Annotated in this window: 47 protein-coding genes and 2 pseudogenes; 28 read left to right on the top strand and 21 right to left on the bottom strand. The window is 74.0% G+C overall.

Annotation, left to right across the window (positions count from 1 at the left end; translation table 11 throughout):
* From AWH51_RS06620 to AWH51_RS06595, 6 genes are all read right to left on the bottom strand, one after another.
* Positions 1-547 (bottom strand): hypothetical protein (locus tag AWH51_RS06620; protein ID WP_063071316.1); only part of this gene is annotated, 547 nt, incomplete at its 3' end.
* Positions 548-633: 86 nt separating this feature from the next.
* Complete coding sequence (locus tag AWH51_RS06615) at positions 634-1,335, bottom strand: hypothetical protein (protein WP_131798111.1); 702 nt, start codon at positions 1,333-1,335, stop codon at positions 634-636.
* Positions 1,336-1,346: 11 nt separating this feature from the next.
* Positions 1,347-1,931 (bottom strand): matrixin family metalloprotease, encoded by a 585-nt coding sequence (locus tag AWH51_RS06610; RefSeq protein ID WP_063071310.1) that lies wholly within the window; start codon positions 1,929-1,931, stop codon positions 1,347-1,349.
* Positions 1,928-3,919, bottom strand: a complete 1,992-nt coding sequence (locus tag AWH51_RS06605; protein WP_131798110.1) for a CocE/NonD family hydrolase — start codon at positions 3,917-3,919, stop codon at positions 1,928-1,930. Before AWH51_RS06605 ends, AWH51_RS06610 begins: the two co-directional genes overlap by 4 nt.
* A gap of 250 nt (positions 3,920-4,169) precedes the next feature.
* Positions 4,170-5,384: a Gfo/Idh/MocA family protein gene (locus AWH51_RS06600; protein WP_175345480.1), complete on the bottom strand. Its 1,215-nt coding sequence runs from the start codon at positions 5,382-5,384 to the stop codon at positions 4,170-4,172.
* A 121-nt stretch (positions 5,385-5,505) separates the two neighbouring features.
* Positions 5,506-6,300 (bottom strand): response regulator transcription factor, encoded by a 795-nt coding sequence (locus AWH51_RS06595; RefSeq protein WP_063071308.1) that lies wholly within the window; start codon positions 6,298-6,300, stop codon positions 5,506-5,508.
* Positions 6,301-6,642: 342 nt separating this feature from the next.
* Here AWH51_RS06595 and AWH51_RS06590 point away from each other — a divergent pair, with 342 nt between their 5' ends.
* The 4 genes from AWH51_RS06590 (at position 6,643) to AWH51_RS06575 (ending at position 9,535) form a co-directional block, all read left to right on the top strand.
* Positions 6,643-7,245, top strand: coding sequence for an RNA polymerase sigma factor (locus AWH51_RS06590; RefSeq protein ID WP_414146348.1), 603 nt, complete (start codon positions 6,643-6,645; stop codon positions 7,243-7,245).
* Complete coding sequence (locus AWH51_RS06585; protein ID WP_063071307.1) at positions 7,242-7,880, top strand: methylated-DNA--[protein]-cysteine S-methyltransferase; 639 nt, start codon at positions 7,242-7,244, stop codon at positions 7,878-7,880. Before AWH51_RS06590 ends, AWH51_RS06585 begins: the two co-directional genes overlap by 4 nt.
* A 64-nt stretch (positions 7,881-7,944) precedes the next feature.
* Positions 7,945-8,217 carry a hypothetical protein gene (locus AWH51_RS06580; RefSeq protein WP_063071306.1) on the top strand — a complete coding sequence of 91 codons (273 nt, stop codon included), beginning with the start codon at positions 7,945-7,947 and terminating at the stop codon, positions 8,215-8,217.
* Between the two features lie 88 nt (positions 8,218-8,305).
* Positions 8,306-9,535 (top strand): FAD-dependent monooxygenase, encoded by a 1,230-nt coding sequence (locus tag AWH51_RS06575; RefSeq protein ID WP_081234939.1) that lies wholly within the window; start codon positions 8,306-8,308, stop codon positions 9,533-9,535.
* 5 nt (positions 9,536-9,540) lie between these two features.
* Here the strand turns inward: AWH51_RS06575 and AWH51_RS06570 are convergent, their stop codons facing one another.
* Positions 9,541-10,374 (bottom strand): oxidoreductase, encoded by an 834-nt coding sequence (locus AWH51_RS06570; RefSeq protein WP_063071304.1) that lies wholly within the window; start codon positions 10,372-10,374, stop codon positions 9,541-9,543.
* A 573-nt stretch (positions 10,375-10,947) separates the two neighbouring features.
* On the opposite strand from AWH51_RS06570, the gene AWH51_RS06560 reads away from it, so the two are divergent.
* From AWH51_RS06560 to AWH51_RS06540, 5 genes and pseudogenes are all read left to right on the top strand, one after another.
* Positions 10,948-12,177 carry a multidrug effflux MFS transporter gene (locus tag AWH51_RS06560; RefSeq protein ID WP_063071302.1) on the top strand — a complete coding sequence of 410 codons (1,230 nt, stop codon included), beginning with the start codon at positions 10,948-10,950 and terminating at the stop codon, positions 12,175-12,177.
* A 293-nt stretch (positions 12,178-12,470) separates the two neighbouring features.
* Entirely contained in the window at positions 12,471-14,459 is a 1,989-nt protein-coding gene (locus AWH51_RS06555) for an APC family permease (RefSeq protein ID WP_063071301.1), read from the top strand.
* Positions 14,460-14,743: 284 nt separating this feature from the next.
* Complete coding sequence (locus tag AWH51_RS06550; RefSeq protein ID WP_063071300.1) at positions 14,744-15,313, top strand: hypothetical protein; 570 nt, start codon at positions 14,744-14,746, stop codon at positions 15,311-15,313.
* Between the two features lie 8 nt (positions 15,314-15,321).
* Positions 15,322-15,855 carry a hypothetical protein gene (locus AWH51_RS06545; RefSeq protein ID WP_063071299.1) on the top strand — a complete coding sequence of 178 codons (534 nt, stop codon included), beginning with the start codon at positions 15,322-15,324 and terminating at the stop codon, positions 15,853-15,855.
* A gap of 200 nt (positions 15,856-16,055) precedes the next feature.
* Positions 16,056-16,358 (top strand): annotated as a pseudogene (locus AWH51_RS06540) (amino acid transporter); the annotation flags it as partial.
* A gap of 16 nt (positions 16,359-16,374) precedes the next feature.
* On the opposite strand, the gene AWH51_RS06535 reads toward AWH51_RS06540, so the two are convergent.
* Positions 16,375-17,349 (bottom strand): helix-turn-helix transcriptional regulator, encoded by a 975-nt coding sequence (locus AWH51_RS06535; protein WP_063071297.1) that lies wholly within the window; start codon positions 17,347-17,349, stop codon positions 16,375-16,377.
* 107 nt (positions 17,350-17,456) lie between these two features.
* Here AWH51_RS06535 and AWH51_RS06530 point away from each other — a divergent pair, with 107 nt between their 5' ends.
* Complete coding sequence (locus AWH51_RS06530) at positions 17,457-17,924, top strand: VOC family protein (RefSeq protein WP_063071296.1); 468 nt, start codon at positions 17,457-17,459, stop codon at positions 17,922-17,924.
* Between the two features lie 98 nt (positions 17,925-18,022).
* Here the strand turns inward: AWH51_RS06530 and AWH51_RS06525 are convergent, their stop codons facing one another.
* Both AWH51_RS06525 and AWH51_RS06520 read right to left on the bottom strand, forming a co-directional pair.
* A complete protein-coding gene (locus AWH51_RS06525) occupies positions 18,023-18,493 on the bottom strand; it encodes a hypothetical protein (RefSeq protein WP_094126813.1) in 471 nt (156 codons plus the stop codon).
* A gap of 274 nt (positions 18,494-18,767) precedes the next feature.
* On the bottom strand, positions 18,768-19,508 hold the full coding sequence (locus tag AWH51_RS06520; protein ID WP_063071294.1) for a S1 family peptidase: 741 nt from the start codon (positions 19,506-19,508) through the stop codon (positions 18,768-18,770).
* A 314-nt stretch (positions 19,509-19,822) separates the two neighbouring features.
* Here AWH51_RS06520 and AWH51_RS06515 point away from each other — a divergent pair, with 314 nt between their 5' ends.
* From AWH51_RS06515 to AWH51_RS06480, 8 genes are all read left to right on the top strand, one after another.
* Entirely contained in the window at positions 19,823-21,478 is a 1,656-nt protein-coding gene (locus AWH51_RS06515; RefSeq protein ID WP_175345479.1) for an ABC transporter substrate-binding protein, read from the top strand.
* A complete protein-coding gene (locus AWH51_RS06510) occupies positions 21,475-22,473 on the top strand; it encodes an ABC transporter permease (RefSeq protein ID WP_081234937.1) in 999 nt (332 codons plus the stop codon). Before AWH51_RS06515 ends, AWH51_RS06510 begins: the two co-directional genes overlap by 4 nt.
* Entirely contained in the window at positions 22,470-23,375 is a 906-nt protein-coding gene (locus tag AWH51_RS06505) for an ABC transporter permease (protein WP_063071293.1), read from the top strand. The genes AWH51_RS06510 and AWH51_RS06505 overlap by 4 nt, the downstream gene beginning before the upstream one ends.
* Complete coding sequence (locus AWH51_RS06500; RefSeq protein ID WP_063071292.1) at positions 23,372-25,114, top strand: dipeptide ABC transporter ATP-binding protein; 1,743 nt, start codon at positions 23,372-23,374, stop codon at positions 25,112-25,114. Before AWH51_RS06505 ends, AWH51_RS06500 begins: the two co-directional genes overlap by 4 nt.
* The gene (locus AWH51_RS06495) at positions 25,111-27,174 is read left to right on the top strand and encodes a CocE/NonD family hydrolase (RefSeq protein WP_063071291.1); all 2,064 of its coding nucleotides are present in this window, start codon (positions 25,111-25,113) and stop codon (positions 27,172-27,174) included. Before AWH51_RS06500 ends, AWH51_RS06495 begins: the two co-directional genes overlap by 4 nt.
* Positions 27,171-27,848 carry a TetR/AcrR family transcriptional regulator gene (locus AWH51_RS06490; protein ID WP_254654498.1) on the top strand — a complete coding sequence of 226 codons (678 nt, stop codon included), beginning with the start codon at positions 27,171-27,173 and terminating at the stop codon, positions 27,846-27,848. Before AWH51_RS06495 ends, AWH51_RS06490 begins: the two co-directional genes overlap by 4 nt.
* A gap of 88 nt (positions 27,849-27,936) precedes the next feature.
* Positions 27,937-28,896: an acetylxylan esterase gene (locus tag AWH51_RS06485; protein WP_063071290.1), complete on the top strand. Its 960-nt coding sequence runs from the start codon at positions 27,937-27,939 to the stop codon at positions 28,894-28,896.
* 149 nt (positions 28,897-29,045) lie between these two features.
* Positions 29,046-29,732, top strand: coding sequence for a hypothetical protein (locus AWH51_RS06480; RefSeq protein ID WP_254654497.1), 687 nt, complete (start codon positions 29,046-29,048; stop codon positions 29,730-29,732).
* Positions 29,733-29,759: 27 nt separating this feature from the next.
* Here AWH51_RS06480 and AWH51_RS06475 read toward each other — a convergent pair whose 3' ends face one another.
* Positions 29,760-30,932, bottom strand: a complete 1,173-nt coding sequence (locus AWH51_RS06475) for an FAD-dependent oxidoreductase (RefSeq protein WP_063071288.1) — start codon at positions 30,930-30,932, stop codon at positions 29,760-29,762.
* A 268-nt stretch (positions 30,933-31,200) separates the two neighbouring features.
* Between AWH51_RS06475 and AWH51_RS06470 the strand changes: the two genes are divergently transcribed.
* Positions 31,201-31,662 (top strand): hypothetical protein, encoded by a 462-nt coding sequence (locus AWH51_RS06470; RefSeq protein WP_063071287.1) that lies wholly within the window; start codon positions 31,201-31,203, stop codon positions 31,660-31,662.
* 190 nt (positions 31,663-31,852) lie between these two features.
* On the opposite strand, the gene AWH51_RS06465 is transcribed toward AWH51_RS06470, so the two are convergent.
* Together AWH51_RS06465 and AWH51_RS16235 are read right to left on the bottom strand one after the other, a co-directional pair.
* Positions 31,853-32,047: a hypothetical protein gene (locus AWH51_RS06465; RefSeq protein ID WP_063071286.1), complete on the bottom strand. Its 195-nt coding sequence runs from the start codon at positions 32,045-32,047 to the stop codon at positions 31,853-31,855.
* Complete coding sequence (locus AWH51_RS16235) at positions 32,040-32,192, bottom strand: hypothetical protein (RefSeq protein WP_175345478.1); 153 nt, start codon at positions 32,190-32,192, stop codon at positions 32,040-32,042. The genes AWH51_RS06465 and AWH51_RS16235 overlap by 8 nt, the downstream gene beginning before the upstream one ends.
* Positions 32,193-32,289: 97 nt before the next feature.
* Here AWH51_RS16235 and AWH51_RS06460 point away from each other — a divergent pair, with 97 nt between their 5' ends.
* The 4 genes from AWH51_RS06460 to AWH51_RS06445 are packed head-to-tail and all read left to right on the top strand — an operon-like array spanning position 32,290 to position 34,265.
* Positions 32,290-32,967 carry an HAD-IA family hydrolase gene (locus AWH51_RS06460; RefSeq protein ID WP_063071285.1) on the top strand — a complete coding sequence of 226 codons (678 nt, stop codon included), beginning with the start codon at positions 32,290-32,292 and terminating at the stop codon, positions 32,965-32,967.
* A complete protein-coding gene (locus AWH51_RS06455) occupies positions 32,964-33,332 on the top strand; it encodes a DMT family transporter (protein WP_063071284.1) in 369 nt (122 codons plus the stop codon). Before AWH51_RS06460 ends, AWH51_RS06455 begins: the two co-directional genes overlap by 4 nt.
* Positions 33,332-33,646, top strand: coding sequence for a DMT family transporter (locus tag AWH51_RS06450; protein ID WP_063071283.1), 315 nt, complete (start codon positions 33,332-33,334; stop codon positions 33,644-33,646). Before AWH51_RS06455 ends, AWH51_RS06450 begins: the two co-directional genes overlap by 1 nt.
* Positions 33,647-33,686: 40 nt before the next feature.
* The gene (locus tag AWH51_RS06445; RefSeq protein ID WP_063071282.1) at positions 33,687-34,265 is read left to right on the top strand and encodes a GNAT family N-acetyltransferase; all 579 of its coding nucleotides are present in this window, start codon (positions 33,687-33,689) and stop codon (positions 34,263-34,265) included.
* Positions 34,266-34,289: 24 nt separating this feature from the next.
* Here AWH51_RS06445 and AWH51_RS06440 read toward each other — a convergent pair whose 3' ends face one another.
* Both AWH51_RS06440 and AWH51_RS06435 read right to left on the bottom strand, forming a co-directional pair.
* Positions 34,290-34,883 (bottom strand): YdeI/OmpD-associated family protein, encoded by a 594-nt coding sequence (locus tag AWH51_RS06440; protein WP_063071281.1) that lies wholly within the window; start codon positions 34,881-34,883, stop codon positions 34,290-34,292.
* Entirely contained in the window at positions 34,880-35,572 is a 693-nt protein-coding gene (locus AWH51_RS06435; RefSeq protein WP_063071280.1) for a response regulator, read from the bottom strand. The genes AWH51_RS06440 and AWH51_RS06435 overlap by 4 nt, the downstream gene beginning before the upstream one ends.
* Positions 35,573-35,818: 246 nt before the next feature.
* Here AWH51_RS06435 and AWH51_RS16455 point away from each other — a divergent pair, with 246 nt between their 5' ends.
* Complete coding sequence (locus AWH51_RS16455) at positions 35,819-37,006, top strand: sensor histidine kinase (RefSeq protein WP_131798109.1); 1,188 nt, start codon at positions 35,819-35,821, stop codon at positions 37,004-37,006.
* Positions 37,007-37,036: 30 nt separating this feature from the next.
* On the opposite strand, the pseudogene AWH51_RS16450 reads toward AWH51_RS16455, so the two are convergent.
* From AWH51_RS16450 to AWH51_RS06415, 4 genes and pseudogenes are all read right to left on the bottom strand, one after another.
* Positions 37,037-37,258 (bottom strand): annotated as a pseudogene (locus AWH51_RS16450) (ATP-binding cassette domain-containing protein); the annotation flags it as partial.
* Positions 37,255-37,659 (bottom strand): hypothetical protein, encoded by a 405-nt coding sequence (locus tag AWH51_RS06425; RefSeq protein ID WP_063071278.1) that lies wholly within the window; start codon positions 37,657-37,659, stop codon positions 37,255-37,257. The gene AWH51_RS06425 and the pseudogene AWH51_RS16450, both read right to left, overlap by 4 nt.
* Positions 37,656-37,973, bottom strand: a complete 318-nt coding sequence (locus AWH51_RS06420) for a PadR family transcriptional regulator (RefSeq protein ID WP_175345477.1) — start codon at positions 37,971-37,973, stop codon at positions 37,656-37,658. Before AWH51_RS06420 ends, AWH51_RS06425 begins: the two co-directional genes overlap by 4 nt.
* 113 nt (positions 37,974-38,086) lie before the next feature.
* Positions 38,087-39,226: a zinc-binding alcohol dehydrogenase family protein gene (locus tag AWH51_RS06415; RefSeq protein ID WP_063071276.1), complete on the bottom strand. Its 1,140-nt coding sequence runs from the start codon at positions 39,224-39,226 to the stop codon at positions 38,087-38,089.
* A 95-nt stretch (positions 39,227-39,321) separates the two neighbouring features.
* On the opposite strand from AWH51_RS06415, the gene AWH51_RS06410 reads away from it, so the two are divergent.
* Entirely contained in the window at positions 39,322-39,897 is a 576-nt protein-coding gene (locus tag AWH51_RS06410) for a TetR family transcriptional regulator (protein WP_063071275.1), read from the top strand.
* Positions 39,897-40,124: a DUF2283 domain-containing protein gene (locus AWH51_RS06405; protein ID WP_063071274.1), complete on the top strand. Its 228-nt coding sequence runs from the start codon at positions 39,897-39,899 to the stop codon at positions 40,122-40,124. Before AWH51_RS06410 ends, AWH51_RS06405 begins: the two co-directional genes overlap by 1 nt.
* Here the strand turns inward: AWH51_RS06405 and AWH51_RS06400 are convergent.
* Positions 40,121-40,465: a DUF2200 domain-containing protein gene (locus tag AWH51_RS06400; RefSeq protein WP_063071273.1), complete on the bottom strand. Its 345-nt coding sequence runs from the start codon at positions 40,463-40,465 to the stop codon at positions 40,121-40,123. The two genes, AWH51_RS06405 and AWH51_RS06400, sit on opposite strands and share 4 nt — an antisense overlap.
* 70 nt (positions 40,466-40,535) lie before the next feature.
* On the opposite strand from AWH51_RS06400, the gene AWH51_RS16230 reads away from it, so the two are divergent.
* Both AWH51_RS16230 and AWH51_RS06395 read left to right on the top strand, forming a co-directional pair.
* Positions 40,536-40,691 (top strand): hypothetical protein, encoded by a 156-nt coding sequence (locus AWH51_RS16230; protein ID WP_175345476.1) that lies wholly within the window; start codon positions 40,536-40,538, stop codon positions 40,689-40,691.
* A gap of 79 nt (positions 40,692-40,770) precedes the next feature.
* On the top strand, positions 40,771-41,820 hold the full coding sequence (locus AWH51_RS06395) for an LLM class flavin-dependent oxidoreductase (protein WP_063071272.1): 1,050 nt from the start codon (positions 40,771-40,773) through the stop codon (positions 41,818-41,820).
* A gap of 27 nt (positions 41,821-41,847) precedes the next feature.
* On the opposite strand, the gene arfB is transcribed toward AWH51_RS06395, so the two are convergent.
* Positions 41,848-42,219 (bottom strand): alternative ribosome rescue aminoacyl-tRNA hydrolase ArfB (gene arfB / locus AWH51_RS06390; RefSeq protein ID WP_063071271.1); only part of this gene is annotated, 372 nt, incomplete at its 5' end.

The following is a 42,219-nucleotide window of genomic DNA, read 5'->3' as shown; positions in this document are numbered from 1 at the left end:
CGACGGCCGCTGCGACCAGCGCGCCGACGGCCCCGGAGATCGCGCCGCGCACGCGCACGGCGAGCGCCCGGACGACGCGGCGGACGGCGTCGGCTCCGGCGCGCAGCGAGCACACGCTGATGAGGCCGGCGATGACGTGGGCGAGCAGCATCGCGCCGTCGTGGTCGGCGGGCATCGCCATGGCGCCCGGGTCGGCGAGCGCGCGTGCGGCCTCGGCGGCGGCGAGCGCGTGGCCGTGCCCGACGCCAGCGAGCGACGCGGCGGATCCGCCGGCCATGCCCCCGCCCGCGCCCATGCCGGAGCCGCCGAACGTGAAGGCCGCGTGCAGCACGCCCTGGGTGGCGCCGACGGCGAGCGCGAGGTGCGCGAGCGTCACGCGACGGCCGCCGAGCGCGAAGCAGAGGACGACGCCCGCGACGAGCGCGAGGCCGAGGACGAGCGGATGCGGGACCCCGCCACCCGCGGCCGCGTGCGCGGTCGCCGTGACGAGCGTGCAGACCAGCGCGGACAGCGCGGCGCGCCGCATCCGCTCCTGCCGTGCCTGCACCCGTCCGCCTCCCGGTCGTCCCGACCAGGGTACGCGAGCGCCGCCGCGCCCCCGGGACCGGAGACCCGGAGGCACGTCGCCGTCCGTCAGCCGAGGGCTCCGTCGGCGGTGACCCGCTCCGGCAGGGTGTCGCCCCCGTCGTCGTCGAGCCGCAGGAACGCCGCCGGCTGCGTCGACTCCTCCGCGGCGTCCGTGTCGGCCTGGGCGTGGGCCGCGGCCGGGTCGGGAGCGCCGAAGAGCCCCGCCGATCCGCCCGTCACGAAGGACTGGGACGCCGCCTCGCCCGGCAGGCGCGACGGCCGCAGGTAGAGGAGGTACGTGGATCCCGCCTGCATCATCGCCGCAGGGCCGGGCTGCGCGGCCGTGCCGATCTGCCGCACGTCGACCGTCCCTCCGGCCGCGAGGCCGTCGGCCGCCTTCGCGACCGTCGCGACCCGGACGGTCGAGACGGTGGCCGGCGCTCTGGGCCCGAGGTCGGTCACCACGCGCTGCGCGACGACGGTGCCCGTGACGATCTCGACGCTGTCGCCCGCGAGCGCGGCGAGCGAGCCGTAGTGGGTGTGGCGCGATCCGTGGGTGTGCGATCCCGGTCCCGCCGGCATCGACGTGCCGTCGCCCATGGGCATCGACGAGCCGTCGCCCATCTGCATCGACATGCCGTCGCCCGCCGGCGCGGCGGCGGGGCCAGGCGCCGTGCCCGCGCTGCAGCCGGTGAGCAGGAGCGCGCTCGCCCCGAGCGCGAGGGAGGCGAGGGCGGCGAGGTGGAGGGTGCTCGTGCGTGCGTTCATCTGCGTGCCCATCAGTAGAGGAAGTCGATCCCGGCGACCTCGTCGTCGGTGAGGCCGGTGACCCCGTCGGCGTAGGCGTCGGAGGGGATGGGGTACATGACGCGGTCGAGGTCCGTCACGTGCGCGAGCCCCAGCACGTGCCCCGACTCGTGCTCCCACACCACCTTGAGCCGGTCCCGCGGCAGGGAGTCGTCGAGGTACTGGCTGTTGAGGTGCATGTCCGCCGAGGTCGTGTGCATGGCGCCGTCGTAGCGCCAGTGCGCGTAGCCCTCGTAGCCGTCGTCGCCGGCGTCGATGACCTGAGCGGTCCACGGCGAGCCGATCGCGTCCTCGGTGCCCACCTTCACGTCGGTGAGCGCGGTGTACTCGGCCGCCGCGTCGGTGAGGGCATCGTGGAACCCTCCCGTCGGCACCGCGGACGTGTCGATGGTCAGCCGGTCCGTGGGCCAGTGCGGGCCCTCCCGGTTGAAGGCCTGGGCGGGCGCCGCGACGGCGAGCGCGGCCAGAGCGGCGAGGCCCGTCATCGCGAGGAGGCGGACGCCACCGCGTCGGCGCGTGCGCCGTGCGGCGGGGTTCGCCGAACCGTCGCGGATCATCGCGTGGTCCCGAGGGTGCCGCCGACGACCGGCAGGGCGAGCGAGCTGTGCGCGAGGTCCACCGTCGACCCGGCCGTGACGACCCGCGAGCGGTGCTGGCCCGCGATCGAGCGGCGGCCGTCGTTGTAGACGATCATCCCGAGCCGGTGTCCGGCGGGGACGACGTGGTCGATGGGCAGCAGATCCCACGCGAGGTCGATCGTCTGCCCGGCGGCCACCGGCGTGTAGGCCTGGAGGGACTGGTGGTGCGCCGTGTTCCCGATGCCGCGCGTGAAGACGAAGCTGTCGGTGGTGCGCGTGAACAGGGCCTCGTCGTAGTACGACGAGCCGTCGGCCGGGGTCGCCTGGCCCCACGTGGCGCTGGTCGTCAGGACCATCGAGCCGTCCTTCACGGAGGTGTCCACGTACGTCTGCGGGCCGTAGTCGACCAGGGCGGCGGAGACGTCGGTGTCGCCGGCCCCCGGCGTCACCCGCACCGCGATCCGCGGCGTGCCCGAGATCCGCACGTCGTGGTCGAGGACGGGGGTGGTGAAGACGAGGCGATCGGCGCCCGCGGTCGGCTCGGCGGCGCCCTCCGTCAGGTCCGTCGGCCGGTCGTCCGCGAGGCGGCCCGCGGCGAAGGACGCGGATCCGGCCGCGGGCGTCGGCGCCATGCCGAGCGCGCCGAGACCGGCCGTGACGGCGCCGGGGTGCAGCGTCGTGACGGCGCTCCCGGCGACGGGCCAGGTCGCGCTCTCCTGCCAGGTGGTGGGGGTCATCTGGATCTGCACGGGCGGCTCCCCGGTGATCCCGTTGTCCACCCCGAGGAGCGCGTGGTCGTACCAGCGCAGCAGCGTGTCCGCCCAGGCCGGCCGTTCGAACGTGAAGGGGTCGAGATGCCCGCCGATGTGCAGCCAGAGCTTCGAGGTGACGCCCGCCCGCTGCAGCGCCTGCCAGTGCGCGGCCAGCTCGTTGGTGCGGACATTCATGTCGTTCTGGCCCTGCACGATGAACTCGCTGACGCCGTTGCGGGCGATCTGGTCGACCTTCCTGGTGTAGTCGCGGGCCTGCCAGAACGCGTTGTCCGTGCGCCCCTGGGGATCCGACTGCGCGTGCATGGCGTCGAACGACGGCTGGCACATCTTCCGCTTGGCGGCCTGGTGGTCGCGCAGCGACTGCGGGAGGGTCGGGGCCTCGGTGCCCGCCGGCTCGGGCTCGGTCAGCCACTTCGAGAACTCGGCCGTGCCGCCTCCCACGTCGATGCCGTTCGGGCGGGTGTCGTAGGCGCTCGTGCCGCCCTCGATGGGGACCACCGTCTTCAGCCCCGGCACCTGGGCCGAGGTCGCGATGGCGTGCGCGATGCCGCCGTCGTAGGACATCCCGCTCACCGCGCTGAGGCCGGAGCTCCATCCGGAGTCGACGGGGACGGCGCGGTCGAGGTCGCGGTACGCGACCGAGCCGGCCTCGTGGTGCAGCCAGCGGATGACCGCGGCCACGGACTCGACGTCGTGGGGGCCGACATCGTCGACGCAGCCCTCCGAGAAGTTCGTGCCCGCGACGTCGAGCGAGAGGATGGCGTAGCCGCGGGGCACGAAGTAGTTGTTCTCCCAGCCCGGCATGACCGCGAGGTCGCTCGTGGCGCGGTGCTCGGGATCCACGTAGGGCTTGACCCCCGGGTAGCCCGGCGTGCCGAAGTACCCGGACGCTTTGATGATGCTCGGGACGGTGACCGCCGCGGGCGTGCTCGGGCGCTGGATGTCGACGCGGATGAGGTCCTTCCGGCCGTCGCCGTCGGAGTCCATGTCGGACTGCACGTAGACGTGCTCGAGGATCGCGTCGGCGAGGGTGTAGACCTCGGCGCTGCGGCCGTCCGCTCCCAGCACGTGGCCCGCCGCGATGCCGCCGGTGGCGGCTTCCGCGGAGGGCGCCGCGGCGGGTGCGACGGAGGACAGGGCGGCGGTCGCCACGGCGAGGGCGCCGAGGGCGGCCCGCACGCGGGACGGTCTCATGGATCGGATGCGGTGCATGGGGCGTGTCTCCCGACGCGGGCTCACGCGGGCGCAGCGGAGCACGCCGGTGCGCACGCGCACGCGCGCGGGCGCATGTGCCGTACCGGGAGGAGGAGCGTCGTGATCCGTCAGCGCCGCCGACAGGACGCGGCGGGCGAGGTGATGTCACGGTAACGACGGGCGGGGGCGGCCGTGCGGCGTCTTCACAGCCACCGCACGTCTCCGCGGCGGCCCGCGGCGGCCGGCGGGCCTATCGCTCGGCGGGATCCACCTGCACCCACGCGCTGCCGTCGGCCGAGCTGCGCTCCACGGCGTCGAGCACGCGCTGCACGCGGAGCCCGTCGGCGAACGACGGCTGCGGCTCGCGGCCCGCGGCGATGTCGTGCACGAGGTCGCGCACCTGGTGGGTGAACGCGTGCTCGTAGCCGAGGCCGTGGCCGGTGGGCCACCAGGCGGCCGTGTAGGGGTGCTCGGGCTCGGTGACGAGGATCCGCCGGAAGCCCAGCTTGTCGGCGGGCGCGGTCGCGTCGTACAGCTCGATCTCGTTGAGGCGCTCGAGGTCGAAGGAGATGGCGCCGCCGGATCCGCTGAACTCCAGACGCAGCGCGTTCTTGCGGCCGGTGGCCATGCGGGTCGCCTCGAAGCTGGCGAGCGCGCCGCCCGCGAGCTTGCCGGTGAAGTACGCCGCGTCGTCGACCGTCACCCGCCCGCGCTCGCTGGAGGCGACGCCGCCGAGGCCGCGCGTCTCGGCGAGCAGCGGGCGCTCCTCGACGAACGTGCGGAGCAGGCCGCTGACCGCGTCGAGCCGGTCGCCCGAGATGAACTGCACCGCGTCGACGATGTGCGCGCCGATGTCGCCGAGCGCGCCGGATCCGGCCGCCTCCTTGTCGAGGCGCCAGGTCATGGGGCCCTCGGCGTCGGTCAGCCAGTCCTGCAGGTAGAGCGCGCGCACCTGGCGGAGCTCGCCGATGGCGCCCTGGGCGACGAGGTCGCGGGCGAAGGTGATGGCGGGCACGCGGCGGTAGCTGAAGCCGACCATCGCGCGGATCCCCCGGGCCGCGGCCTTCTCGGCGGCCGCGGCCATGATCTCGGCCTCCTCCACCGTGTTCGCGAGCGGCTTCTCGCACAGCACGTGCTTGCCCGCCTCGAGCGCGGCGACCGCGACCTCGACGTGCGTGCTGCCGGGCGAGCAGATGTCGACGACGTCGATGTCGTCGCGCTCGATCGCGGCCCGCCAGTCCGTCTCCGCGCGCTCCCAGCCCCAGCGGTCCGCGGACTCCTGCGTGCGCGCCTGGTCGCGGCCGACGACGGACACCATGCGCGGCGCGAGCGGCAGGTCGAAGAACGCGGGGGCGACGCGCCAGGCCTGCGAGTGGGCGGCGCCCATGAAGCCGTGGCCGATCATCGCGACGCCGAGGGCGCCTCCGCTCTCCGTGGGCGTCGCGGCGGGCTGCGTGTCGGACATGGGACTCCTTCGTCTCATTCGGGGGTGGATCGGCGTGCGGGCGGATCCGCGTGCGGGGATTGGTTGCGGCTCGCGTCAAATGTACGGGGAGGCCGCGGGGCGGGACAAGGCGGTGCCGGCGTCAGCCCGCGGGCGCCAGCACCAGGTCGTCCCCGGAGGCGGCGAGCAGCACGATGCGGTCGTGACCCGCACGTCGTCCCGTCACCACGGGAAGGTCGAGGAGCGCGAGCGGCGCGACGGGATCGTGGCCCGCGTCGGTCAGCCGCTGGGCGAGCTCGCGCAGCGGGAGCCGGCGCGTCGGCTCGGCGGCGAGCGCCTGCACGACGACGAGCTCGATCGGATCCAGCTCCAGCGGCACGCCCGCGAGCCACGCCTCGCCTGTCGCGGGATCCAGCACGAGGTCGCCGACGGTGACCAGCGCGGGCGCGAGGCCGCGGCGGCGGAACAGGTCGCGCACGGTGCCGACCACCTCCTCGAGGCCGAACGGCTTCGTCACGTAGTCGTCGGCGCCCGCTCCGAACGCGGCCAGCCGGTCCTCGAGCGAGTCGCGGCCGGTGAGGAAGACCACGGGGGTCGCGACGCCCGCGCGGCGCAGCTCGGCGACCACCTCCACGCCCGAGACGTCGGGCAGCATCATGTCGAGGAGCATCGCGTCGGGCGCGTCCTCGACCGCCGCGGCGATCGCCGCGCGTCCCGACCCGAAGACGCGCACATCCCAGCCCTCCATCCCCAGCGCGAGCGACAGCAGCTGCGTGATGGGCGCCTCCTCGTCGACCACGGCGACGCGGAGCGCGCGGGGCGCGGTGGCCGCGACGGATGCGGTGGATGCCGCCGGTGCCGCGGCGTCCGCTCCCGCCCGGGCTCCGGGGACGGCCCGCCCGTCGTCATGGGAGGCGGGGAGCGCGGTGCCGGTCATGGGGATCCTCTCGTCGCGCCGGGATGCCGCCGCCGACCCGGGGGACGGATCGGCGGCGGGGGCTCCTGGCGGAGCCGCGGCGGGGGAGCCGCTCCCCCATCGTCGCGATCGGCGGACGCCCGGGCATCCGCCCCGGGGAGGATCACGGGTGGTCCCCACGGGGTGCACGGCCGGGGCATCGGGGATCGCGAGGAGGCGCACGGCGCGTCCGGAGGTGCGCGGGCCGGGGCGCGCAGGCGGGAGCGGCGGCGGCCGCCTACCAGCCCGGCCCGCGGATCCGCGAGACTGATCCGCACGCCGACCTCACGGATCACCCCGCCCCGGCGTCTACCCGGTGTGGAGATGATGCAGCCGTTCGACAGGGTCGTGACCGAGCACGGCGCCGTGGTGCTCCGCGTGTGCCGGGCCGTGCTCGGCGGGCACGCGGACGCCGAGGACGCGTGGTCGGAGACGTTCCTGTCGGCGCTCGTCGCGTATCCGCGGCTCGGGCCGCGCGCCGACGTGCGGGCGTGGCTCGTCACCATCGCGCACCGCAAGGCCCTCGACGCGATCCGCGCCCGCGGCCGCCGCGCGCTCCCCGTCGACGAGGTGCCCGAGCGGATCTCCGACCTGGGCGTGCCCGGATCCGGCGACCCCGACCTCTGGCACGCCGTCGCCCGGCTGCCCGAGCGGCAGCGGCTCGCGGTCGCCTACCGGCACCTCGGCGGGCTGCCGTACGCGGAGGTCGCCGCGATCGTCGGCGGCACCCCCGAGGCCGCGCGGCGGGCGGCGTCGGACGGGGTGGCGAGCCTGCGGCGGACGATGGCCGACGATCCGCGCGGCGCCGCATCCGCCCGCGTCGGCGCCGCGGACCCACCCGATCCCGACGAGTCACCCGCACCCGGCCCGGCCGCCCCATCCGACCCGGCACCCGCCGCCGCACCCACCCGAGGAGGACGACCGTGACCGACCCCGACGACCGCGCATCCGACGACGCCGCCTTCCTCGCCGCCGACGCGCTCGACCGCGCGGATCCCGTCGCCCCCACCCTCGCCGCCCTCCGCCTCCGCCTCGCCGACGCGGCCGAGCAGGCGGACGCGCTCGACGTCGGCTTCACGACGATCGACTCCCCCGTCGGCCCGCTCCTCCTCGCCGCCACCGACCGCGGCCTGATCCGCGTCGCCTACTCCCGCGAGGACCACGACACCGTGCTCGGCGACCTCGCGCGGCGGCTCGGCCCGCGGATCCTGCGCGCCCCGAAGCGACTCGATGCGGCCGCCCGCGAGCTCGACGAGTACTTCGCCGGCCGCCGCCGCACCTTCGACCTCCCGCTCGACCGCCGCCTGTCGACGGGCTTCCGCGACCGGGTGCAGCGGCTGCTCCCGGACATCCCGTACGGGTCCACCCGCACCTACCGCGAGGTCGCCGAGACCGCGGGCAGCCCGGCCGCCACGCGCGCGGTCGGCACGGCGTGCTCGACGAACCCGCTGCCCGTCGTGATCCCCTGCCACCGCGTCCTCCGCTCCGACGGCACGCTCGGCGGCTACATCGGCGGTCTCGCGGCGAAGACGACGCTCCTGGAGCTGGAGGGGCGCGGCTGACCCGCCGGCCGCGTCCCCCGGGAGGCGGACGCGGTCGGGCGCCCGGCCGCCTAGCGTCGAGGACATGAGCGGATCGAAAGCACCCGGCGGCCCCACGGCCCCGCCGGACGACGACGACGCGACGAACCCGAACATCGCGCTCGGCATCGTGTTCACGATGCTCGGTCTCGGCCTCGTGCTGGCCCTCGAGGACACGCGCGTCGCCGGCCTGCCGTTCCTGGTCCTCGGGATCACCTTCTTCGTGATGGGGATCCGCCCGAGGAAGAGCGGAACCGCGGCTCCGGCGGAGGTGCCGACGGATCCGGACTCGCCCGCTCCCGGAGAAGACGCCCGCTGACGCACGCCCTTCCGCCCGACAGCCCGGATCCCACCCGACAGCGCGGAGCCCGCCCGCCGTAGATTGGGAGGAACGGATGGGGGAGCACATGGCCGGACGTCGCAGGGCCCTGATCGTCGGCGCGGGGGTGGCGGGCATGTCCGCCGCGATCCGCCTGGAGGAGGCCGGCTGGGAGCCGGTGATCGTGGAGCGGAAGCCGTCGCGGCGGATGGCCGGCTACATGGTCGGGATGTTCGCCGAGGGGGTCGTCGCGGCCGAGCGGCTGGGCGTGCGGGACGACATCGGATCCCGCGACCGGCCCGACCGCGTCACGCTCCAGCTCGACGCCGACGGCACGCGCCGCCCCGGCCCCGGCCTCGCCGACCAGCCCGGCGCCCCCGAGGCCGTGCTCCGCAGCGACATCGAGGCCGCGCTGTGGAAGCGCATGGGCGACCGCATCGAGGTGCGCTTCGGCCTCGAGCCCGTGGGCGTCGACCAGGACGCCGACGCCGCCCACGTCACCCTGCGCACCGTCGCCACCGGCGCGACGCACCGCGAGTCGTTCGACCTCGTCGTCGGCGCCGACGGCGTGCGCTCCGCCGTGCGCACGCTCGTGCTGGATCCCGAGGGCCGCTCCGTGAAGCCCATGCCCGCCGTGGTCTGCGCGTTCCAGGCGCGCGGGCAGATGCCCGGGTTCGCCGAGCACGAGAGCGTCATCGTCTCCGAGCCCCGCCGCGCGATGTGGGTCTTCGCGCTCGCCGGCACCACGCCCACCGTGATGATGAGCTACCGCACGCGCAAGGCCGGCAAGGACCTCCAGGGATCCCCCGCCGACGCCCTGCGCCGCACCTTCGCCGGGCTCTCCGCGGGCGGCGTCGTGGAGGACGCGCTGCGCGAGCTCGACGCGGCGGAGGCCACCCTGTTCGACTCGGTGGAGCAGATCCGCCTGCCGTCGTGGCACCGCGGACGCGTCGTCGTCATCGGCGACGCCGCCTGGTGCCTCACGCTCTTCTCGGGCATGGGCGCGACGTCCGGGCTCCTCGGCGGCGCCGCGCTCGGCGACGCGCTGGCCGCGCATCCGGACGACATCGAGGCCGCCCTCACCGCGTTCGAGGCGGAGATGCGGCCGTTCGTCGTGAAGCACCAGCGCACGGCGGCGATCAAGTCGCAGCTGTTCGTGCCGTCGGGGCGCATCACCTGGTGGATCCGCCGCCGCCTGCTCGCATCGAAGCGGTTCCGCGTGATGGGCGTCGGCGCCCCGCGCGAGCCGAAGGGGACGTCGGCCGCCGCTGCGCCCGCCGCGCCGGCGCCGGAGACCGCGACCGCGACCGCCGCCTGATCCGGTCAGCCGGCGTCGTACCCCGTCGACCGGCTCTCCGCGGCCCACGCGTCGATGTCGGCGCGCAGGTCGTCGAGCGCGCCCGTCACGATCTCCACCGCGTCCGCCCCGAGCAGGAGGTAGTAGGGAGCGCGTCCCGAGGCGACGGCGTCGACGAGCACGCGCGCACCCGCGGCCGGGTCGCCGGGCTGCGTGCCGTCGGTGGAGTCGTTCTCCTTGCGGCGCTTCCCGGCGGTCTCGGCGTAGTCGTCGATCACCGTGGACGACTGCGTGAGCGAGCGGCCGGAGAAGTCGGTGCGGAAGGATCCGGGCGCCACGACCGTCGCGACGATGCCGAGCGGCGCGAGCTCGGTGCGCAGCGCCATGGTCATCTGCTCGATCGCGGCCTTCACGGCGCCGTAGTAGCCGGATCCCGCGCCCGTGCGAGCGGCGCCGATCGACGACAGGTTCACGATGGTGCCGCTGCGGCGCTCGCGCATGCCGGGCAGCACCGCCTTGATCATGCGGACGCTGCCGTGGAAGTGGGTGTCGAACAGGCGCGCGGCGTCCTCGTCGTCGCCCTCCTCGACGGCCGCGCGGTAGCCGTAGCCCGCGTTGTTGACGAGCACGTCGACGCCGCCGAAGCGGGCGGTCGCCTCATCGACCGCGAGCGAGACCTGCGCCGGGTCGGTCACGTCGAGGTCGAGCGCGAGGGCGTGCTCGGGGAAGCGGTCGGCGAGGTCCTGCACGTTGGCGGCGTCGCGGGCCGTGACGACGACGTCCTCTCCGCGCGACAGCGCCTCCTCCGCGAAGGCGCGTCCGAGTCCGGTGGAGCATCCCGTGATCAGCCAGGTCGTCATGCGCGTTCCTCTTCCTCGTGGATGCGGGTGGGCGCGACGGTGCGGCGCGCCCGATCCGAGGCTAGGCGCAGCGGCGGGCGGTGGTCGTGCGGAGCGGCGCCCGCCCGGAGGCGCATGACGACGGACGCCGCCCGGTCCTCGGCCCGGTCCGCGGCGAGCTCCGCCGTGCGCGGGACGTCCCGCATCCCGAGGCACGCGAGACGATGTCCCCGATCGACGCGCGCGGAGTCCGCGAGCAGGACCATGCTCGGACGATGAGCGACTCCCGGGATCGGATCGTGTTCACCGTCGAGGAGGGCGGCGTCTAGGCCGGCGTCCTCGACGAGGTCCTGAGCGGCGGGGAGGTGCCGGGCGCCCAGCGCGTCCAGCTCCTCCTCCTCCGCGACCGCCTGAACGGCGAGTTCGACGGCAGGGGGTAGCCCCGTCCGCCCGTGCCCACGGTCGGGGTCGGGGTCGGCGGGCCCGCCCCGGGGAGGCGACGAGCCCGCCACCGGCGGGGTCCCGACGCGAGCGGGACCGGCCTCCCGTCCGCCGCCCGCCCTCCCACCGGCAACCGGTCTACTGTCGGGACGGATGAGCGACGACGCCCGGCACCCGGATCCCGACCCCGACCCGCGGACGTCGTGGACCGCGCGCCGCGGACCGCTCCTCACCGTCGCCCTCATCGTCGGCATCTCGCCGTTCGCGACCGACCTCTACATCCCGGGCCTCCCGGCCATCGCGACCGACCTCGACGCGTCGACCGCCTCGGTGCAGCTGACGCTGACCGCCTTCCTCGTCGCGTTCGCCGTCGGCCAGCTGGTGATCGGGCCGATCAGCGACGGCGTGGGCCGCCGCCGCATCCTCCTCGCCGGGACCGCGCTCTTCACCCTCGCCAGCGTCGTCTGCGCGATCGCGCCCGACGTGGGGATCCTGATCCTGGCGCGCGTCGTGCAGGGCCTCGGCGGTGCCGCCGCCGCGGTCTCGGCCCGCGCCATGGTCGGCGACGCCTCCACCGGCACCCTCCGCAGCCGCCTCTTCGCGACGCTCGCGGTCGTCAACTCCGTCGGCCCGGTCGTCGCCCCGCTCGTCGGCGGGCTCGTGCTGTCGTTCTCGTCCTGGCGCGCCGCGTTCGTCGTGCTGGCCGCGCTGGGCCTGGCCCTCACGCTCGCTGCCGCCCGCCTGCTGCCCGAGACCCTCGTCCGCACCGGCGCCGGCGGCACGTCGCCCCGCGCCGTCCTCGGCCGCATGGCGGAGCTGCTGCGGATCCCCCGCTTCCGCTGGTACCTCGTCACCGGCTGCACCGCGACCATCGGGTTCTTCTCCTACATCGCCACCTCCTCCTTCGTGTTCCAGGAGCAGTACGGCTTCGGCGAGGGCCTCTACACGCTGGTGTTCGCGTCCAACGCGTCCTGCATGATCGCCTCGACGCTCATGTTCCGCCGCCTCATCGGGCGCTTCGACGAGGACCGCCTCTTCACGATCGGCCTCGCCACCTGCGCGATCGGTTCCACCCTCGTGCTCGTCGGCGCGGTCAGCGGCGCGGGCCCGGCGCTGGTCTGGCCGGCCCTCGCCCTCGTCACCGCGGGCTGGGGGTGGGTGATCCCGGGATCCATCACCCTCACGCAGGCGCTCGGCCACCGGCACCCCGGCACGGCCTCCGCGCTCGTCGGCGGCCTGCAATTCGGCCTCGGGGGCCTGGCGACGCCGCTCGCGGGCGCCCTCGGCGGCACCGCGACCGCCATGGGATCGCTGATGTGCGGCTTCATCGTCGTCGGGCTCGCCGCGCAGCTCTGGGCCTCGCGAGCACACACGGGAGGCTGACGGCGGTCAGCGGATGCGCGCTGGTCGGATGCGAACCGGGCGCGGTCCCGTGCCGCCGCATCCCGCTCCGCCCGCCCAGGACCATCCGCCCAGCACCCGCGCACCTGACCGCACCCTGCACGCGCACCCCGCTCCCGCCCGGAGGTGGCACCATGGGCGACGATGCTGCCGGGCCCGACCGTCGCATCCGCGAGACGGGGCCCCGGCGCCGCCTCAGGAGGATCACCGGTGCGCTGCCCGATCAACGGCTGCCCGACGTCGACACCCCGAACCGCCCCCGCCGGAGACCGGTCGTGAGCGGCCCGAAGCTGCTGCGCGCGCCCGAGCAGCGGCGGGCCCGCGCCGGGATCACCGCCTGGCTCCTCGACGGCCTGCCCGGCGCATCCGGCGCGCACCCCGGTCCGCACGCCGAGACCGTGGGGAAGACGCACTCGTGGTGGCGCGTCATGTGCCTCACCGGCGTCGACTACTTCTCCACGCTCGGCTACCAGCCCGCCATCGCGGCCGTCGCGGCGGGCCTGCTGTCGCCGCTCGCGACGCTCGTCCTCATCCTTCTGACGCTGCTCGGCGCGCTGCCCGTCTACCGGCGGGTGGCGCGCGAGAGCCCGCGCGGCGAGGGATCCATCGCCATGCTCGAGCGCCTCCTCCCCTGGTGGGGCGGCAAGCTGTTCGTGCTCGTGCTGCTCGGGTTCGCGGCGACGGACTTCCTCATCACCATCACGCTGTCGGCGGCGGACGCGACCGCGCACGCGGTCGAGAACCCGTTCGCGCCGTCGTGGTTCGCGGGCAACGAGGTGCTCCTGACGCTCGTGCTCATCGCGGCGCTCGCCTTCGTGTTCCTCCGCGGGTTCCGGGAGGCGATCTCCATCGCGGTCGTGCTCGTGGGCGTCTTCCTCGCCCTCAACGCGGTCGTGATCGTCGTCTCCCTCTTCCACGTCGCCGGCAACCTCCAGGTCATCGACGACTGGTGGCTCGCGCTCACGGCGCAGCACGGCAACCCGCTCGTGATGGTGGGCATCGCGCTCATCGTCTTCCCGAAGCTCGCGCTCGGCCTCTCCGGCTTCGAGACGGGCGTGGCGGTGATGCCGCAGGTGCGCGGCGAGGACGACGCCGACGGGGTGCCGCGCACGCGGATCCACGGCACGAAGCGGCTGCTCGCGACGGCGGCGCTCATCATGAGCGCGTTCCTCATCACGTCGAGCTTCGTGACCACGCTCCTGATCCCGCAGGCCGAGTTCCAGCCGGGCGGCAAGGCCAGCGGCCGGGCGCTCGCGTACCTGGCGCACCAGTTCCTCGGCGACGGCTTCGGCACGCTCTACGACATCAGCACGATCTGCATCCTCTGGTTCGCGGGCGCCTCCGCGATGGCCGGGCTCCTCAACATCGTGCCGCGCTACCTGCCGCGCTACGGCATGGCGCCGCACTGGGCCGCGGCGGTGCGCCCGCTCGTGCTCGTGTTCACGGCCATCGCGGTGCTCGTGACGGTCGTGTTCCAGGCGAACGTGGACGCGCAGGCCGGCGCCTACGCCACCGGCGTGCTCGTGCTCATCACCTCGGCCTCGGTCGCGGTGACGCTGTCGGCGCGGAAGGCCGGGCAGCGCAAGCGCATGGTCGGCTTCGCGGCCATCGCGACGGTGTTCGCGTACACGACCGTGGTGAACGTGATCGAGCGGCCGGACGGCGTGCGCATCGCGGCGCTGTTCATCCTCGGGATCCTCGTGGTGTCGATCGTGAGCCGCGTGCAGCGCTCCTTCCAGCTGCGCGCGACCTCGCTCACGATGGACGAGCAGGCCCGCGCATTCGTCATCGAGGACGCGGAGGACTACGGCGCGGTGAGCATCATCGCCCACGAGCCGGACGAGCCCGACGAGGCGCTGACGGAGGCCGAGCAGGTCGCCGAGTACCGCCGGAAGGCGAGCGACGAGCGGCGCGACAGCGGGATCCCGGCGCGAGCGCCCGTGATCTTCCTCGAGGTGACGCACGGCGACTCGTCCGAGTTCGAGGAGGACCTCGTGGTGCGCGGCATCGTGCGCTGCGGCTTCCGCGTGCTCCAGGTCACGAGCGGCAACGTCCCCAACACGATCGCGGCCGTGCTCCTCGCCGTGCGCGACCTCACCGGAGTGAAGCCCGGCGTCTACTTCGAGTGGACGGAGGGGTCCCCCGTCGGCAACCTCCTCCGCTTCCTCGTGACGGGCACGGGCGAGGTCGCCCCGGTCACGCGCGAGGTGCTGCGGCGGGCGGAGCCGGTGCGGTCGCGCCGGCCGGACGTGCACGTGAGCTGAGGCGGCGGCGCGCCGGCCGAATGGCGGTGATGTCGAGCAACAACTCCGACGTCTCGTGCCGTGGGCAGCTGTTGGACGAGCGCGAGCGCGTAGTTAGTCGTACGTCAAGGTCCCCTAGATGCCCATGGCCACCACGAAACGTCTCGGTCGCGTCGTGAAGCCCGTCATCACGGGGATCGGGTGGTGCGCTCCCCTCCGCGATCTGGAGCAACCCCTTGCGTCACTTGACGCGGGCGACCAAGGTCGATTCCCAAGAGCCTGCTGACGACCACGAAGGAGCGCACATGACCTGGCACCATCGACTCCGTCCAGACGCGATGACCGGAGCGTGCCTCATCGGGCTCCTCGCGCTCGCGGGATGCACCAGCGGCCCGACCGGCGAAGAGGGAGACCCGAGCTCGGCGTCGACGCTCGCCCCTGCGGTCCCGGAAGCGACGCCGAGTGATGCGGAGCAGTTCTCCTCGCTCGAAGCATCCGTGAACCGCAAGTTCTCCTCGTGGGAGCACGCCGGGGACTTCACAGGCAGCGCGGCCGAGCTGGCGGAGGTGCCTCGAACTGATACGGCTGCGGCCACCATCGAGCCGGGTAGCGGGAGCGTCGTTGACGTGACGCTGCCTGCTTCGAGCGATCCGGCGGCGAAGAAGGTCGTCATGACCGTCACGTGCACAGGGAGCGAGAACTACTGGATCAACGTCGCGCAGCCCAACCCCAACCGCGTGGGGACCACATGCGGTACGGAAGGCAGAGGCATCTACGGCGTCCCCCTCGACGATCCGACCGCCCCGACGAAGCTCGAGATCACGATCCCCGATGGCAGCCGTTTCTGGCTGTCGACCTACTACACGAGGGAATAAGAAGCATCATGACCATGACACGCACATCCGTCGTTGCACGAAGCGCTTCCACCGTAGGCATCGCCGCTCTTCTCCTCCTCTCCGGAGGTACCGCAGCGCAGGCGGTCGGCGCTGGCACGAACTCCGAGTGCTCAGGAGATGGGCCCGACATCGCCGTCTCCAACGTCTCCGATACGTACGTACCCGGCAACCTGCGGATCTATGGCGACAGCGGCGCGGTCCTCTCTATCGAATCGGGCCAGTCATCCGAGGTGCATGCGGATGTCAGCGTGTCCGGCACGGTGACCGCCGACGCTGTCGTGGCATCGGCGAGCGTGACCGCGGGGGTGACGCTGGGCGTTGCGCAGACCATCACCCAGAGCGCCTCCGCGTCCTACACGGTCCCGGAAGGGCTGAACGGGCAGTACATCGAGCTCGGCTCCGCCGGCAAGGCCTTCTCGTGGACGGCGACCACATACAACCGGGCATGCGTGGTGACCGACACCCAGGGCGGGAACAGCGTCGCGCCGACAGCCAACGCGTACGTGACCAAGAGCTGGTGACGACCGGCAGGCGAGCCGCCGTCTCAGAGAGAGACGCCATCCTCCGCGCTCGGCAGGCGGGCGGGCTGCCGGGCCGAGACCGATGCGATGCCTCAGTCGCCACCGGCCGGCCTCTCGTCATGTTCGCCTGATCGATGACGAAGAGTGCCGCTCCCGATGCACCAGACCATCACTCGAGCCGCGCCTGCGGACGAGGGACCCCGGGCGACTCGTCGGAGTTCGAGGAGGACCTCGTGGTGCGCGGCATCGTCCGCTGCGGCTTCCGCGTGCTCCAGGTCACGAGCGGCAACGTCCCCAACACGATCGCGGCCGTGCTCCTCGCCGTCCGCGACCTCACCGGAGTGAAGCCCGGCGTCTACTTCGAGTGGACGGAGGGGTCCCCCGTCGGCAACCTCCTCCGCTTCCTCGTGACGGGCACGGGCGAGGTCGCCCCGGTGACCCGCGAGGTGCTGCGGCGTGCGGAGCCGGTGCGGGCGCGGCGGCCGGACGTGCACGTGAGCTGACGCGGCGACGGGCCGGTCAGGCGCGCGGCGGCTCCTGCGCGGAGCGGAGGCGCGCGGCCAGGACGCCGGCCGCCGCGCGCAGCTCCTCCGGCGCGACGACCGTGATCGGGGCGTCGAAGCGGGCCACGGCGGCGAGGACCCCGGTCCACGACCACGAGCCGACGGTGATCCGCGTCGACGTCGCCGACACCTCCTCCATCTCGCCGTCGCCGATCCACAGGGCGACCTCGCGGGCGGGCAGCTCGACGAGCAGCTCACCGGTGCAGGGCCAGCGGTCCTCCGCCGCGGATCCCTTCGCCCGGGCCGCGAGGAACGTGCGCGCCTCCGTCGCGGGCAGCTCCCGCGGCGCGAAGCGCGGGCCGGTGGGCGTGCGCGGCAGCATCCGGTCGAGCCGGAAGGTGCGCCAGTCGTCGCGGTCGAGGTCCCACGCCACGAGGTACCACCGCGAGCGCCGGGCGACGATCGCGTGCGGCTCGACGCGCCGGGGCGGCCCCGCCTCCTCGCCGACGCGGTCGAAGCGCAGGGTCAGCCGGTCGCGGACCGCGGCGCTCGCGGCCTCCAGCACCACCGGATCCACCCGTGGCTCAGCGCCCGGCCCCGGCTCCGGCTCCGCGCCCGTGAAGCGGATGCCGTCGATCCGGTGCCGCAGCCGCGACGGCATCACCTGCCGCACGGTCGCGAGGGCGCGCTCCGCGGCCTCGTCGACGTCGACGCCCATCGCGGGCACCGACTGGAGCGCGACGGCGATCGCCACGGCCTGCTCATCGTCGAACAGCAGCGGCGGCAGCTCCGACCCGGCGGCCAGCCGGTAGCCGCCGTCCGGCCCCTTCACCGAGCGGATCTCGTACCCGAGCTCGCGGAGGCGCTCGACGTCGCGGCGGACGGTGCGCGGCGTGACCTCGAGGCGCTCGGCGAGGATCCGCCCCGGCCAGTCGCGCCGGGTCTGCAGCAGCGACAGGAGGGACAGCATCCGCGACGAGCTCCCGATCATGGATCCAGTCTCGCGGGAGTGGAGGACCGCAGCTGTCCGCCACTGCCGGGAGGGTGCTCCTCAGCGGCCCGGATCCGGAGCCGCACCACCCAGCACGAGGAGACACCGTGAGCATCACGACCACCACCCACCTCAACTTCCGCGGCACCGCGCGCCAGGCGCTCGAGCTCTACCGGAGCGTCCTCGGCGGGGACGTCGTCGTCGCCACCTACGCCGACCTCGGCATGCCGGCCGAGGCGCCCGGCGCGGACAAGGTGGTCTTCGGCCAGCTCGAGACCGCCGACGGCCTCCGGCTCATGGCCTACGACGTGCCCGGCCATGACGACGCCGACGGCAGCGCGATCGCCGGCACGACGACGCGCGAGCAGGGCGCGACGATCACCGACCGCACCTTCTTCCAGTCGCTGCGGGGCGCGTCCCTCGCCGAGGTCGAGCGCTGCTGGGCGGGGCTCGCGGAGGGCGCGACCGTGATCGAGCCGCTCGCCGCATCCGCCTGGGCGGCGGGCTTCGGGATGCTCACCGACCGGTTCGGCGTGACCTGGGTCATCGACGTGCAGGCGCCGTCCGCCGGCTGACCCGACGGCGACGACGACGAGGCGGCCGACACCCGGAGGTGCCGACCGCCTCATCATGCGCGGGCTCCCGCGCCGTGGCGGGTGGAGGCTGCGCCTTCCTACAGGCGGCCCTCGCACTGGTGCGTCGGGCCGCCCGCGTACTTCACGCACCGCGCGACCGTGCCCTCCAGATGCCAGTGCTCACCGAGGTGGGCCCGGAAGTTGCTCGGGAAGATGCCCCAATCCCTGCTGCAGTCCGGGACCGGGTTGATCGTCGCACCCCAGCCCTGGGCGGTGGTGAAGTCGAGCGAGTTCCACCTGTTTCCCGGGGAGATGGGGATGCAGACCTTGTCGCTCGTGGGCGTGGGCCCGACCTGGACGGCCGTGTACTTGCTGGTCGTGACGAAGAGGTCGAACCCGTCGCCCCAGCCGTGATGCGCGAAGGCCTCGGGCTGCGCGCTCGCGGGCGGCGCCGCGACCGGCAGGGCGGTGAACGCGCCCGCCACGGCCAGAGCGCACGCGATCAGCCGCATGCCGCGGAGAGCGGGACGGCGGGACGCCGGGGGTGGCGTGGAGGAGTCAGGGATCATGGTGGACCTTCCGTGGTGAGGCGGGGTGAGCCGTCGCGGACGCGAGGCGGATGGACGGTAGCCGAGGACCCGGGACCTGCGCGCCCGCCCTCCCCCCGTCCGCCAGGCCACGTGCCGGGCCCCGACGTCGCAGGCCCCGGTCACGCGCGAGGTGCTGCGGCGGGCCGAGCCCGTGAGGGCCCGGCGGCCGGACGTGCACGTGAGTAGAGGCTCGGCACGACGACGCCGCGCCGCGCGGGCATGTCGCTCGTCGTCGGGAAGCGCGCCCGCCGCCCTACCGACCGGCGCCGCGCACCCCCGTCGTGCTCCGGATCCACGCCGCGTCCTGCGAGAGGAGGGCGTAGACGGAGACGCCGTGCGGGTCGTCCCGCTCGTCGCCGAAGCCCTGGGAGCAGAGGGCGCGGACGCGGCCGTCGACCAGGAGCGGACCGCCGGAGTCGCCGTCGTTCGGCACTCCGTTGATGCCCGTGACCTCCTGCGCCGCGCCGTGGAAGCCGTCGACCTCGGCGCCGGTGAGGCGGACGGTGGCCGCGTAGAGCCTCGTCGCCTGCTTCCCGTGCGCGCGGAAGCCGTAGCCCTCGATGGTCCCGGTGCCGGAGGCGGCCGCCCCGGATCGCAGGTCGAGGGGGGCGTACGCCGACAGGGGCGCGGGCGCGGCGAGGTGCATCAGCGCGATGTCGCCCTTCGGGGCAACGACCACGCGGTCCACGGGCGTCGCGGGGCCCGAGTGCGTCACCGAGTTCGACTGGTAGACGTCGATGTCGTCGGTGTCCCCCGTGCACTGCCGCGCGGTGAGGACCCAGGAGGCGTCGACCTGCACGCCCGTGCAGTCCTCCTCCCGCCCCGCGGCGATCGTGCCGCCGGTCTCGACGATCTGGACCGCCCACGGGGTGAACGGCGCGACGCGGCCGGCCACGATGTGGGACTGCGCCGGATCCGCGGTCGTCGGCGTGGGCGCGCCGCCCGACAGCCCCAGGGTGATGGCCACGCCGGCCACGAGCAGGTTCGCGAGCATTCCGTGCCTCTTCTCTTCTTCGGATCACGCGCGGAACGAGCTCCGGCGGACGATGCGCGGGAGCGGGGCCCCCGACGGATGCGCGGGACGCGGAGGTCGTGCGCCGCCCCGAGGGCGGTGGCCCCCTCGGCCCGCGTGGACAGGATGGAGGACGGCGGCGGACGCCGCCGGGGGCGTCCACATCGGGCGTCTCGCAGGGGGGAGTCGAGCCCGCGCGACGGCGCCGACGATCGCCGCGCATCCGGTCAGCATTCGCCACGGGCCGGCATCTCGCCTATCGTTCACCTGAACGATAACGAGGAGGGCCCGTCCCGATGCCATCGATCGTCACCACCCGCACCGCGCTCGCGGACGCGAGCTCGCGCTCCATCCGCGTCGTCGACCGCGCCGCGCGCCCCGACCGACCGGCCGCGCCCAGCCGCCGCGCCGTCCTCGCGGGCACCGCCGGGATCGCCGGCCTCGGCCTGCTCGCCCTCACCGGATGCGCCACCGGCGCGAACAGCACGACCATCCCCGAGGCCGCCGCCACCGGCACCGCCGCCCGCGGGGGCCGCCTCCGCGTCGCGCGGCCGGCCGCATCCGCCGCCGAGACCCTCGACTCCGCCAGCTCGCTCTCGGCGTACGAGTACCTCGGCGCCCTCTACAACCGGCTCGTGAGGCTCGATGAGAAGGGACAGACGATCCCCGACCTCGCCGAGGAGTGGGCGGCGAGCGCCGACGGCGCCACCTGGACCTTCCGGCTCCGCCGCGGGGTGCGCTTCCACGACGGGTCGACCTTCACGGCCGCCGACGCGATCGCCTCCATCCAGCACATCCTCGACCCGGCGACGGCCTCCCCGCAGGGCGGCGTGCTCGCCGACATGATCGGCCCGGACAGCATGTCGGCGCCCGACCCGTACACGCTCCGGTTCCAGCTGCTCACCCCGAACGCGGAGTTCCCGTCGCTGCTCACGGCGTACCAGTGCTACATCGTGCCGGCGGCCGCCATCGGCACGATCGGGCGCGCGGGCATCGGCACGGGGCCGTTCCGCCTCTCGTCGTTCCACCCGGCCGGATCCGGCAGCGTCGAGGCGTTCGACGACCACTTCGCCGGCCGACCCGTGCTCGACGGCATCGACTTCTCCTCCATCCAGGACACGACGGCCCGCGTCAACGCGCTGCTCGCCGGGCAGATCGACCTCATCTCGCAGACGAACCTCGACTTCGCGACCGCCCGCGTCGTCTCGGCCTCGAGCCGGGCGACGGTCGCGCGGGTGGTGGACGCGCAGTGGTACACGATCCCGATGCTCGCCACGAGCGACGAGTTCCGGGACCCGCTCGTGCGGCAGGCGATGAAGCTCGCGTACGACCCCGAGCAGATCGTCGCCACGGCCCTGCAGGGCACCGGCACGCCGGCGCGCGACAACCCGGTGCCGCCGTCGCTCGCCGCGTTCGTGGACGTCGAGCGCCCCTACGACCCCGACCAGGCCAAGGCGCTGCTCGCGAAGGCCGGCATGGCGGGCCTCAAGACGGAGATCCACACCTCCAGCTACGAGTCGGTCTTCACGCCCATGGCCGTCGCGTACCGCGACCAGGTGAAGGCGGCGGGCATCGACCTCACCGTGCGGAGCTCCTCCGCCGACTCCTACTTCACGGAGATCTGGATGCAGAAGCCGCTGATGGTGAGCTACTGGTTCACCGGCCGGCCCATCGACCAGGTGCTGAACCAGATCTTCCGCACCGGGTCCTCCTACAACGAGAGCGCGTGGTCGAACCCGACGTTCGACGCCCTCCTCGACGACGCCCGCGCCACCATGGACGACGCGAAGCGGCTGATGCTCTACCAGGACGCCCAGCGGCTCGTCGTGGAGGACAGCGCGGACATGACGCCCATGTTCGGCGACCGGCTCGTCGGCATCTCGCGCGACGTCGTCAACTACCGCGAGCACGGCTTCGAGTTCGACCACCTCACGATCGGGTTCCGCGCGTGACCGCGTCGCTGGCCGTCGTCCGCCGCATCGGCACGGCGCTCCTCACGATCGTGCTCGCCTCGCTGTTCGTGTTCCTCGCCGTGCAGCTGCTGCCGGGCGACGTGGCGCAGCAGCTCCTCGGCCAGAACGCGACGCCCGAGGCGGTCGCGACCCTCCGCGAGTCGCTCGGGCTCGACCGGAACGTGTGGCTGCGCTACGGCGACTGGCTCCTCGGCGCCGCGCGCGGCGACTTCGGCACCTCGCTCGTGAGCGGGGACCCGGTCGCGCCGACGCTGCTCCTCGCCTTCCGCAACAGCATGCTCATCGCGATACCGGCGATGCTCGTCGGCGTCACCGTCTCGCTCGCGCTCGGCGTGGTCGCGGGCGTCCGCCGCGGGCGCCGCATCGACTCGGTGATCAGCGTCGTGAGCCTCGTGGTGATGAGCGTGCCCGAGTTCATGGTCGCCACCGTGCTGGTGCTCGCGTTCGCCATCGCGATCCCCGTCTTCCCCGCCGTGGTGCTCCGCGGCAGCGACGCCACGGTCGCCGAGCTCCTGCCCTCGGTGGGGCTGCCCGTGATCGTGCTGACCCTCGCGATGGCGGCCTACATCTTGCGCACCATGCGGTCGTCGACCATCGACGTGATGGCGTCGGAGTTCATCACGACGGCCGAGCTCAAGGGCCTCACGACCCGGCAGGTGGTGTGGCGGCACGCCGTGCCGAGCGCCCTGCTGCCGACGCTCAACGTGGTCGCGCTCAACGTCGCGTGGCTGCTCGGCGGCGTCGTCGTGGTCGAGAACGTCTTCAACTACCCGGGCATGGGGAAGCTGATGCTCGAGTCCGTCTCCACGCGCGACCTGCCGACCATCCAGGCGATCGCCCTCCTGAGCGCCGGCGTGTACGTGGTCTGCAACCTCGCGGCCGACCTCGCCGCCCTCGCCCTCGATCCCCGGCTCCGCACGAGGCAGCGTCCCCGGCGCCTGCCGCGCGGCGCCCGACGGAAGGCCCGCGCATGACCGCCCCCGCATCCGCCCGGCCCGCCGGGTCGAGCCGTCCGACCGGCCCGACCGGTCGCATCCGCGCGTGGCTGGCGCCGCTCCGGGGATCCACCGCGCTCGCCATCGGGCTCGGGCTCATCGCGCTGCACGTGGTGCTCGCGGTGCTCGCGCCGTGGATCGCCGGGCACGACCCCGTGGTCACCGACTCGGGCGACGTGCTCTCCGGCACGACCTGGGCGCACTGGCTCGGCACCGACCAGTACGGGCGCGACATCCTCTCCCGCACGCTCAACGGCGGCCGGTACGCGCTCGTCGTGACCTTCCTCGCGACGACCATCGCGGTCGCGATCGGCACGGTCGTCGGCTGCGTCACGGCGTACGCGGACGACTGGTCCGACGAGGTCGTGATGCGCATCGTCGACGCGCTGCTCAGCATCCCGTCGATCCTCGCGCTGCTCGTGGTGGTGACGGTGTTCGGATCCGGCCTCTGGGTCATCGTGCTCGCCGTCACCGTCGTGTACGCGCCGGCCGTCACCCGCGTGGTGCGGGGAGCGGCGCGCACCGTCATCACGCAGGACTACGTCACGGCCGCCCGCGCCCGCGGCGAGCGCCCGCTGAGCATCGTGTTCCGCGAGATCCTCCCGAACGTGCTCGACGTGGTGCTCGTGGAGTACGCGATGCGCGCGTCGTGGATCGTGCTGCTCATCTCCTCGCTCTCGTTCCTCGGCTTCGGCGCGAACCCGCCGACGCCCGACTGGGGGCTCATGGTGCAGGAGAACCGCACCGCCCTGACCGTCGTGCCCATGGGCACGCTCGCGCCGATCGTCGCGCTCGCGACCCTCGTGATCGGCCTCAACCTCAGCGCCGACGGGCTCAGCAAGTCGCTCGGCATCGACCGCGCGCAGAAGGGGATGGCATGAGGCCCGGGACCGTCGAGGACACCCTGACCGGGGCCGTGCGCCTCGGCACCGTCGTGCGCGTCGCCGACCTGGCGATCTCGTACTCGAGCGGGAGCGCGGACGTGCCCGTCGTGCGCGGCGTGAGCTTCGAGATCCGCGCCGGACGCGCGCTCGGGCTCGTCGGCGAGTCCGGCAGCGGCAAGTCGACCGTGGCCCGCACGCTCCTCGCGCACCTGCGCCGCGGATCCCGGGTGGTCGGCGGTCGCGTGGAGGTCGGCGGGGACGACGTGTTCGCCCTCTCCCCCGCCGCCACGCGGGAGCTCCGCGGCGGCACGGCGGCCGTGGTCGCGCAGAACGCCGGCCAGTCGCTCACGCCGTCGATGCGCGTGGGCCGCCAGCTCCGCGAGGCGCTCGAGAGCCACGGGCTGCCGAGCGACGACGAGCGGGTGCAGGAGCTGATCCGGCTCGTGCGCCTGCCCGACCCCGCGACCATCGTGCGCCGCTACCCGCACCAGCTGTCCGGCGGGCAGCAGCAGCGCATCGCGATCGCCATGGCCGTCGCGGCGCGCCCCCGCGTGCTCGTTCTCGACGAGCCGACCACCGCGCTCGACGTGGTGACGCAGGCGGCCGTGCTGACCCTGATCCGCGACCTCGCGCTCGAGCTCGGCATGGCCGTGCTGCTCGTGAGCCACGACCTCGGCGTCGTCTCGACGATGGTCGACGAGATCGCCGTGATGCGCGACGGCGTCATCGTGGAGCACCGGCCGACCGCGGAGCTCTTCGCGTCGCCCGCGCACCCGTACACGCGGGAGCTGCTGGCCGCGATCCCGGGCGGCCCGCGCGCCGGATCCGCGGACGCCGCGACGCCCGCACCCGCCCCCGTGCCGCCGGTCGTCGTCGCCGACGGCCTCGTCGTCCGCTACGGCCGCGGCCTGCCGCCCGCCGTCTCGGACGTGTCGTTCACGATCGCGCCGCGCGAGACGCTCGCCGTCGTGGGCGAGTCCGGCAGCGGCAAGACCACGCTCGCGACCGCGCTCGCCGGCCTCGTGCCCACGGAGTCCGGCACCTTCCGGTTCCAGGGCGACGGCGTCGAGGGCGACCTGACCTCCGCGGTCGCGCACCGGCCGCTCGACCTGCGCCGCGCGGTGCAGCTCGTGTTCCAGAACGCGGACACCTCGCTCAACCCCAGGCGCACCGTCGGCGCGGCCATCGCGCGGCCGCTGAAGCTGTTCACCGGCAGCGCGTCGCCGGAGCGCGTGGGCGAGATCCTCACCGAGGTGGGCCTGTCGCCGGACTTCGCCGGCCGGCTCCCCGGGCAGCTCTCCGGCGGCCAGCGGCAGCGCGTCGGGATCGCCCGGGCGCTCGCTGCGGGGCCGCAGCTGGTGATCGCCGACGAGATCACGACCGCGCTCGACGTGCGCGTGCAGGCGGAGATCCTCCAGCTGCTCGCCGACCTGCGGCGCGACAAGGGCCTCAGCTGCCTCTTCATCAGCCACGACCTCGCCGTCGTGCGCGGGGTCGCCGACCGCGTGGCCGTGATGACGGGCGGGCGCATCGTGGAGGTCGGCCCGACCGAGCGCGTCTTCGCCGGGCCGAACCACCCGTACACGCGGCAGCTGCTCGACGCGACGCTGGAGCCGGGCGCCACGGAGCTGCCGGTCGTCGACGACGTGCGGGCCACCTGGCGCGACGCCGCGGGTGGAGGGTGGAGGGAGCTCGGCGACGGGCACCGGATCCGGGACTGGGAGGACGCACGATGACCGACGCCGCACGAGAGACCACCGAGGCCGGAGCCGACGGCGCGGACGGCGCCGACGGCGTCACGCATCGCGACGTCTGGATCCCGATGCCCGACGGCACGCCCCTCCACGCCCGCATCTGGTCGCGCGCGGGCGACGGGCCCGTCCCCGCGCTCCTCGAGTACCTCCCCTACCGGCTCGACGACTGGACCGCCCCGCGCGACAGCGAGCGGCACCCCTGGTACGCGGCCCACGGGTACGCGTCCATCCGCGTCGACATCCGCGGCACCGGATCCTCCGACGGCCTGTTCGTCGACGAGTACTCCGCGCAGGAGCTCGACGACGGCGTCGCGGTGATCGAGTGGATCGCCGCGCAGGACTGGTGCACGGGCGCCGTCGGGATCTTCGGCATCTCCTGGGGCGGCTTCAACGGCCTGCAGCTGGCGGCCCGCGCGCCCGAGGCCCTGAAGGCCGTGGTGACGGTCTGCTCCACCGACGACCGGTTCGACAACGACGTGCACTACATGGGCGGCGCGGTGCTCGGCATCGACATGGCCGCGTGGGGCGCGACGATGTTCGCGTTCAACTCCCGTCCGCCGCGCCCCGAGGTCGTGGGCGACGGCTGGGTGGAGCGCTGGCGGGAGCGCCTCGACCCCAACCGGCCGATGACGCCCACCTGGCTCGCGCACCAGGAGCGCGACGACTACTGGCGCCACGGGAGCGTGTGCGAGGACTACGCGGCCATCACCGCGCCCGTGCTCGCGGTCGGCGGGTGGGCGGATCCGTACCGCGACGCCGTGCTGCGTCTCGTGGAGAACGTGTCCGCGCCGGTGAAGGGCGTCATCGGCCCGTGGTCGCACCAGTACCCGGACCGCGGCCTGACGCCCGGCCCGTCGATCGGCTTCCTGCAGGAGACGCTGCGCTGGTGGGACCGCTGGCTGAAGGGCGTCGACACCGGCGTGGAGGCGGATCCCGCGCTCCGCGCCTTCCTCAGCGACTCCGAGCCGCCCGCCACGAGCTACCCCGAGCGGACCGGCCGCTGGGTCGCCGCCGCGTCGTGGCCGCCGCCCGCGTCCGTCTCGGCCTCGCCCGTGCTGCCGCTCGACGTGTTCCACGGTCCCGCCACCGTGGGCGACCCCGTCGTCGTCCGCTCGCCCCAGCACACCGGGCTCGACGCCGGCCGGTTCTTCCCGTTCGGCAACGCCACCGACCTGCCGCCGGACCAGCGCGCCGAGGACGGCCTCTCGGTGTGCTTCGACCTGCTCCTCGACGAGCCGCTCGACGTGCTCGGCAACGTGCTCGTCGACCTCGCGGTCACGAGCGACCTGCCCGACGCGAACGTCGTGGTGCGGCTCTGCGACGTCGCGCCCGACGGCGCATCCACCCTCGTGACGCGCGGGGTGCTCAACCTCAACAAGCGGATCGACCGCGCCCGGATCGACCCGATGGTCCCCGGCGAGGAGGCGGTCGTGCGCGTGCCGCTCGTCTCCACCGGTCACTCCTTCCCCGCCGGGCACCGGCTGCGCATCGCGGTGTCGTCGGCGTACTGGCCGTGGATCTGGCCCCACGCCCGCGAGGCGACCCTCGCCATCGCGCCCTCCCGCAGCGCCGTCACCCTGCCCGTCTGGACGCGCGCGGAGGACGACGGCGTGCGCTTCGAGGCGGCCGTGCAGGCGACGCCGATCGCGATCCAGCGGATCCCCGACGCCTCCGGCCTGCCCGAGCGCAGCGTCTCCCACGACGTGGCGACCGGCGAGTGGACGCTCGACGTCGACCCCGGCTACGGCGGATCCCGGGTCTACCCGGACGGCCTCGTCTTCACCGAGTCGAGCCGCGAGACGTACCGGATCACGGAGGGCGACCCCACCTCGGCCGTCGCGGAGTCGCGGTGGGCCATCGGCCTCGAGCAGGCGGGCTGGCGCGCGCGCCTCGAGACCACCTCTCGCGTGACCGCCGACGCGGACGCCTTCCGCGTCGTCAACACGCTCAAGGCATGGGCGCGCGACGGCGGCCCGGACGCCCCCGAGGTGCTCGTCGCGGACCGCGTCTTCGACGACCTCGTGCCGCGGACCTCGGCGTGACGGCCGAGACGGCCGCGGCCCCGGGTCCGATCGCGCCCGCCGGCTCGCCCGCGTCGACCGGGCGCGGCAAGCGCGAGAAGCCCGAGGTGCGGCGGGCGATGATCGTCGCGGCCGCCCGTGCCGTGATCCTCCGCCAGGGCCTCACCGCCACCGGCCTCCGCGACATCGCCGCCGAGGGCGCCGTGTCCGTGGGCACCGTCACGTACCACTTCGGCAGCGTCACGGAGATCCTCGACGAGGTCGTCGCGCTGGAGACCGACCGGTTCTACGCGGGGACCGTCGAGGAGGTCGACGCGGATCCGGATCCGGTGCACGGCATCCGCCTGCTGGTCGAGCCGCTCTTCGACGGCACCGACGCGTCCGAGTCGCACTGGCGGCTCTGGTCGGACTACTGGACCGCCGTCTCCCGGAAGCCCGCCCTCACGCCCGAGCGCCTCGAGCGCCTCCGCGTGTGGGAGGCGTGCCTCGTGCGCACGATCCGCCGCGGCGTCGAGGCCGGCGTCTTCCGACAGGTGGACGCGCCCGAGGTCGCGCTGAAGGTCGCGGCCTACAGCGACGGCATCGCGACGCAGCTGTCGCAGAAGGTGCCCGGCCTCGACACCGCGCGGGCGCTCGAGTGGATCTGGACCCTCCTCGACGCGGAGCTCGCCGACGGGACGCCGCTCTTCCGCTGAGCCGGGCCATGATGATCGAGGCGACGCAGCCCGAGGGCACGCGGCACGCCGACACGTCACCGCCCACCGCCGAACGCCCGGAGGACCCATGCTCATCGAACCCGTCGACGCCGCCCGCGCGCACGTCAGCAGCCACGTCGACCCGGACGACTTCGACGCCTTCTGGTCCGACACCCTCACCGAGGCCGGAAGCCACGACCTCGACGTGCGGCTCGCGCCCGTGGAGACCGACCTCGCGCTCGTCGACGTGCAGGACGTGACCTTCGCCGGATCCGGCGGCACCGACGTCCGCGCCTGGCTCCGCACCCCCGTGGGCGCGACGGGCCCGCTGCCCACCGTGGTCTCGTTCGTCGGCTACGGCGGCGGGCGGGGACGCGCCGAGGAGACCCTGATCTACGCGGCCGCCGGCTTCGCGCACCTGCAGATGGACACCCGCGGCCAGGGCTCGTACTGGAGCGCCGGCGACACCGCCGACCACGGCGAGGCCGGCCCCGCGATCCCCGGCTTCATGACCCGCGGCATCGCCTCCCGGGAGACCTACTACTACCGCCGCCTCTTCACCGACGCGGTGCGCGCGGTCGACGTCGCCCGCTCGTTCGACGTGGTGGATGCGTCGCGCATCGCCGTGCAGGGCGGCAGCCAGGGCGGCGGCATGGCCCTCGCGGTCGCCGGCCTCCGCGACGACATCGCGGCGGTCTCGGCCTACGTGCCGTTCCTCTGCGACATCGAGCGGGCCACGCACATCACCGACGCGTACCCGTACCACGAGGTCGTCGACTACCTGAAGACGCACCGGGGCCGCGGCGAGGACGTGCACGCCGTGCTGCGGTACTTCGACGGCGTCGCGTTCTCGCGCCGCGCGACCGCGCCCGCGCGCTTCTCGGTGGGCCTCATGGACGCGACCTGCCCGCCCTCCACCGTCTACGGCGCCTTCAACTCCTACGCGGGCGAGAAGGAGATCGTCGAGTGGGAGTACAACGGCCACGACGGCGGCGGCATCGACGACGAGCTCGGCACGCTCGCGTTCCTACGGCGGCGGATGGGGTGACGCGGGCGCTGCCGGGCTCGCGCGCGGACCGGCGCGCGGACCCGCCCGCGGATCCGCTCACGGATGGGGGCGCGACCCGCCCCGGGGTCGGCGGTTCCGCGTAGCCTGGGACCACCTCGCCGGTGGAGCGAGCGGACCGGGAGGACGTCATGCCCCGGCCCCGCATCCGCCCCGCGAAGCCCGCCAAGAGCAGCAAGCCCGGGCCTCCGCCGCCGTCCGTCGCGGCCCGCGTGGCCGCGGATCCGGCGCAGAAGGAGGTCCTCGTCGAGGAGGCCCTGCTGCTCGTGGGCGTGGCGCTCCGGCTGCAGATGGAGAACCTCATCATCCTGCGCACGTTGCGCGAGCGGCGCCCGTTCGACGAGGAGTCGCTCATCGAGGCGCTCCGCGGCGAGCTCGCGGAGCTCACGGGCGAGAAGCGCGGCGAGGCCGAGCGGCTACGCATGGCCTGCGAGCGCGCGGCGCTGCGCGACGGCAAGGGCCGGCGGCCCGACGACTACCGCGAGGGCGACGTGCCGGGCCTCCGGCTGCGCGCCGAGATCGCGGAGGAGATCGTGGAGCGGCTCGGCGCGCTGTCGCGGGATCCGGAGGCGCTGCGCGAGGTGCTCGTCATCGCGCGCGACTCGGCGCTCGAGCAGATCGTGCGCGCGCGGCTCAGCCCGCAGCTGCTACCCGGCGCGTTCCCCGAGGAGGGGCGCGACGACCGGGTCGGCGAGCTGCGCGACGAGCTCGCCCGGCTGTCGGCCGAGCGGGCGCGGGCCGAGGAGCGCGCGGGCACGCGGGATCCGGCGCGGACCCGCACGCGGACGCCGGCGCGGGGGCGACCGCAGAAGGTGTGACGGCGCGGCTTCGCCGGCGCCCCCGGCTCAGGGCGCGAACGCGAACCGCGGCTCGACGCGCTCGCCGGTCGCCGCATCCGCCGCGAGGCTGCCGATCAGCGGCGCGAACTTGGCGCCGTGGCCGGAGCAGGGCGAGACGATCGTGATGCCCTCCATCCGGTCGATCACGAAGTCCTCGCTCGGGGTGCTCGTGAACAGGCACGTCGACTCGGCGTACGGCACCGGATCCACGCCCGGCAGGTTGCGGCGCACCCAGTCGACGACGCGCGCGCGGTTCGCCGGATCCACGCGGCCGTCCTGATGCGCGGCCGACGGGATCACGCGCCCGCCCTCGAACTCGGCGACCTTGTGGCCGCGGCCCTCCACGTCGCGGCCGCCGGGCAACGCGTAGACCTGCATGCGCTCGTCCATGTGGATCGAGGTGGGGACGGATCGGGCGGGCGGGCCATCCCGATACGGACTCTGCCGATACGGACTCTGCCGATACGGGAAGTGGAACACCTGCTCCTGCCGCACGCGCAGCGGCGGGATGCGGTCGAGGGCGGCGCGCGGGAACGGCAGCGCGGCCAGGAGCTCGGGCAGCCAGCCGCCCGCGCCCACCACGACGCTGTCGCCGTCGACGCGGCGCCCGTCGTCGGAGGCCACCCGGAAGCCGGCGCCGGCGCGCTCCACCGACGCGGCCGTCCAGCCCTCGTGCACCACGGCGCCGTGCGCGACGGCCAGGTCGAGCATCGTGCGCACGGCGACCTCGGCGTCGACCACGCCGGCGGCCGGGTGGAAGAGCACGTCGGAGTCGAAGGTCATCTCGGGCCAGCGGTCCTCGGCCGCGCGCGCGGACATCAGCTCGTGGTCGATCCCGACGCGCTCGAGCACGCGCGCGAGCTCGGCCGGGCGGCGCACGAGGCCCGAGTCGACGGATCCGGTCGGTGTCACGAGCCGCGTGCCCGTGCTGCGCTCGAGCCGGTCCCAGAGCACGCGGGCGTCGCGCATCAGGCGCACGTAGAAGGGGTCGGGGTAGGCGTAGCGGAGGATGCGCGCGGATCCGTGCGAGCTGCCCCGCATGCTCGCCGGCCGGTCGCGCTCCAGCACCGTGACCTGGTGCCCGCGGCTTGCGAGCTGCCAGGCGGTGGCCGCCCCGGCGAGCCCGGCGCCGATGACCACGTGGTGGGTCGCGCGCCCGCGCCCGGTGGATCCCGTCATGCGGCCAGGCTACGGTCGCGCCCCCGCTTCCGGGTGCCGGGCCCGGGAGCCGTAAGCCCGCCGCGAGCCGTGGGCCGGGCGAGGAGCCGACGGGCGTCGGTCCGCGAGGGCGAATCCCGGGCGCACCCGCACCGTTCCCGCCCGCGCGGTAGGTCAGACGTTCGTCTGGCGTTCACTCGCGGGCCCTGTGAGCGGCCGCCCTGCCCACGCACGGCGCCCTACCGTCTCCTCGCGGGCTCCCCCCGCCCCGACAAGGAGGTGCGTCACCATGTCACGCCGAACGAAGACGATCCGGATCCTCTTCCCACCGAAGCTCCTCGCGACCCTCGCGATCGGCTCCCTCACCGCCCTCGGCCTCGCCTTCACCGGCCCGGCCCACAGCGCGAGCGCGGAGGAGAGCACCCCGCAGGCACGCGTCGCCGCATCGATCGAGCACGGCCAGCTCCAGCAGGACGTCGGGTCCGGCCGCCTCACGGATGCGACGGCCACCGGCATCGCAGGTCAGCACATCCCCACGTCGCCCACGGATGGTGCGATCGCCGAGCAGAAGCTCTTCGGCATCCACTGGCCGGAGATCCGCATCCACATCCACATCCCGCTGCCCCCCGTCCACATCCACATCCCGCACATCCACGTCCCGTCCATCAACATCCACATCCCCATCCACGTCCCGCTCCCCCACATCGACCTCCCGCCGATCCACATCCCGCCGGGCGGCCACCGCCCCTGATCGCGCCGGTCGTCCCCACCACCACCCTGTGGAGGTCGCGCCGCGGGCACCAGGCTGGCGTCGCGTCGTCGCGACGGCTGCCTGGCTGAGGGCCGGGCCGGAGGATCGCCTCCGGCCCGGCCCTTAGTCGGACCTGCGCTCCACCACGACCGGAGATGCCCGGCGGCGGCGACCGCGGATGCGGGGCCGATCAGTCGAGCGCGATCCCCACGATGACCGCCAGCAGGCCGACCACCGCGAAGGGCAGGGCGGCGAGGCACATCGAACGCGGTGCCGGCTCGTTCGTCCGGGACGTGTGGTTCAGCGTGCGGAAAAAGCCGATCCCCATCCCGACGATGCAGACGATGGTCACGACCTGCAGCGCCTTCGCCAGCGGGTCACCCACGGGCCCGCCTCCGCAGCCGGATCCCCCGCACGGCCGCCCAGCCGAGACCCGCGAGCCCGAACGGCGCGAAGATGCCGGCGCAGAGCCAGGCCGGAGCCTCCCAGCGGAACCCGCCCTCGACCTCGTCCGTGTCGCCCGCGCCCATGCCGCCTCCGCCCCCGCGCAGCGTCGGCTCGCGGCGACCCCTCCATCGTGGCCGACCGGGGCGCGTCCGGCTGCCGCCCGTCCGGGAGGATGGACGCATGACCGCACCCGTCACGCTCACCGCCCGCGCGCTCCTCCTCGACATGGACGGGACGCTCGTCGACTCCACGGCGCTCGTGGAGGAGATCTGGACGATGCTCGCCCGGCGCTTCGGCCACGACCCCGCGGACCTGATGCGACGGATCCACGGCGTGCGCGCCGCCGACAGCATCGCCCGGTTCGCGCCCGCCGGCAGCGACGTGCCCGCCCTCCTCGCCGAGCTCGACCGGCTCGAGCTCGACGGCAGCCCCGCGACCGTCGAGATCCCCGGCGCCCGCGACCTGGTCGCCGCGCTGCCCGCCGGATCCCACGCCCTCGTCACGAGCGCCGGCCCGGACCTCGCGCGCGCCCGTCTCGCCGGCGCCGGGATCCGCGTGCCCGACGTCGTGGTCTCCGCCGACGACGTCACCGCCGGCAAGCCCGACCCCTCCGGCTACCTGCTCGCGGCGGAGCGCCTGGGCGTTGATCCGGCCGACGCGATCGTCTACGAGGACGCCGAGGCCGGCATCCGCGCGGGCCTCGCCGCCGGCATGCGCGTGGTCGTCGTCGGCGATCACGCGAGCGACGCCACCGTCGGCCTCCCCCGCGTCCGCGACCACCGCGGCACCACGGTCGAGGTGCGCGACGGGGTCCTCACGCTCACGCTCCCCGGCGACGCCCTCACGCCCACCCCGTGAGGTGGGTCCTCCTCGGCGGCGCCATCGTCAGCGAGGTGACCGCCACCCTCGCGCTGCAGGCCGCCGTCGACGCGCCCGGCTGGTACGCGCTCGTCGTCACCGGGTACCTCGCGGCGTTCTGGTTCCTGACGCGCGTGCTGAGGACGGGCATGGCCGTCGGTGTCGCCTACGGGGTCTGGGGCGCCACCGGCGTCGCGCTCACCGCCGTGGCCGCCGCGGCGCTTCTCGACCAGCCGCTCACCGGCCCGATGATCGTCGGCCTCGTGCTCATCGTCGCCGGCGTGCTGCTCGTGGAGCTCGGGTCGCAGCGCGCGCAGGCCGCCCGCGCGACCGCCGCCACCGCGGCCTCCGGCGAGGCCCGCTGATGGCCTGGCTGCTCCTGTCGATCGCGATCGTCACCGAGGTCGCCGCCACCATCTCCCTCAAGCTCGCCACCGACGGCCGGAAGCGCTGGTACGCCGTCGTGGCGGTCGGCTACGTCACCGCGTTCTCGATGCTGGGCGGCGCGCTCGCGCTCGGCCTGCCCATCGGCGTCGCGTACGGGATCTGGGCCGCGACCGGCGTCGCCCTCACCGCGATCCTCGGCCGCCTGCTCTTCCGCGATCCCCTGACCCGCACGATGGTCGCCGGCATCGTGCTCATCATCGCCGGCGTGCTGCTCATCGAGCTCGGGCACTGACCCGCAGCGCCGCGCCGCCCGCTGATGGCACGATCACCTCATGGCATGGACGGACGCGGGCGACCCGCAGCGGTACGGGGCGGGCATCCTCCAGGGCGAGCGGATACGCCTGCGGGCCCTCGAGGACGCTGACCTCCCGGACCTCGTGCGCTGGTGGCGGGATCCGGAGTGGGCGGTGCTGCAGCAGCTCACGGTGCGCCCGCGGCCCGAGGCCGACGTCGCGGAGCAGTTCCGGAAGTGGAGCGACAACGAACCCGCGGGCTCCGTGGGCTTCTGCGTGACCGACCGGATCTCCGGCCGCCTCGTCGGCCACGTCACCCTCTACGGCGCCGGGCTGCTGACGCGCGCGGCGACGCTGACGGTGATGATCGGATCCGAGCACGTGGGCGTCGGCTACGGCACGGACGCCGTGCGCACCCTCGTCGGCTACGGGTTCCGCGAGATGGGGCTGAACCGGATCGAGCTGCACGTCTTCGCCTACAACGCCCGGGCCCGCGCGACGTACCGGAAGGTCGGCTTCGTGGAGGAGGGCGTGCGGCGCGAGACGGTCTTCCACGACGGCGCGTTCCACGACGAGATCGTGATGTCGGTGCTGGCGCGGGAGTGGTTCGCGCGCTGACGCGGCTGGCGCCGATCCGCCGCCCTACTGCGGGTGCGCCGCCTCCCCGCGCTCGAGCATCGCCACGAGCTTCGCGAGCCGGTTGGCGCGCACGGTCGCGTTCGGCGCCGTCGACACCCGGTGGATCACGGCGTAGCGGTTGACCTTGCTGAGCGTCGCGAAGGTCGCCGCGGCGGCGGGCGACGCGGCGAGCGCGGCCAGCAGGTCCTCGGGCTCCGCAGCGGATGCCTGACCCGCGTACGCCCGCTCCCACCGCCCGTCGGCCTGCGCGCGCTCGACCTCGCGGATCCCGGCCGGCCGCATCCGCCCCTCGGCCGTGAGCGTCGCGACGAGTCCGATGTTGCGTTCCGACCACAGCGACGCCTTCCGCCTGGGGGTGAACCGGCGGCGGAACACCCGCTCGTCGATGCTCGCGGTCTGCCCGTCGATCCACCCGCTGCACAGCGCCTCGTCGAGGGCCTCCGCGTAGGTGAGGGAGGTCGGATCCGTCGTGCCCTTCTTCGCGAGCACCAGCCACACGCCGTCGGACGACTCCTCGTGCGCGTCGAGCCAGGCGCGCCACGCGGCGCGGTCGGGGAGGGTGAGGAGGTCGTGCACTCCCCCGCCGACCGGGGTCATCGGGCTCTGACCGACGGCTCGCCCTCGTAGTGCGAGAGGTCCACGATGCCGTGGCGCACCGCGTGGATCAGCACCTGCACGCGGTCGCGCACGTCCCACTTGGTCATCACACGGCTGAGGTTGGCCTTGATGGTCGGCTCGGAGAGATGCAGCTCCCGGGCGATCTCGGCATTCGACATGCCGCGTCCGATGAGGCGGACGACGGTGTACTCGCGCGTCGTCAACGGCTCGTGCCCCGAGGCCGCCATCGAGCCGGTCTCCGAATCGTCGCGGAGGGACAGGATCAGATCGCGCGTGATGCGTGGCGACATGACAGACCGCCCCGCCCGGACCTCGCGGATGGCGTGCAGGATGTCGTCCGGCTCGCTGTCCTTGACGAGGTAACCGGACGCACCGGCGCGGAGCGCGGGCACCACGTGCCGCTCGGAGGAGAACGTGGTCACGGCCAGCACCCGTGTGTCCGACAGCGCCGCCGTGATCCGCCGAGTCGCTTCCATCCCGCCCATGCGCGGCATCTGCAGGTCCATCAGCACGACGTCGGGCTGCAGCTCCTCGGCTGCGCGCACCGCGAGGACGCCGTCCTCCGCTTCGCCGACGACCGTCATGTCGGGAGCCGACGCCACGAAGATGCGGAGCGCATGACGCACCAGCGCTTCGTCATCGGCGATGAGGACGCGGATGGGTGCCATGCCGCGAGCCTACGGGGCCGTCCGTCGCCGATGACCATACGGAAGTCTCGTGGGTCGCGACCTTCGGATGCATCGACGCGCGCACCGGCGCCGAGACGCTTCTCCAGACGCACGGAGAAGGAGACGACGATGCAGGCACTGATCACGCTGATGGGACTCATCCGACCGACGGGTTTCTGGAACGAGGCATGCAAGCTCCTCAAGATCTGCAAGTGAACGGCCTACGCGACCAGTCATGATGGGCGGGTGACGAGAGCTGGGTACCTCCGACGCCGGATGAGCGGCCTGCCCCAGCCGTGGCGGGGACGCGAACCGGACTTCTCGAACCTCCCGCCCCGTGCGCGCATCGCGCTTCTGACGGTGATCACGCTCGTGCTGGTCGTCGACATCGTCGGCTTCCTGGAGGATCCAGCACCGTCCTGGCGCGAGCTCGTGGCGCAGGAGGCGCCGACCATGGCCGTCGCGCTGTTCGCGTGGTCACCGCCCGCCGCAGCGATCTCGCTGCTCCTCGCCGCCCTGCTGGAGACCGCGGCGGGCCAGGGCGGCGGCCTCGCCGTCTACCTCGCCGTCGCGACCGGGCTGGTCGTCTACACGAGTCCCCGCTGGTTCAGCGGCCTGTACGCGGTGACGGCGTCGGCGGTGGTCGTGCTGCATTGGACGACCGCGGAGTCCCTCACGACGACGGCCCTGCCCGCCGTGCTCCTCATCGGCGCGCTCGCTGCCCTCGTGGGCCGCACCCTGCGCTCCTCGCTCCGGCGCGAGCGGGGACTGGCCGTCGACCTCCTGGACCTGGAGCGGGCGCGTGACGCGGAGCTCGAAGCGGAGCGGCAGCGCATCGCCGACGAGCTGCACGACATCATCGCCCACGACGTCACGCTCGTCGCCATGCACGTGCGCGTGCTGGGGCGGGTCGACGACCCCGCGCTGCGTGAGCAGTCCGTCGTCGCGATCCGCGACAGCGCCGACCAGGCGCTCGCGGACATCCGGCGCGTGCTGCGGGTGGTGCGGGACGACCGGAGCACGACCATCGGCGATCGGGATGAGGACGGAGACACCATCGCCGGCGCCGTGGACTCGGTCCGTCACGACCTCGAGGCCCTCGGAGCGCATGTCGTCGTGGGGCCGCTCGACGGCCTGGACGTGTCGAGCGCCATCCAGCTGACGATCGTCCGCCTGCTACGGGAGGGGGCTACCAACGTCGCGAAGCACGCGGCCCCCCGCCCGGACGTGCGCGTGGACATCGATCCGGGCCAGGACGACGTGACGGTGACGATCACCAGCACCATGGCGCCCACCTCCACCACGAGCCCGATCCCCTCTTCCGGGTACGGGATGCACCGGATGCGTGAGCGCGTCACGCTCCTGGGCGGCAGCCTGGAGGCTCGCGAGGTCGAGGGATCCTGGGTGTTGAGCGCCCGCCTGCCGCGTCACTGAGCGCGCGGCGGCGTCGAGCATCATGCCCACCGTGGCGGCGGGGCGTTCCAGTCGCGCGTACGCCTGCCCGTGCACCGTGGCGATCCCCGCGTCCTGCCGCGTCATGCCGGCGAGGATCCGCAGCGTGGTCGACTTCCCGGCTCCGTTGGGGCCAAGGAATCCCGTGACCGTCCCCGGCGGGCAGCTGAAGGTGACGCCGTCGAGGACGCGTCGGCGTCCGTACGACTTGGCGAGCCCGTCGACGACGATCACCGCCCGGCCTCCGTCGCGTCGAACCCACGCGGCAGTCGCCGGTCCAGCACGAAGCCGCCGACGCAGCCCCCGACCGCCAGCAACAGAGCCGACCACAGCGGCACCGACAGCGGGCCGACCCGCATGGGGATGTCGAGCGTGGCCGACAGCGCGATCAGCGACACCGCGAGGAGCGCGGCGACCACGACCACGACCACGACCGTCACGAACCGCTTGCCCGGCGTCCACGTCCGATGCTGGGGGAACTGCGCGGCGAAGACGCGGGGGTCGCCGAAGCGGTCCTCCGGCCCCGCGTCCGCGAGGGAGCAGTCGCTCCGGACGTCGTCGAGCGTCGAGCGGATCCGGTCCTCGTCGAGGCCCCGCACCCGCAGCTCGAACGCCAGCCTCCTGTAGTAGTTCATGTCCCGCTCCTCATCCCGTCGTGACCCGACGCGATCGCGTCGAGCGTCGTGCGGACCCGCGCCCATTCGTCCAGCAGCACCGCGACACGTTCGCGTCCCTGGCTCGTGACCGAGAACACCTTCCGGCCGGGGCCCGGCCCCACGTGCTGCCAGTCGTGTCGCACCCAGCCCCGGTCCTCCAGCCGTGCGAGGAGCGGGTAGACCGTGCTCCCCGTGGCCTCGGCGTGCCCGGACTCCGTCAGCCGCTCCAGCAGCCGGTACCCGTGATCGGGCTCAGATCCGAGCAGGAGGAGGACGGTCAGGGGCAACGTCACGCGGCTCCAGTCCGATGACCATCCGATGTCCATGGATAGATCGTGACGCGACCTATGGCGGGGGCGAATACGGAGGTATCGGATCCGTGAGACTTTCGGATGATCCGGCGGCGTCAGCGGCCCTCGGCGGTCCCTCCGCCGAGCGTGACCACGAGCTTCCGCGCCGAGACGCCCTCGCGCAGCCGGTCCATCGCGGGCTGGATCGCCTGGAGCCCGGTGCCCGTGACCTCCGCCTGCGGCGCCGCGACGTAGCGGCGCTCGGCGAGCGCGTCCGGCAGGAAGCGCTCCCAGAGCATCGGACCGACCTCGTCGTGCATGAGGGCGCTGCCCCAGATGAAGCTCGCGCGGATCCCGCGGACGCGCGCCCGCAGCATCAGGGCCGGGGTGATCGTGCCCATGCGGAGGCCGAGGCGCACGAGCGGCAGGCCGACGCGGCCGCCGCGCGGGAGGGTGTCGAACGAGACCGGCGGGCTCGCCATGCTGACCCGCTTGGCGCCCGTGGCCGCGGCGATCCGCACGGCCGGATCGCCGGATCCGGTGCCGATCGCCAGCACGCCCGCCACGCGTCGCCCGGCCAGGTGCCGCACGATGTCCTGCACCGCCGTCGGGCTCCGGTAGTCGAATGCGCGGCTCGCGCCGAGCGAGCGCACGAGCTCGTGGTTGCGCGGCGAGGCGGTGGTCACGACGTCGTAGCCGGCGGCGACCGCGAGCTGGATCGCGTTCAGGCCGACGCTCGTGGATCCGCCCCACACCACCACGGTCTCCCCCGTCGCCGGCGTGGTCGCGTCCGGGAACCGCAGGCCGAGCTGGCCGGCGCCGAAGAGGCCGGACGCGGCGGTCGAGATCCCGAGCGGGAGCACGGCGGCGTCGGCGAACGCGAGGGAGTCCGGGATCGGCGCGGCGAGGTCGGTGCGCACGATGACGCGGGTCTGGAACCCGCCCTCCGGCGCGTGACGCCGCCCCTTCTCCATGCCGACCGCATACGCGACGACCCGGTCGCCCACGGCGAAGCGCGTGACGCCAGGGCCGACCTCGTCGACGACGCCGGCCACGTCCTCACCGAGCACGGCGGGGTGCGGCAGCCAGCGGTACATGAGGTCGCCCATGTGCTGCTTCATGGTGTCGAGCGGGTTGATCGCGACGGCGCGCACGCGGATCGCGACCTCGCCCGCGCGGGGTGCGGTGGAGGGCGCCGCGCCGACGGTGAGGTCGGCGGCGGACGAGGCGAGCCAGGCGGCGGATTCGGTGGGCACGGCGGATCTCCGATCTCGGGTCGCGGCATCCGATGACATCGCGTGTCATCACCATAGTCCGTCATGGCACGCCGTGTCATCACTAGGATCGACGCATGAGCAGATGGCAGCCGGACGCGCGCGAGCGCCTGGCCGCCGCCGCCCTCGAGCTGTTCGGCGAGCGGGGCTTCGCGGAGACGACCGTGCCCGAGATCACCGCCCGCGCCGGCCTCACCACCCGCACCTTCTTCCGCCACTTCGCCGACAAGCGCGAGGTGCTCTTCGCCGAGGAGGACGAGCTGCCGGCCCTCGTCACGCGCATCATCCGCGAGGCGGCGCCCGACCGCTCGCCGCTCCAGGTCGTGGAGGACGGGTTCCCGGAGGTCGTCGCGTCGCAGTTCGCGGAGGGGCGCGCGACGCTGCTCGCCCGCAAGCGCATCATCGTCGCGGATGCCGGGCTGCAGGAGCGCGAGATGCGCAAGGTGGCGGCGATGCAGGAGGCCGTGCGCGCGGGCTTCGTGGAGCGCGGGGTGGATCCGCTCACGGCCGTGCTCGTCGCCCACGCCACCGCGACGGTCTTCGGGGTGTCCATCGGGCGGTGGCTGTCGGAGGACGGCGGCGCCGCCGACCTCGCCGAGGTGCTCCGCGAGACGCTCGGCGCGTTCCGTCGGGTGATGGCGGCGGGCGCGTGATGCGGGTCACGTACGACGCGGTCGCGGACGCCGCGTACATCGCCCTCGCGGGGCCGGTCGGCGAGGGCGAGGCGGCCACGACCATCCACTCGATCCTGACGCCCGGCGACCGCGGCGAGGTCGCCCTCGACTTCGACGCCGACGACCGGCTCCTCGGCATCGAGGTGCTGCACGCGAGCGCGGTGCTGCCGGCGGCGGTGCTCGCGGAGGCGGAGCGGATCGGCTAGCTGCCGCGCAGCACCTTCGCCATCGGGCGGCCGCGGGCGATCTCGTCGACGAGCTTGTCGAGGATCCGCACCTGCTTCATCAGCGGATCGTCGATCTCCTCGATGCGGACGCCGCAGATCACGCCGCGCACCTCGTCGGCGAGGGGGTTGAGGCGGGCGGCGGCGAAGAAGTCCTGGAACGTCGTCTCCGCATCGAGGTGGCGCTCCAGCTCCACGGCGTCGAAGCCGGTCAGCCACGTGATCGCCTCGTCGACCTCCGCGCGCGTGCGGCCCTTGCGCTCGACCTTCTTCACGTAGAGCGCGTGGACCGACGCGAACGAGGTCGTGTAGATGCGGTGCATGTCCGGAGCGTATGCCGGTGCGGACGGGAGGTACAGGTACCGTCGCCTGATCCCGATGAGAGGACCTCCCATGTCTCCCGAAGACGAGACCTCCTACCTGCTCCGGAACCCGGCCGGCGCACGGCGGCTGCTCGCCGCACTCGAACGCGCCCAGCGTGGGGAGTTCGAGGAGCGCGAGCTGAGCGAGGCGCCGATCGCGCCCGAGGCACACCCGACGCGGGAATAGGCAGCCGCCCCGGCGCGGTTCGACTCCATGCAGACGCATCCACCCGGATCCGTCGCCGCCGAGCACCGAGGAGCGCCCCATGGCCACGAAGATCGGCTTCCTGTCGTTCAACCACTGGCAGGACGTGCGCGGATCCCGCGTGCGCACCGCCCAGGACTCGCTGCTCCAGTCGATCGACCTCGCGGTCGCGGCGGAGGAGATCGGCATCGACGGCGCGTACTTCCGCGTGCACCACTTCGCGCCGCAGCAGGCATCGCCGTTCCCGCTGCTGGCCGCCATCGCGAGCCGCACCAGCCGGATCGAGATCGGCACCGGCGTCGTGGACATGCGCTACGAGAACCCCCTCTACATGGCCGAGGAGGCGGCCATGACCGACCTCATCTCCAACCGCCGGGTGCAGCTCGGCATCAGCCGCGGATCGCCCGAGCAGGTCGAGGCCGGCTACGAGTCGTTCGGCTACGTGCCCCGCGACGGCGAGACCGACGCCGACATGGCCCGCCGCCACACCGGCCTCTTCCTCCGCGCGCTCGAGGGCGAGGAGCTCGCGACCGCGGCCCCGCAGCGCGGCATGATCGCGGGTGGTGTCGCGATCACCCCGCAGTCGCCCGGCCTCCGCGAGCGGATCTGGTGGGGCGCCGGCACGCGCGCCACCGGCCAGTGGGCGGCCGAGCAGGGCATGAACCTGATGTCGTCGACGCTCCTCTCGGAGGACACCGGCGTGCCGCTCGACGTGCTCCAGGCCGAGCAGATCCAGCTGTTCCGCGACGGCTGGGCCGCCGCCGGGCACGCGTGGGAGCCGCGCGTGAGCGTGAGCCGCAGCATCATCCCGATCATCGACGACGAGTCGGAAGCTTTCTTCGGCGTCCGCTCGCAGATCGAGGGCCGCGACCAGGTGGGCGAGGTCGGCGGCGAGAAGTGGCGCTTCGGGCGCTCCTACATCGGCACCCCGGAGCGCCTCATCGAGGAGCTCGGCGCCGACCAGGCGATCGCCGCGGCGGACACCCTCCTCGTCACGATCCCCAACCAACTCGGCGTGGACTTCAACCTGCGCTCGCTCGCGGCGATCAAGGGGATCGGGGAGGCGCTGGGGTGGGACCGGGCGGATGCGGCGGTGGGGGCGTCGGCCTGATCCGCTGACCCCTGCTCGTCCGCCGGCTCAGTCGCCGGTCGGCCGCTTGCGCTGCTGCTTCGTGGCGGACCGCTGCGTCTTGGCCGCGAGGCGTCTCTTCTGTGATCCCTTGGTGGGGCGCGTCGGACGTCGTGGCGCGGCATCCGGTGCCAGCGCATCCGCGACGAGCTGACGCAGCCCGTCGATCGCGGCGACCCGGTTGCGCAGCTGCGACCGCTGCTCGGAGACCGTCACCGTGATCGTCCCCGCGACCAGGCGTCGGCCGAGCCGATCGAGGATCCGCGCCCGCTGCGGGTCGGTGAGCACGAGCGATCCGGCGACGTCCCACGTGAGCTGCACCCGGCTGTCCGACGTGTTGACGTGCTGCCCGCCGGGCCCGGACGACCGCGAGAACCGCCA

This window comes from Clavibacter tessellarius (assembly GCF_001618005.1).
GTDB lineage: Bacteria > Actinomycetota > Actinomycetes > Actinomycetales > Microbacteriaceae > Clavibacter > Clavibacter tessellarius_A.
The sequence above is the reverse complement of the archived record's forward strand: the minus strand, read 5'-3'. Positions and strand labels throughout refer to the sequence as shown.

What these genes read in the sequence shown, in the direction of transcription:
- AWH51_RS16235 (WP_175345478.1), bottom strand. Translation starts at nt 32,192, where the DNA reads ATGGGCGCGGGCGACACGGACGAGGTCGAGGGCGGGTTCCGCTGGGAG.
- AWH51_RS06440 (WP_063071281.1), bottom strand. Translation starts at nt 34,883, where the DNA reads ATGACCCCGGTCGGCGGGGGAGTGCACGACCTCCTCACCCTCCCCGAC.
- AWH51_RS06515 (WP_175345479.1), top strand. Translation starts at nt 19,823, where the DNA reads ATGCCATCGATCGTCACCACCCGCACCGCGCTCGCGGACGCGAGCTCG.
- AWH51_RS06520 (WP_063071294.1), bottom strand. Translation starts at nt 19,508, where the DNA reads ATGCTCGCGAACCTGCTCGTGGCCGGCGTGGCCATCACCCTGGGGCTG.
- AWH51_RS06525 (WP_094126813.1), bottom strand. Translation starts at nt 18,493, where the DNA reads ATGATCCCTGACTCCTCCACGCCACCCCCGGCGTCCCGCCGTCCCGCT.
- AWH51_RS06550 (WP_063071300.1), top strand. Translation starts at nt 14,744, where the DNA reads ATGACCTGGCACCATCGACTCCGTCCAGACGCGATGACCGGAGCGTGC.
- AWH51_RS06475 (WP_063071288.1), bottom strand. Translation starts at nt 30,932, where the DNA reads ATGACGGGATCCACCGGGCGCGGGCGCGCGACCCACCACGTGGTCATC.
- AWH51_RS06610 (WP_063071310.1), bottom strand. Translation starts at nt 1,931, where the DNA reads ATGATCCGCGACGGTTCGGCGAACCCCGCCGCACGGCGCACGCGCCGA.
- AWH51_RS06575 (WP_081234939.1), top strand. Translation starts at nt 8,306, where the DNA reads ATGGCCGGACGTCGCAGGGCCCTGATCGTCGGCGCGGGGGTGGCGGGC.
- AWH51_RS06605 (WP_131798110.1), bottom strand. Translation starts at nt 3,919, where the DNA reads ATGAGACCGTCCCGCGTGCGGGCCGCCCTCGGCGCCCTCGCCGTGGCG.
- AWH51_RS06580 (WP_063071306.1), top strand. Translation starts at nt 7,945, where the DNA reads ATGAGCGGATCGAAAGCACCCGGCGGCCCCACGGCCCCGCCGGACGAC.
- AWH51_RS16230 (WP_175345476.1), top strand. Translation starts at nt 40,536, where the DNA reads ATGTCTCCCGAAGACGAGACCTCCTACCTGCTCCGGAACCCGGCCGGC.
- AWH51_RS06570 (WP_063071304.1), bottom strand. Translation starts at nt 10,374, where the DNA reads ATGACGACCTGGCTGATCACGGGATGCTCCACCGGACTCGGACGCGCC.
- AWH51_RS06480 (WP_254654497.1), top strand. Translation starts at nt 29,046, where the DNA reads ATGCCCCGGCCCCGCATCCGCCCCGCGAAGCCCGCCAAGAGCAGCAAG.
- AWH51_RS06590 (WP_414146348.1), top strand. Translation starts at nt 6,643, where the DNA reads ATGATGCAGCCGTTCGACAGGGTCGTGACCGAGCACGGCGCCGTGGTG.
- AWH51_RS06560 (WP_063071302.1), top strand. Translation starts at nt 10,948, where the DNA reads ATGAGCGACGACGCCCGGCACCCGGATCCCGACCCCGACCCGCGGACG.
- AWH51_RS06410 (WP_063071275.1), top strand. Translation starts at nt 39,322, where the DNA reads ATGAGCAGATGGCAGCCGGACGCGCGCGAGCGCCTGGCCGCCGCCGCC.
- AWH51_RS06460 (WP_063071285.1), top strand. Translation starts at nt 32,290, where the DNA reads ATGACCGCACCCGTCACGCTCACCGCCCGCGCGCTCCTCCTCGACATG.
- AWH51_RS06470 (WP_063071287.1), top strand. Translation starts at nt 31,201, where the DNA reads ATGTCACGCCGAACGAAGACGATCCGGATCCTCTTCCCACCGAAGCTC.
- AWH51_RS06395 (WP_063071272.1), top strand. Translation starts at nt 40,771, where the DNA reads ATGGCCACGAAGATCGGCTTCCTGTCGTTCAACCACTGGCAGGACGTG.
- AWH51_RS06600 (WP_175345480.1), bottom strand. Translation starts at nt 5,384, where the DNA reads ATGTCCGACACGCAGCCCGCCGCGACGCCCACGGAGAGCGGAGGCGCC.
- AWH51_RS06445 (WP_063071282.1), top strand. Translation starts at nt 33,687, where the DNA reads ATGGCATGGACGGACGCGGGCGACCCGCAGCGGTACGGGGCGGGCATC.
- AWH51_RS06435 (WP_063071280.1), bottom strand. Translation starts at nt 35,572, where the DNA reads ATGGCACCCATCCGCGTCCTCATCGCCGATGACGAAGCGCTGGTGCGT.
- AWH51_RS06595 (WP_063071308.1), bottom strand. Translation starts at nt 6,300, where the DNA reads ATGACCGGCACCGCGCTCCCCGCCTCCCATGACGACGGGCGGGCCGTC.
- AWH51_RS06405 (WP_063071274.1), top strand. Translation starts at nt 39,897, where the DNA reads ATGCGGGTCACGTACGACGCGGTCGCGGACGCCGCGTACATCGCCCTC.
- AWH51_RS06615 (WP_131798111.1), bottom strand. Translation starts at nt 1,335, where the DNA reads ATGAACGCACGCACGAGCACCCTCCACCTCGCCGCCCTCGCCTCCCTC.
- AWH51_RS06535 (WP_063071297.1), bottom strand. Translation starts at nt 17,349, where the DNA reads ATGATCGGGAGCTCGTCGCGGATGCTGTCCCTCCTGTCGCTGCTGCAG.
- AWH51_RS06505 (WP_063071293.1), top strand. Translation starts at nt 22,470, where the DNA reads ATGACCGCCCCCGCATCCGCCCGGCCCGCCGGGTCGAGCCGTCCGACC.
- AWH51_RS06500 (WP_063071292.1), top strand. Translation starts at nt 23,372, where the DNA reads ATGAGGCCCGGGACCGTCGAGGACACCCTGACCGGGGCCGTGCGCCTC.
- AWH51_RS06450 (WP_063071283.1), top strand. Translation starts at nt 33,332, where the DNA reads ATGGCCTGGCTGCTCCTGTCGATCGCGATCGTCACCGAGGTCGCCGCC.
- AWH51_RS06545 (WP_063071299.1), top strand. Translation starts at nt 15,322, where the DNA reads ATGACCATGACACGCACATCCGTCGTTGCACGAAGCGCTTCCACCGTA.
- AWH51_RS06400 (WP_063071273.1), bottom strand. Translation starts at nt 40,465, where the DNA reads ATGCACCGCATCTACACGACCTCGTTCGCGTCGGTCCACGCGCTCTAC.
- AWH51_RS06495 (WP_063071291.1), top strand. Translation starts at nt 25,111, where the DNA reads ATGACCGACGCCGCACGAGAGACCACCGAGGCCGGAGCCGACGGCGCG.
- AWH51_RS06485 (WP_063071290.1), top strand. Translation starts at nt 27,937, where the DNA reads ATGCTCATCGAACCCGTCGACGCCGCCCGCGCGCACGTCAGCAGCCAC.
- AWH51_RS06425 (WP_063071278.1), bottom strand. Translation starts at nt 37,659, where the DNA reads ATGAACTACTACAGGAGGCTGGCGTTCGAGCTGCGGGTGCGGGGCCTC.